Raw genomic sequence first — 57,116 nt, forward strand, 5'->3', positions numbered from 1 at the left:
CGAATTGACTGAGTAGTTCATCGGGCTTGAGCCTGGCGAGTTCGGGGATGCGGTTTGCGGCCGTTCGGGCAAACCTGCGCAACAGCCGGAGGTCGGCGTCGACGATCGCGCCGATGCCGGGACGGCGAATTTTGACGATGACCGATCGCCCGTCGAGCATCGTCGCGGCATGAACCTGTGCGATTGACGCGGCGGCAAGCGGCTCCCGGTCGAAGCTCGAGAAGTAGCTGTCCAGATCACCGCCGATCGCATCCTCAACCGCCGGAGCGATCTCCTCAAAGGGAACGGCCGGAACGCGGTCCTGCAAGGTTGACAGGGCGTTGATCCACTGAGGGCCGAGCAAATCGCTGCGCATGGCGAGGATTTGTCCAAACTTGACGCCAACCGGTCCGATATCCCTGAGCAGCGCGACGACCGCATCGGGGCGGGCATCGACGAACTGCCCATCGTCTGGTGAGCCAAAACCTAGTTTTGCGCTCAGACCGCGCATCCCGTGCCGCCCGAGAAGTGTGACGAGCTGCGCGAAGCGATCACGCTCCCGCATGCGTTCTGCTTCTTGCCGTCGAGAGCCGGTTGAAGGATTCCGGCTCACTTCGAGGCAGGTTCAATCAGGTCGACCGCCGCTTCGACCTTGGTCAGCATATCAGCAAATTTATTGAGCTCGTCCTCCGACAGTGCGCCCATGGTCCGCGAAAGTATCGTTTCGTAGAGCGGCTGGGCCCGCCCGAGCATGGCTCGACCCTCTGCCGTCAGCTCGAGAAGTTTGGTGCGGCGGTCGCCGGGAACCGGCATACGCCGTAAGTGTCCGGCAGCTTCGAGAGCGTCAATCGCCTGCGTCACGGTGCGGGGCGCCTGGCCGAAGAATGACGCAATGTCCGTTGAGCGCTTCGAACCATCTTCGAGGAATGCAAGGAGACGGATCTTGGCCAGCGAAGCGCCGTGTCGAGAAAGGTTGCGGTCGATGAGGCGCTGCAGGCGAAGATAAACCCAAGCGAACTGTTTCGAAACGGAAATTAGTTTGTGAGGTTCCATATCATATGCTCTTGCTTCATTTGCGAGGATGGGGCAAGCGGCCCTTTTTCTGCAGAAACCTGCGACTCCCAATCCTTCCGAGAACGAATGATGGCCACACAAGTGATGGATGCGAACGAAAATTCTGCCGCCGGGTCTGAGCGCAAGTCTCCGCTGCGCTCGAGAAATGTCCGGATCGCGCTGCTGGTTGTGGCTTTGGCAGCCATCGCTTTCGGAATCTGGTGGTATCTCGACTACGAATCTCGCGGAAAGTATCTGCAAAGCACCAACGATGCGTTTGTTCAGGCGGATTCGGTCGTCGTCGCTCCCAAGATAGGTGGCTATATCGATCGCGTCTTTGTCGACGAGAACCAGACCGTCCGCGCCGGCCAGCCCCTCGCGCTGCTCGATGCGCGCGATTACCGGGCCCAGTCGTCGCAGATCCAGGCCCAAATCGAAGCGTCGCGCGCGACCGCTGACACTGTTCGCGCTCAGGTTGGGGAGCAGCAGGCAGCCTTGTCTCAGGCGCAGGCGCAGTTGAATGCAGCGCAATCGGACGTCGCCTTCGCGAGCGAACAGGTCGCGCGCTTCGAGCCGTTGGCTCGGACCGGCGCGGAGTCGCGCGAGCGGCTTAGCCAGCTGCGAAATCAGCTCCGGCAGGCCCAGGCGCAGGCAGCGACGCGCCGGGCGGCTGTTTTGGCGGCGCAACGCCGCTTCGGCACGCTCGACGCCCAGATCGAGCAGGCGCTCTCGCAGGCCCGGGCGGGCGAGGCGCAGCTGAGGGCCGCCGATGTCAATGTGCAGAGTACGACGATCCGGGCCAGCATCGCCGGCCGGGTCGGGGACCTGGCTGTGCGCGTGGGTCAATTTGTTCAGCCAGGCACGCGGCTGATGACCTTGGTGCCGGTCGACAAAATCTACGTCGAAGCCAACTTCAAGGAGACGCAGGTCGGGCTCATGCGGGTCGGGCAGCCGGTGACCATCAAGGTCGATGCCCTTCCAGGCATTGAGCTGACCGGAAAAATTGCAAGCTTCGCGCCGGGAACGGGGGCTCAGTTCTCAATTCTCCCGCCGCAAAACGCGACCGGCAACTTCACCAAGATCGTGCAGCGGATCCCGGTTCGGGTGGCCATCGACGCCTCGCCTGAAGTCCGGCGGCTGCTGGCGCCCGGCATGTCGGTGCACGTCACTGCCGATACTCGTTCGGCTCGCGGCGAGTTGGATCGGATCCGTAAGGCGCAAGAAGCGAGAAGGTAAGCGAAGTTGGCGGCCTCCATCCCCATCGGCAAGACTGCAGCTCGGGAGGAACGGGCTGATCTAAGCGCTTGGTTGGCAGTGGCAGCTGGCAGCCTAGGTGCCTTGCTTGCTACGCTCGACGTCTCGATCGTCAACTCAGCCTTGCCGACCATCCAGGGTGAGATCGGCGCGACAGGCACCGAAGGCACCTGGATCGCGACCTCGTTCCTCGTTGCCGAAATCATTATTATCCCGCTCAGCGCGTGGCTGGAGCGCTTGCTCGGACTGCGAACGCTGCTGTTCGTCGCGGTGACACTGTTCACCGGTTTTTCAATCCTGTGCGGAGTCGCGGACGATCTCACCACGATGATCATCGGCCGTGCAGGGCAAGGCATCACCGCCGGCGCCTTGATCCCCACCGCCATGACGATCGTTGCGACCCGACTCCCGCCCCATCAGCAACCGATCGGCATGGCGCTGTTCGGCGTGACCGTCATCTTGGGGCCTGTCCTGGGTCCGCTGATCGGGGCTGGCTGACGGAAAATCTCAGCTGGCATTACGCATTCTTTGTCAACGTTCCGGTGTGCATCGTTTTGCTTCTGCTGTTGTGGCTTGGCCTCCCCCATCAACGTCCGGACTGGAGTTATGTGCGCGAGGGCGACTGGTTTGGCATAGCCGGGCTCATTCTGGGTCTGGGTGGCCTCACCGTCGTGCTAGAGGAAGGCCATCGCGAAGAATGGTTTGAATCGCCTCTCATCATTCAATTGACGCTGATGACGCTCGTCGGATTCGCGCTTCTGCTGGTTGGCCAGAAATATGCGCGACGACCGGTCCTCAAGCTCAGTCTCATCTTCACCAGGCAATTCGGCAGTATCGTGATCATGGCGCTGGTGGTCGGCATGGCGCTCTACGGCACCATCTACGTCATCCCGCAATTCCTTGCCCTCATCTCCGACTACAACGCCCTACAGACCGGGTACGTAATCGCGCTGATGGGCTTGCCGGCGCTGTTCCTGATGCCGATCGTGCCTTTCCTCATCACCCGGATCGATATTCGGCTCGCGGTGGGCAGTGGTTTGCTGCTGATGGCGATCAGCTGCTGGATCACCACCAATCTGACGACCGAGGCCGGCGGCGGCGCATTCACGGCCGGTCAGATCCTGCGCGGAGTCGGCATGATCTTCACCATGCTGTTTCTCAATCAGGGGGCGATCGCGGCGGTGTCGAAGGAAGATGCCGGGGACGCATCGGGCATCTTCAACGCCGCCCGAAACCTTGGCGGTTCCTTTGCGCTGGCAGCGCTTGCGACCATTCAGGATCAGCGTCTCTGGCATCATAGCCGCCGGATGGAGGAATCTCTCTCCGCCAACAGCTGGTCCGTGCAGGACTATCTGACGGGTATTCAGGCCGGTCTCGGCAGTGCCGAAGCCGCTATTCGGACACTCGCGGGTTCCATCCAGCAGCAGGCCTTCGTCATGACCTACAATGACATATTTTTTGTCATGACCGTCGTCATCGTCCTGTCCATTCCACTCGTCCTTTTCCTGCGTCCGCTGCCCAAGGGCATGTCGCTTTCCATGCACTGAGGTTTCATGCGCACCGCCTACCTCCCCATCCTCGCCGTGCTGGCCCTTGGCGGCTGCACTGTCGGTCCAAACTACAAAGGTCCCGTGCCCCTTCCTGCCATCGCGAAACCGGGCGAGACTTTCGTTCGCGCCTCCCAGTCCACTTCGTCGAACCAGCCGGCACTGGCGCAATGGTGGACTGCGCTCAACGATCCCGTCCTCAATACACTTGAGGCTAGGGCGCTGGCCGGCAATCCGGGACTGGAAGCCGCTCGCGCGAGAATTGCGCAGGCTCGGCAAAACGTCCGTTTCGAGCGCGCGGATCGACTCCCGGCGGGCTCTGTACAGGGAAGATATGTCTACGCCGACTTGCCGGGTCTCGATCTCGAGCAGGGTGGCGGCTCGACGTCGGGACCGCCAACCTCGCCACCGACCGGCGACGAGGATTCGGAAGCAGGAACAACGATCGACTTTTTCAATCTCGGCCTCAACGCAAATTGGGAAATCGACGTTTGGGGTGGCAAGCGGCGATCGGCCGAGGCAGCGTCCGCCCAGCTTGGCGCGGCCGTCGCCAATGAGGCCGACGCCCAGGTCCAGCTAACTGCTGAAATCGCCCAAGCCTACACGAACGTTCGCGAACGACAGCATCGTCTGGCTTCGTTGAGACTGGCCTCCGATGCTGATCGGACGCTTCTCGATCTGGCCGAGCAACGGTTTCGTCGAGGCGCGACCACCGCATTTGAAGTCGAAAAAACCAAAACTCAACTCAGGGCGACCAACGCCGACATCGAGAAGGTTCAGGGCGAACTCGAGGTCTATCTCAACGCGCTTTCGGCGCTGACCGGCGCAGCACCCGGCGTTGTGGATCCTTTGCTGGCTCCACTCGGCTCGATCCCTCTGCCCCCGGCCTCGGTCGAAATAGGAGACCCCGCGTCGCTGATCGCCCGTCGGCCGGACATTCGTGCTGCCGAGCGCAACCTTGCAGCCGCGACTGCCAGGATTGGCGTTGTCGAGGCTGCACGGCTTCCAAAGATCAGCTTTATGGGAATTTTGGGAATAGGCGGAGCTTCACCGGGCGACCTCTTCGACTTGGGTAACATGAGCAAGATAGCCTTGCCGCAAATTGAGTGGGGATTGCTGGATTTCGGCCGCAGCCTGGCGCGTCTTCGACAAACCCGATCAGCGCGGGACGAAGCTGAGGCCCAGTATCGACAAGCCGTCTTGACCGCGCTCCAGGACGCGGAATCGTCGCTCTCGCGGTTCGGGCGCCAGCGGCAGTCGGTTGCCGAGTTGGCAGAAATCAAAGCGTCCGCCGACCGAAGCGCTGCTTTGATGCGACAACGGTACAACGTTGGAGCTGCCTCGCTCCGCGAAGCGCTCGAGGCGGACCGGCAGAGCCTCGAGGCCGGGCGCAATCTTGTCGCAGCAACGGCTGCGCTCACCGGTAGCTTCATTGCTGTTCAGAAATCACTGGGCCTTGGCTGGCAGCAGCCGCCATCCCCCGGCAGAGGCGACACAGGACGGTAATGGAGACGCGATCCAACTTCCGGTTGGTACTGGCGGTCGTGGCAATACTGTTTCTCGGCCTCGCGTTTTTCGCTTTTTATATTTCGGGCGAATCGCGGTCGCTTGACGCGCGCTATCATGTCCATTTTACGAAGAGCGTATCAGGCCTGGATGTCGGATCCGGTGTCACCTTGTCAGGCGTTCCAGTGGGTCGAATTGAAGCAATCTCAATCGACCCGCTCAATCCAGAAATAGTTTTGATCACGCTGGCGCTGAATGAAAAGGTGCCGATACGACGCGGTGTTCGAGCCGACATCAGCCGATCCTTGATGAGCGGAGATGCGACGCTCGTACTTATTCCGTCTTCTGAGGGGCCGCTAATCAATCCGGTAGGCCGCGATGATATCGGGCGAATATTAGCGGTCAGCAAACGGAGTAGTGGCGACCCCGCGCAGGAAGCTATGAGTGTCGCCCGTAAGCTCGACGGAGTCGTCGACAGTCTCGACGCCGAAGGTCAGCAGAAAATCTCGGCGACGCTTGAGGGGGTGGTGGAGCAGACCGCTGGATGGGAAAAGACCGCCTCACGCCTGACAAGGTCAATCAAACCTCGCAGCATTCGAATGGTGGCGGACGGAATCTCGGGCGCCGGACGAACAGCCGAGCGACTTAGCAGGTCAATTGAATCCGCTGACGGCGATGTCGCCCGCGCACGAGCAAGAATTCGCAGTTTTGGGGAAGGTGCTGACAATTTTTCCCGATCGTTGGAAGAGGCCCGTCCGTCGATCCAGCAGACGTCCCGGCAGTTGCGCCAATCAGAGAAAACTATTCGCGGCATCCGAGCCAACGTCGCGACCGGAAAGGACACCATCGAGGATATTCTGCCAGATGGAAAATGACCGATCACGCGGAGATGGAGTTTGTGCCAGCCAGAAAATCTCCCGTGCCAATTCTGCGATATCAGTCGGCAAGAATGGCTCCTGAGCTATCGCAAAGCAGACGGTCAGCTAACGGCCACTCTCGGACATTCGGTAGGCAAAAGGGCTAGCGTCCGCTTTCGACCCAAATCGGACGCTAGCGGTCGGTCGTGTGGCCGTGCCCGGCTGGGCAAAAGCCAATAGGCTGGTTGCTTGAACCTCGATATCGTTGCTGCGATAAGATTCACCTCATTGAACCGTCACGAGATGCGAGCCGTTCTCGCTTTCAGCGAATGTGCACCGCACCGGTAGGAATCGCGCAATCACGTCGGCAGCCGTTCGGCAGTGCTCGCTCGGTTTGACTGTCGTGAATGATCCGCCTCCGGCCACCGCAAACGGCAAGAGCAATTGGTCGGCCAAGTAAGGTCCCGCGAAAGCGTTCGAGGCGAGGTAGCCCTTCATGCGATTAGCAGCGGTGGCAGCCAGCTTCTCAGCCGACAGGCCAAGCTTACCAAAGCCGCTCACAATCTCGGTCACGTGCTCGAAAGCAGCTTCCAATACGAGGATCGTGCCGGGCCCCTGCTCTTCGGGCAGCTCCCGAATTGCGAGTGCGTCATCGGGCCACTCCGGCAACATTTTGCGCACGACCTTCAATTCGCGCTCGGCGATTTCGCGGGGAAGCGCAGCGAAAGTTGCTGTCGCGGCCTGTGACAACTCGGCCCCGCGCTCCTCACAAGCAATGGGTTGCAACGGCGCCGGATCAATGTGGATTTCAATGCGTCCGCCACCGCGGGGATAGAACCCGTGACGGACAAGCTTTGTATCCACCGTAGGCCCCATCCGATTGATGACCGGCAAAAAGGAGCGCGCGATGAAATCGAAGGGAGGCGCGTAAATGTTATGCGTCCCTCCTTCGAGCACGATCCTTGAAGGGGCATCAGCGAGCAGCAACGGTATCAGAATAGTCTGCAGCACAAGGCTGGTGCTGCCGGCCGTGCCGACCGCAAAGTGATATTCGCCAGGCGATACAGACCCAGGATTAAAGGTGATCTCCGACGTTCCGACGCTCAAACCGTCACACGTTGCACCGCCGATCGCGCACGCGGCCTCGACTGCAGTGACGTGCTGACGCATGAGACCTGGCTTATCGCGGCCCCCGCGTGCGTTGATGATTTGGAACGGCTGGCCAGTGACCAAGGAAAGCGCGCACGCATTGCGCACCACCTGGCCACCACCTTCGCCTTCGGATCCGTCGATGATGATCATGCTTTTCTCAGTACTGGGTAGTGCACGTAGCGGGAGCTACCCCTTTACGCACACCACCTGCTTCAAAGTGTGGACGATTTCGACCAAGTCGGACTGGGCCGCCATGACCGCTTCGATCGGTTTGTAAGCCCTTGGGCTCTCGTCGATCATTCCCTCGTCCTTGCGGCACTCGACGCCAGCAGTGTCAGCGATGTGCTCGGCGAGCGTCACTTCTTTCTTTGCCTGCGTTCGTGACATCACGCGGCCGGCGCCGTGCGAGCAACTGTCGAACGACTCCTTGTTCCCAAGACCGCGGACAATAAACGACTTGGCTCCCATTGAGCCGGGAATGATACCCATCACACCCTTGGCTGCGCGGACGGCTCCCTTCCGGGTTACGAGGACGTTCTCGCCGAAGTGGTTTTCGCGAGTCACGTAATTGTGATGGCAGTTCACCGCCTCCAGTTCCGCGTCGAACGGTTTCGAGATTTGCGTCCGAAGGGCGCGGATGACGTTAGTCATCATCATTCGCCGATTAAGAGCGGCAAAGTCCTGAGCCCATTCGACCGCTTCCACATAGTCGTCGAAGTGATCGGTTCCTTCCGCGAAGTAAGCCAGATCCTGGTCAGGCAGGTTGATGAACCACTTGCGCATGTCCTGCTTGGCAAGCTCGATGAAGAATGTGCCAATCGCATTCCCGACGCCGCGCGACCCGGAATGCAGCATGACCCAAACGCGCTGCTCCGTGTCGAGACAGACCTCAATGAAGTGATTGCCCGTCCCAAGCGTACCAAGGTGCACAACGTTGTTCGTCTTCGCGAGCTTGGGATACTTTGCGATGATCTGATCGAAGCGAGCAGAAATTGTTGCCCACGCCTCCACGATCGCGGGGGGCGGATCTCCCCAAGAACCAGTGTCACGATTGCCGCGCCCAACCGTCCTCCCCACTGGAACGGCACGCTCTATCGCCGCGCGAATTCCTTCGAGGTTGTCGGGCAAATCGCTGGCCACCAGGGACGTGCGCGCGGCCAACATACCGCAGCCTATATCGACGCCTACCGCCGCCGGAATGATTGCACCCTTGGTAGGAATGACTGAACCAACGGTCGCGCCGATCCCCACATGAACGTCGGGCATCACCGCAACGTGTTTGAAGACGAATGGCATCCTTGCAGCGCGGGCGAGCTGGTCTCGAGCCTTCTCATCCACCGGAACGCCGCGGGTCCACATCTTGATGGGAACACCCCCTCAACGTGCTGGAAGTCAAAATTCTCGTTCATTGCTTTCGCCTCTTTTCGGCTTGGGGCGACCGGCCCATTCCGGCCGCCCCTTCCACCGCTGCGTCGGGCTGTTCGATTGCACCCGACCCAATTACAGGTTGCAGGTGATGTGCCAATTGCACCGATATTTCGCGCATCTAACCTAAGTATCTGGATTGCTTAGAATTAAAACATATTCCTTCAAAACCTGCATGTAGCAATCGACTGGCAAATCTATCGACATCGATAAACATTTATATCATGGTATCGCGGTGAAGCCCGTCGTCGTCATCGGTTTTGTTGGTTCTACGCTCGACGCGAGCAAGCGAGGTCCCACGCGCTGGAACCAGTGGCGCCCGAGCGTGGGGCTGACAATGCACGAAGATCTCCGTGTCGATCGCTTCGTCATGATACATGGTGGAGTTCATCGAGGCCTCGTTGATTACCTCGCCGAGGACATTGCGGCTGTCTCCCCGGAGACGATGGTCGAACCGATCCTGATGGACTTCGAAGACGCGTGGGACTTCGAAGAGGTCTACGGTAAGCTACTCGACTTCGTCCGTAGCTATCCGCTCGATCCCGATGCTGAAGATTATCTCATCCACATCACGACCGGGACGCACGTTGCTCAGATCTGCCTCTTCCTGCTGACCGAAGCGCACTACCTCCCAGGTCAACTTCTCCAGACCCAGCCTCGTCGCGGAGCCGTCGATCCGAAAGGCGTGTGGAACACCATTGACCTCGATCTGTCGCGCTATGACAGCATTGCGACGCGTTTTGCCGTGGCGACGGCAGAAAGTACGTCATTTCTGAAGTCCGGCATCGACACTCGAAACGCGGCCTTCAACCGCATGATCGACGAGATCGAGCAAGTGGCCGTTCGGAGCCGTGCCCCCATCCTGTTGATGGGGCCGACGGGCGCCGGCAAAAGCCAGCTGGCCCGGCGAATATATGATCTGAAGAAACTGCGGCACCAGGTGAAGGGGCCATTTGTCGAGGTGAATTGCGCGACCCTCAAGGGCGACGGCGCAATGTCAGCACTGTTCGGACACAAACGCGGGGCGTTCACGGGCGCAGCGAGCGACCGCCCTGGCCTCTTGAAATCGGCGAACACAGGAACGCTCTTCTTGGACGAAATAGGTGAGCTTGGTCTCGATGAGCAGGCGATGATCCTTCGCGCCATTGAGGAGAAGCGCTTTTTCCCCATGGGTGCTGACAAGGAAGTTGAAAGTGACTTTCAGCTTATTGCTGGCACCAATCGTGATCTCGCGAGCCGCGTTACCGAAGGGCGGTTCCGGGACGATCTCCTAGCGCGGCTCAACCTTTGGACGTTCCAACTTCCCGGCCTAGCCGAACGCCGAGAGGACATTGAGCCCAACCTCGATTATGAACTCGACCGCTTCGCTGAACGCGAAGGTGAGCGGGTCACCTTTAATAAGGAAGCGCGAGAGAGCTATCTGGCGTTCGCGACCAGTGCGAGCGCCACTTGGCCCGGCAACTTCCGCGATCTTGCGTCAAGCGTCACCCGAATGGCAACTTTCAGCCCCAAGGGGCGGATCGATAAGAGCTTGGTCGACGCCGAGATAGCTCGACTGTCGGCGGCGTGGCGGCCCACTTCCGTGGCCGAGGATGGTCTAGATGACCTGCTATCAACTGAAACACTTCAATCGTTGGACCCTTTCGATCGGGTTCAATTGAGTCATGTCGTTGAGGTTTGTCGTGGCAGCCGATCACTTTCAGAAGCGGGCCGCTCACTATTTTCTGCATCGCGGGCACAGCGCAGTACGACAAATGACGCTGATCGTTTGCGCAAATACCTAGCTCGCTTCGATCTTACCTGGGCAAACCTCCGTGAGACGAGATAGCGCCTCGCCAAAGGCCGAGGAAAGAGGTTGAGGCGAAAGCCGCCGGATTGAGTCTAATCGGCTAGCGTCCGATTTGGGTGGAAAGCGGACATTAGGTTTGACGGCCCACCAGCCCAGCTTTGTGAACAGCCGCTCGGGCGCGGAAGCGGACCCGAGCACAGCGTTCGGTCAGTTCCTTCGGCGCATCTGGCGGACAATCGCAGCGAGTAGACAGCCAATCAATGTCGGCCGGGTCGAGCCAGAGCGCGATGCGCCCCTGTTGCCGTTCCGCCGCGTCGTCTGTTGGAATAGGCTCATTCCTCATAGAGCTACCTTAGGCCGCGACCGCTAATGGCAGCAATGGGTCGAAAGCGAACGCTAGAAAATGACAAGATGGCCGCCTTCAGGGAATGGTCCACGCCATCCGCAGGGGAAGTGACCACGCTCATACCAGTAGGCTTGGCTGGCGTAGAAACCGGGAGGGAAAACGTCCGCAAACTCTGCTTCCATACAAAGGTGAAGAATATCCCAGTTCACAGTATCGCTGAACGCACTTGGCAAGCTGTGCGCGGCAACAACATACCGCGTTTTGTCGTGGACTAGCGCCATCGCTGACGGCTTCACTGCGTTTACGACATCGTTCCATGTTGAAAAAGCTTGAGGTGAGCGTTCGAGCAGACGCTCGCGATAATGATTAGCCGCTTCAAGGCACAAGTTCTCCCATTCCGGCGAAGAACAACTTGCGATTGCCGACGGCCAATCTGGTAACGTCGCGACAGCGGAAGAGGTTTGGACGCCGACGTTCGCGAACCAATCGGCATTCCTTAGTTGCTCAAGCGTGGCCAATGTTCTCGGATGCATGCAGTCACTTTGGATGCCGACGCTAATGTCCGCAATGGGTCGAAGCCGGACGCGACGGGAATAGGTGGAAAGCGGACACTAGTCCGTTATGGTCTGGGTGTGTTTGGGAGAGCCAGCTTGCAGGACTTCGTGCTTATCTCAGTGCCGTGGATGCTCAATCAACAAGTGACAACACATGACGAGCGTGGAAACATCGTGCCGGAGGATGGTGAGTATCAGCGACATGGGGCGGACGTTGTGTTTGTCTTTGCCGAGTTCCTGAAGGCCAAGGGCTTGCTGAACCCTACAGTGGATGTGAGCCGTCGCCCCGACCTTGAACTTCGGTTCTCGGAGCTTACGCCCATAGGGCAGCAGTTCGCTCGGTTCGCCTTGGACAAATGGATGCGCTCGATAGGCCGAGCGGGGCTGAACAAGCCTGTCAATGACCAAGGGTTGGAGCGCCTTTGGGCGAAGTTCACGCCAAAGACGGCCTGATCCCTAATGACCGGAATGGGTCGAAAGCGGACGCTAGCAAAAATGCGTAGACGTTAGGGCGCATCCCCGATGCGATCCGGGTGAACTCTCCAGAACTCGAACGATTCTCGGGCTTTCTCGCCCATCGCTGCACACTGGCCCTCCCGCTTAATCTCGGGAGTGGCATGGTTTCCAAGCACCGCATCGAAGACGCCGGGCTTATCCGTGTCGATGGAGATCAAGAGCATTTTGGTTTTGTCGGACGGTGCTCCAGCCAACGCAAAGCTGCTTTCCTTTTTCATCAAGCGCGAGAGAGAACCGCCCTGCAATAAGTCCGACGGGTCGATCACATCGAAGGGAGTGCCAGAAGTAGATTCCAGCCAGTTCGGAATGAGAACAGCCAAATAGTCGAATTTCTTGCCGTGCTGGGCCGAACCTTCGACCGGGAAAATGCAGTTGTACGCCACTACATTTGCTGGGGCCGCTGGAGCAACGCTTGGAACGGCAAAGCACGACGCTACCAGTAGCACTTTGAAAATTTCGCTCACGCTCTACTCCACAAAATGGGGTCCAAGGGGACTGGCCTAAGTTCGAATAGCTTCTCTAAAAAGATTCCTAAGCAATACAGCGCCGCCTAATGTCCGCAATGGGTCGAAGCCGGACGCGACAAGTTTGGGTGGAAAGCTGACATTAGCCGTGGCACGGTCGCGGCATGAGGAGTGAGCGCGGGATACCCTTGGGCAAGGCCCACTCATCAAAAAATGCGGCAGAGTTTGTCCGCCTTGGCTGGACGCTCGCGCATGAGTTTCGTGCCGAAGGCGACGAGGAGCCATACGAGTATCTGTTCGAATGGCGGCGCGACACGCCCGTAATCTATCCAAACACCAATTCTATCGATTGAAGCTCAGCTAATGTCCGCAATGGGTCGAACCTGGACGCGGCAAGTTTGGGCGGAAAGCGGTCGTTAGCCGATGGATAGTTCGCCACCGGCCTCGCGATGCAGAAACTCGGCGGCCTTGCGAGCCAAGTCAGGGTTCTCGGAGACGATAGCGAGAACGAGTGGCTCGCTCGCTGCCACCTGATCAACGTCTAAGCGATCGGTTTCGTTGTCTTGAATAGATTGAGCGGAGCGGAGCGTCACGGTCAACTCCGTCCAATCCGTCGCTTCCGGTTGGCTGCTGTTCCCATCGCTATCGAAGTTGCAACCTGAACCCCACAGATGTTCGGCTACCCTGTAGTAGGCTGGGCGAGGACCGGGGGAGGTTAATAGAAAGCGAGCCATTTCCGGCTTCTAAGGGGTCCGCTAATGTCCGCAATGGGTCGTTATCGGACGCGGTGGGAATGGGTGGAAAGCGGTCATTAGCTAGCTACCGTCCAAACTTCCCAATGCACGTCAGGACGGCCCTTTGCATGCACGAAAGCTTCCGCTCTAGCGGCAGCTTCATCGGCTGACAGATTTTCGCCAGAAACGTCGAGCAGCAAGTCCAGAGCGGCAACGAAGCCGTTAGCGACAACGACGAACCCATCAAGGCCAAGTATCTGCACGCCAGCATTCGCGCACTTGCGTATGCAAGCGATAGCATCTGCCGTGTCCAGTCTTGGCGGTGAGCCACTCATGCCTGCACGTTAACGCAAGATCTAATGACCGCAATGGGTCGAAATCGGACGGACCCATGAGCGGGACTCGAACCCGCCAAACACATCAGTTTGCCGATGTGCCCACGCCGACCGCGTCAGGGCCCGCTGGAGTCAGTATTGATGTCACTTAGCGTCCGCAATGGGTCGAAAGCGGACGCCTGAGATTGGACGCAAGATGGGCCGCTTCGCCTTGATGGCTTGGCGATAAGCAAAAAAGCGTAGCCCTTGAATTGGCTAGCCTTTGATCGCGACCAACCGTCCACTGCGAAAGATTCCACGTCGCGTATTAAGATATTCACACGCGTGTGAGTGAATGTTGACAATGCGCGATTTGTCGCGCAGCTTTCGATCAGGAAGCCGACGTACGATCGGTCCGAAGGGGAGATGCTCGATGAAAGCACAGTTGCTCGCGACTGCGTGTGCGATGGCCATAGCTTGGGGGCGCCGGCTTCAGCACAAACTACCGACTCAACGGAAATGCAAACCGCTGACTCCGCCTCCGAGGCACAGGAAGTCGTGGTCACTGCGACTCGCCGCGAGGAGCGGATCCAGGACGTTCCGATCAGCATCACGGCGTTCCAGCAGGAAGAGCTCACCGAAAAGGGCATCGTCGGTTACGAAGGCATCGCCCGTGAGACGCCTGGCGTAGTGCTCAACCGGCCAACGCAGAACTTCAACAACTTCACCTCACGCGGCATCGCGACCAATGGCTACAACGCCAATTTGCAGAGCTCGGTGGCCGTCTACATCGACGAATTGCCGGTCTCGACGATCGGCAATACCACGGTCGTCGACCCCAATTTGTTCGATGTGGAGCGGGTGGAGTTCCTTCGCGGGCCGCAGGGAACCTTGTTTGGGTCGGGCTCGCTCTCCGGCGCACTTCGTATCCTGACCAAGAGTCCGAATCTCAGCAGCTTCGACTGGTCGGGGCTGGTCGACTTTGGGATTACCGGCTCCGACAGCATCCGCCAGCGCTACAACCTGATGCTCAACACGCCGATCGTCACCGACAAGTTCGGCATCCGCGCGGTTGGTTTCTACCGTAACGAAGACGGATACCTCGAGAACGTCGGGACGGGTGAAGAGAATTCCAACACGCTGGTCGACTGGGGCGGGCGCGCTATTGCGCTGTGGCGGCCGACCGAAAGGCTGTCGATCCGGGTGCTTGGTTCGTTCGAGGACAGCGATCCGAAGGATTCGTCGCTTACCAGCCCATCGCTGGGACGCGAAAAGCGCGTTTCGGATCAGCCCGACCGCTTCACGGGCAAGCAGACGATCCTCAACGGCACGATCGAATATGAGTTCGATTTCGCCAAGCTGACGAGTTCGTCGACTTATTCCGATTTCGACCAGCGTTTCTATGTCGACTTGGCCGGCACCTTCCCGGCGCAGGCCATCTATCCGGGCGCGCCGATCGCGTTCGGCCTCGACGCCGACGCCTATGACAAGGTGTTCGTGCAGGAAACGCGCCTGGTGTCGTCGCTGGATGGTCCGTTCCAATTCACGGTCGGCGGCTTCTATCTTCGCCGCCGGCGCGACGTCGACTATTTCTACCGGTCGAGCCCGGAGTTCCTGGAGGAGCGCGGGCTGACCGGCCTTCCCGACCAGTATTACCAGAAGCAATACACGCACCAGATCAGCACAGAACTCGCTGGCTTTGGTGAGCTGACCTATCGGTTCTCCGACAAGTTCTGGCTGACCGGCGGCATGCGCTACGGCGAGACCACGGCGCAAGGTTTCACCGAAGAGGGCGGTTATCTCGCGACCGCGTTCGGCTTCAATTATTACACCTTCGCGCTGCTTAACATCCCGGTGAACTTCACCACTTTCACGCCCTACGAAGCGTCGGAGGGACGCAAGGCCAAGGGATCGAAGCCGTCGTGGAAATTGAGCGCGACCTATAAGCCGAGCCCGGACCTCACCACCTACGCGACCTTCGCGACCGGTTTCCGGGCGCCGATCGTCAATGCATTCGCCGGGCGGCCGAGCCTGGTCGACGACACCGATATCATCATCCCGGACGGTGCCTCATCGGATAGTCTGAAAAGCTACGAGATCGGCGCCAAGGGCCGGTGGCTCAATGGCCGGCTGACCGCCAACGTTGCCGCCTATTGGATCGACTGGAGCAACATCCAGGCGCAGGCCAACCGCGTGTCGGACTCGGTGCAGTTCGCAACAAACATCGGCGCTGCCCGCAGCCGCGGCATCGAGTTGGAGCTTGGTTATGCTCCTGTGAAAGACGTCTTCATCGGTGCGAATGGATCCTACAACGATTCCAAGATTACCAAGCTGAGCGAGGAAGAAGCGGCCATCTCCGGTGCGGTCCTTGGGCACCGCCTGTCGGCACCGCGATTCCAGGGATCGCTGTACTCGTCGTACGGCTTCGACCTTAGCAGTACGGTCAAGGGTACGCTGGCCGCCAACGTCCAGTATGTCGGGCCGTACAACAGCAGTTTCCCAAATACGCCGGGCAATCCGACCCTGCCGCTGTCGACTTTCGGGCGGACCGATGGCTATGTGAACACCAACCTCAGCCTCGGCATCAAGCATCGGGACCTGACTGCGCAGCTATATGTAGAGAACGTCTTTGACGATCATTCGATCGTCTACATCCATCCAGAAGCCTTCCTGGTAAGTCGCTTCGGGACGTTGCGGCCGCGCACGGTCGGGCTCCGCATCGGTTACGGTATCTAACCGAAGCGGGTGACCGCTAGTGAAAGGGGTCGGTGACATGGATCGTGGAGAGCGAACGACGACGGGCCAGCGCCGTGGATTCGTGCTGGCGACCCTGACCTTCGTCTACGTCCTCAACTTCCTGGATCGGCAGCTGATTGGTATCCTTGCCAAGCCGATCCAGGATTCTCTCGGTGTATCCGACGGCCAGCTTGGCCTGATCGGCGGTCTATATTTCGCGATGTTCTATTGCTTCATCGCGATTCCGGTCGGCTGGTTCGCAGACCGGAGCAACCGCGTCCGAGTCTTGGCACTGGCATGTGGCATTTGGAGCGCCGCAACCGCTGCCTGCGGAATGGCCGCTAACTACACGCAGTTGGTGGTTGCCCGCATGGCCGTAGGCTTTGGCGAGGCGGGCGGCGTTCCGCCCTCCTACGCGATCATCACCGACACCTACCCGCCCGGAAAACGAGCCGCTGCGCTCGGCATCTTCAATCTCGGCCCGGCGATCGGTGCCGCCGCCGGGGTCGCGTTCGGTGCGGCGATTGCGGTGCGGTTCGACTGGCGAACGCCGTTCATTGTCATCGGCCTGATTGGGGTGGCGATGGCGATCCTCGTCTGGCTATTCGTCAAGGAACCCGAGCGCGGCGCGATGGATGGTGGCCAACCAAGAACGACGGAAGCTGCGCCGTTCTGGCAGACGCTTCGGATGTTTCTTTCCAATCCGACGCTGATGCTCGCGGCGCTGGGCAGCGGCGCGACCCAGTTCGTGACCTATGGCCTCGGCAACTTCGCGGTGCTCTTCCTTATGCGGGAAAAGGGCATGACGCTGGAGCAAGTCGCGGTCTGGTATGCGCTGGTCCTGCTGGTCGGGATGGGCGGCGGCATGATCGTATCCGGCCGGATCATCGACCGCATGCGCCGGGCGAGCAAGGCCGGCTATGCCACCGCGCCAGCGCTGTCGCTGGCGATCGCAATGCCCTTCTATCTGGGCTTCGTATGGGCACCGGGCTGGCCGCTCGCGCTGATACTGCTGACCGTCGTGATGACCTTTAACTATTTCTACCTGTCGGCGTCGGTCGCCTTGGTGCAGGAAGAAGTGAAGCCGAACCAGCGGGTGCTGTCCGGCGCTCTTCTGCTGCTGATCATGAACTTCATCGGCCTTGGCCTCGGCCCGACCTGGGTCGGCCAGGCAAGCGACTGGTTCAAGGCACACGGCCATGTGAGCAGCCTGCAGTCGGCGCTTTGGACGCTGTCTCCGTTCTACATCGTCGCTATCGTCCTGTTCTGCTGGCTCGCCAGACGGCTTCGGCGGGAAGAGATGGCTTCAAAGGTGTCAGCATGATCAAATCGCTAGTGATCGGTTTTGCGACAGGCCTGAGCCTCATGGCGCCGGCGTCCGCCGCCAATCCGACCGTCGACGCTCCGGCCGGAAAGATGATCGGTACCGCCGACAACGGGGTCTCGCTCTATCGCGGCATTCCCTATGCCGCGGCGCCGGTCGGTCACTTGCGCTGGAAGCCGCCGGTCGCCTTGCCACGCTGGAATGACGTTCGGTCGGCGACTGCGTTCGGCCCTGCCTGCGTGCAGCCGGTCTACAAAAAGCCGAACATCTACACCAACCCGCCTGCACGAATGAGCGAGGACTGCCTGACGCTCAATGTCTTCGCGCCCGCGGGCGCCAAAAAGCTGCCGGTGCTCGTGTGGATCCACGGCGGCGCGCTGGTCACCGGCTATAGCCATGAGCCGATTTACGATGCCGTGCGGATAGCGAAGCAGGGTGGCATCGTCGTCGTCTCGATCAATTACCGCCTCGGCATACTTGGGTACCTCGCCCATCCGGAATTGAGCGCGGAGAATGCCGCTGGCATTTCCGGCAACTACGGGCTGCAGGACCAGATTGCCGCCCTGCAATGGGTGAAGCGCAACATCGGCGCGTTCGGCGGCGACAGCGACAATGTCACGATTGCCGGAGAATCCGCCGGTGCCCTCAGCGCCATGTACCTGATGGTCTCGCCCGCTGCGCGCGGCTTGTTCCACAAGTCGATCGTTCAAAGCGGCTACATGATCAGCTCGCCCGAGTTGAAGATCGCAAAGCATGGCATGCCATCGGCCGAGGCGGCCGGATCGACGGCGATGGGCGCGCTCGGCGCCAAAAGCCTGGCCGACCTGCGGGCGATGGACGCCATCAAACTCACCCAGGACGCGGCGACCAAGGGCTATGGCCCGTGGGGCACGGTGGACGGGCATTTCCTGACCCGTCAGCTGGTCGACACCTGGGACCGCGGCGAGCAAGCGCGGGTTCCGGTGATGGCCGGATTCAATGCCGGGGAAATTCGCTCCCTTGGCGTCTTGCTTCCGCCGGCACCGGCCGACGCGACCGCCTATGAAGCAGCGATCCATGCGAAGTACGACGACCTCGCGACCCCGTTCCTACAGCTTTATCCGTCGTCCTCGATCAAGGAATCGATGCTCGCGACGACCCGTGACGCGCTCTACGGCTGGACCTCGGCGAGACTTGCGATCGGTCAAACCGCGGTCGGCGACCGGGCCTATCTCTACCTCTTCGATCATGGCTATCCCGCGGCCGACGACAATGGCCTCCACGCCTTCCACGCGGCCGAGCTTCCCTATGTGTTCGGCACCGCATCATCGACGCCGCCGAACTGGCCCAAGATCCCCGACGACCTCGCAAACCGGCGCCTGTCGACCGCGATGATGAGCTATTGGACCAGTTTCGCGAAGACCGGTCGCCCGACCGCCGCCGGCCAGCCGGCCTGGCCGGCCTATGGCAAAGACGGTCGTTACATGCGCTTCGCCGGTACGCCGCAACCGAACGTAAAACTGTTTCCCGGCATGTTCGCGCTCCACGAAGCCAGCATGTGCCGCCGCCGCGCGGCAGGCGACCAGCCGTGGAACTGGAACACCGGCATCATCTCGCCGGTCCTGACGAAGGCTGCAGGCTGCCGATGATCGACGGAAGCATGCAGGATTATCCGCTGACGCTGGACAAATTCCTTCGTCATGCGGCGAAGTGGCACCCGCACCGGGAAGTCGTCACTGCGGCCGAAGGCGGCACGGTTCGCACTGGATACGCCGACCTGCTCGATCGCTCGGCTCGGGTGTCGTCAGTCCTTCGCCATGTAGGCGTCAGCGTCGGCGATCGCGTCGCGACGCTCGCCTGGAACACGCATTCACATGTCGAAGCCTGGTTTGCGATCATGGGAATGGGCGCAGTCTGCCATACGCTCAACCCGCGTCTGACCGCGGCGCAACTGGCAGAGATGGTCAAGGCCTCTGGGGCCCGCATCATTGTCGTAAGCGCCGACCTCTTGCCGCTCGCCGAGCATGTCGTGTCGCGCGCCAGCAACGTCGTGCGCCTGTTCGTCGTCGACGGAATTGCGGAAGACAAGGTAAGGGGCGGTGCACCGGTGCGGGGTCTTGAAACAGCTCTGTTGGAGGCCCCGGCTGATCCCGATTGGGGGAACTTCCCGGAAACGTCGCCAGCCGGCCTCTGCTTCACGTCAGGTACTACCGGACAGCCGAAGGGCGTGACCTACACTCATCGGTCCAACTTCCTGCACACGCTCCGAATCTTGCAGGCGGACGTCATGGCCTTTTCCGGTCAGGATGCGGTACTCGCCGTGGTGCCGATGTTCCACGCCAATGCCTGGGGTTTGCCGTTTGCGGTCCCGGCGGTCGGCGGAAAGCTGGTTCTTCCGGGACGGCATACGGACGGCGCCAGCCTGGCTCGCTTAATCGCGACCGAAGACGTCACCGTCGCGGTCGGCGTTCCCACCGTCTGGCTGGGATTGGTCGACCATCTGGACGCCACCGGCGAAGAGCTGCCCAGTCTGAAGCGCATCATCGTCGGTGGCTCGCCAATGCCGCCGGCCCTGATGGAGCGCCTCGAGCAACGTCTGGGCGTGACCGTGCAGACAAGCTGGGGAATGACCGAACTGTCGCCATCGGGAACCGTGGCCATCCCGAACGATGAGGCGCGGACCGCCTCTACCTCGGGCCGGCCAGCGATTGGGGTCGACCTGATGGTCGCCGACAATGTCGGCACTCCGCTGGCGGAGCAGCGGAATAGCGAAGGTCACCTGCACGTGCGCGGCTCGTCGGTCGTCGACCGCTATTTTGGCGAAACAGAAAGCGCGGCGTCAGCGGACGGCTGGTTCCCGACCGGCGACTTGGCGCGCATCGACGTGGCCGGCAACCTTACCATTACCGGCCGGTCGAAGGACTTGATCAAGTCGGGTGGTGAGTGGATCAACCCAGCCGAAATCGAAGCCGCCGTCGGTGCATTGCCTCAGGTCTCTTTGGCCGCGGTGATTGGACGATCCGACGTCAAATGGGGCGAACGTCCGGTGCTGTTCGTCGAATTGAGTTCGAACCAGCCCATCAGCGACGATGACCTGCTTGCGCCCCTGAAAGATCGGGTAGCGCCGTGGTGGGTGCCAGACGCCGTCATTCGGCTGCCGGTGATGCCGCTCGCATCGACCGGCAAAATCGACAAGAACAGCCTCCGAGAACGATACAGTGATGCTTGAGAGTCCTGAGAAGCCTGCCGCATCGGCCAAGAAGGCGACCTCCACCGCCGGTGTCGCGAAGCGCGAGCAGGCCGCGCGGCGCCGCGCGACCAAGGCGGAGCAACGCGCCGAGACCATGGAGCAGATCCTCGACGAGGCGGAGTTTCTGTTTTCGAAGCATGGCCTGCACGGCGTGACCCTGAAGGACGTCGCCAAGCGGGCGAGCGTTCATCACACGCTGCTCAACTATTATTTCAACGACAAGAAGAGCCTGTTTGACGCGGTGTTCGCGCGGCGAGCCGTGGTCACAAGCGAGCGCCGGATGCGCGCACTTGACGAATATGAGGCCGAATGCGGCGGCAAGCCGACGGTCGAGGGGGCATTGCGTGCGTTCCTCGACACTGACCTCGACCTCTACATCGAGGGCGGGGAAAGCTGGAAAAATTACGCCGCGCTCGGCGCGCAGGTTGCCAACACGCCGGAATGGGGCGCGGAGCTGATGGACGAGCATTTCGACCCGGTCGTGCTTCGCCTGATCGGCCTGCTCAAACGGTCCCTGCCCGACTGCAGCGAAGAGAATATCTTCTGGGGATACCACTTCGTCACCGGCGCCCTGATGCTGACGCTGGCGCGGACCGGCCGCATCGACAAGCTGTCGGGCGGTCGCTGCAAGTCGGACGATTTCATCGCCGTCAAAAAGCGAATGGCCTCTTTCATGGCTGCCGGTTTCCTCGGGATCTGCGGACAGAAATAGCGCTCACCATCTCCCCAAATTCGACAGGCCCAGAGGGCTGGAGGCATTTTCCATGAAGCTTGAACATCGCGTGGCAATCGTAACCGGGGCTGGTGGCGGGTTAGGTCGTTCGCACGCTCTTTGTCTCGCCGGGCAGGGCGCTCAGGTCGTCGTCAACGACCTCTCCGAAGATGCAGTCGCGGCGGTGGTCGACGAAATTCGTTCAGCGGGCGGCACCGCCATGGCCGGCGTCGGCTCGGTGACCGACGAGGCGGCGGTGGAGCGCGTCGTCCAAAGGGCGATCGACGATTGGGGCGGCGTCGACCTCCTGATCAACAATGCCGGTATCCTTCGCGACAAGAGCTTCGCGAAGATGAGCATCGAGGATTTCCGGACGGTGGTCGACGTTCACCTGATGGGCGCGGCAATCTTCTCCAAGGCCGTCTGGGCGCAAATGATTGCGCAGCGCTACGGTCGGATCGTTATGACGACCTCATCGTCGGGCCTCTACGGCAATTTCGGGCAGGCCAACTACGGCGCCGCTAAGATGGCGTTAGTCGGCCTGATGCAAACGCTCGGAATCGAAGGTGAGAAGTACAACATCCGGGTAAATTGCTTGGCGCCGACGGCGGCGACGCAAATGACGGCCGACGTCCTGACAACCGAGACGCTGGAAGCGCTCGACCCTCGCTGGTCAGCCCCGGCCTCCTCGCGCTTCTGACGGAGGACGCGCCAACTCGTTTCATTCTCTGTGCAGGCGCTGGACATTTCGCGAAGGCAAACATCACTTTGACCAAGGGAAAGTACATTGGCCGCGATGACGGCGAGGAAGTGTTCGCGAAGCTGGACGCCATTTCCGATCGTCAGGGCGAGCTGATCCCCGCTTACGGTTTCAAGCAAGCCGAACTCGAACTCCAAAGCGCCGGGTTGGGAAGTTCGACGGTCGCTGTGGATCGAACCAGCGCAACCTGATCTTCCGAAAGCCATCCTCTACCAGCGAGGAGGCTATTGCATTTCGTCGCCTTAGCGCGGTCGCTTCGAGCTAGCCTAAGCGATCTCGGTGCGCATATGGGATTCCGTTGCCCACGTAGGGTCCAACCTGCGTACCTCACACCGTAGAAGTAGCGTGCAGCTAGTGTCCGCTTTGGGTCGAAAGCGGACGCGGCAAGTTTGGATAGCAGGCGATCAAACCGCTGACGATGGACGCAATGGTAGGGGATTTATCTGTGCCACGCGGTTACCGAAATGAGGGGTCCTACAATGACGGCTTCGGCGGTCCGGAGCTCCTGGGATGTCTCGGCGGTATAGGTTGCTTCCTCTTTCTGGGCTTGCCTGCAATTTTCAGCGCGACGTGGGGCTTCCTACATGCCGGGGGAGACGGCAAATCTGGGAACGCATTAAGTCTCGTTACTGCCCTTATTTTCGCGACCGCAGTCACGGTCGTTGGTAGTTTTGCTGTCGCGAGGATTTCGCGCGACACTCACGACGACTAGCGTCCGCAATGGGTCGAAATCGGACGCGGCGGATATGGATGGAAAGCGGACGCTAGCGTCGATTATATGCCCGTATGCCCTTAGACCTGCCTTTCATGCAGATCCCGCCTGCCGTAGACAGGGTTCTTACCTATATTTTTATCTGCGCGCTGATTGCTGCCCTTATGCTTGGATACCCAAAGTCAGTCCGTTTGCAGGAGAACGAAAAATTGTCGGGTTGTTTCGTTCGAGGAGACATCCGCTTGCAAATTGGCAAAGACAGCTTCCGAGCGTCTCAGGAGAATAGGCTTGTTCGGGGTCGGGCGAGCTTTTCAAAAGATAAGCTCAGCTATTTTGGCCTGTTCGATCCGCCCTTCAAAGTCGTTCCGACGCCGAACGATCGACTTGAAGTAGATGACGGGCACGGCCGAGATATCGTGAATGTGAGGTATTACAAACCTACTGCGCAACGCATTCGCATCCTGCAGTATCAAGGCCAAGACCTGATATTCGATCGGCTTCCCTGTTAGCCCCTACACTAGTTTGAGCGCCGGGCTTTCAGTGGCTGTGCCCCGGCCACCCTAAAGTCCGGAACGGGTCGAGACCGGACGCCAGCGATCTTAGCGGTAAATTGAGTGCACACGCACCGAGAATGGCTAGATTGAAGATGCCGGCACCAATCTAACGGCCGACAAGTTATCTTCTAAGGGCTTCGCTTGTTTTTTCAGAAGCTGCAACAGCTCAGCCCTGTCCTCCCGAGCATTCGTCAAGTCGCCCATACGTTGATAGGCATCCGCTCGCATTTGCAACGACCAGGCGTCGGACGGGTCGCGGGTCAGTGCCTTGGAAAAGTGATCCACCGCTGCATTTAGATCGTTCGCAAGCAGAAGCAGCAACCCTTCGCCATGGACCAGAACCCTGTTCTGAGGGTCAATGGCGCGAACGGCGGCGAAATCTTGTTTCGCGTGCACAGTGTCCTTTTTCCATGCGTAAGCGAGTCCCCTGTTGGCCAGCGGCCATTCATCTTTTGGATCAAGGTCATGAGATCGGGTGAAATCGCTGATCGCTTCGTCGAAGCTCCGCGTATTCAAATAGATTAATCCGCGACGGAAATAGGAATCGGCGTCTTTTGAATTTTGCGAAATAGCGCTTCCGTAGTCGCGCAGAGCCGCCGACATTTTGCCCGTCTGCTCGTAGGCGAGGGCTCGGTCGTAATAGGCTTCGGGATAGTTCGGTTGCAGCCGAAGGGCCGCCGTGTAGTCGGCGATTGCTGCCTTGGGACGTCCTAGGTCAGCGTGCGCGATGCCCCGAACCAAGAACACGTCGGCGCGAGACCATCCGCCGAGCGATGTCTTTTCTAGAAGCAGTTCGCTGCAGGCTGGGATGACTTCTTGGGGCTTGTGCTTCCTCTCGTCATTGAAACACCGGTCTCGTAGGGGTTGCGTCGCCGCGTCACGGGCCGTCTCAAACGCAACTGAAAGGCAAACGCCGCCAAGGACACCATTCCATGCCATGGACGCCCAAAATCGCTTTGGCTGCGCCCCCGTTCGTATGTGTTGTTAAATCCGCGTACGAAAGGCTCGATCTCGCCCTTCAAGAAGCCCTGAGCCACCGTAAACAAGGACCAGCAAGCAAAGCCAAACAGTAGAGCCGCAAAGAAGCTTGGCTGTTTCGCCAGCTGCTTCCCTGCAGGAGTGTAGGCGATGAACGCAATCCCGGCGACGATCGCCGCGAGAGTAAGATACTGCCAGTACCACTTTTTGGTCGGCCTGGACCGCTCGAGTGGTTCCAAGTTTCCCCGGCCAGTTTGACGCGGGAATGCGCTCCTGGATGCATCCTCTTGTGCGAACCGCCACTTTCGAAATGCCTGAACAGCCGCGAACAATACGAGCCCGCCCCAAAGACGAGCCAAAGCCGGTTCCATCCCGAAAAGACGTCTTGGCGAGAGGTTCCGATGAACGGGATCATCAGCCCGCCGAAAGCTGCAGTCGCAATCTGCCCATATGTCATGCGTTCGAAGCGCAAACGGCGAACTTCGTCTGCCGGGCGTTCACCAGCAATGGGAGTGCGGCTCCCAAGCTCACGGGAAGGCGCAGCCCATGCCCATCGGTAGTAGGCCAAATATGGGACCATCACCAAGGCGACGGCGATGAAGACGGTGGCTTGGGACAAGTCGAGGACTTTGAGCAGCGACATTCCAAGGAGGCAGGCGAAGACCACGCCTAGCCCGCCGTAAATTATCCATCTTGCACTGCGAAGACTTTGGTCGAACTCGTCGACAAACTTGCGCCGTTCGTCCGCGGTGACCCTAATCGCTTTTCCCTTTTGGGATCGGCGGTAGATGAAACTCGCCCCGTCTTGTTCGAATTGATCAGCAAACGTTTGCCGGAGATGGTCCCAACCCTCTGCAGCTGACATTGCCATAGTCACGACGTTAAGTCGTCAGTCTCGGTCGTCAATGGAAAGGCGTAAGTGACCCCGCCTGAGAGCACGAAAGGGTCGAAAACCGGCATAGATAAGTACGGAAAGTTGAGGTCGCGCGTCGATTCAAGGAAAGGCCGTTCGGCAACTGGGAACCCTGATGCAGAGCCAATAATGGAATCAATCCTGCAGTTTGGACACAGAGCCGTATCTTCATTGTCGCACCAGTCTTCAATCTCGGCCGGAGCGCACGTCTCGCAGCAATGGAAGCAGCCGCACACCGCACTCCGCCTTATTTCATCTCGATGGCGGCCACAGTGCTTGTGCGCGGCGGTGAGGATGCTTTCAGGGTTGCCCATCGCCGCTATTATTGTGCGTTGGCTAATGACCGAAATGGGTCGAACGCGGACGCGGCGAGAATGGGTGGAAAGCGGACATCAGCTCGGCAGGTTTTGTCCGCAAAAGTCGATGACCAGGTTGCCTGACTGTCTGTCAAAAGAGCCGAATGCTAGAGCGTAATCGCGGTCATCAGGGTTCACCCACTCCGCAGGCTTTGTGACCTTTCTACCCGCCTTAAATCCGTAAACTCCGGCCTGCCTGTAGTGAAATAGTACCTTGGTCTCATCGACCTCGCGTCTATCATCCAAACCGAAGGAGTAGAGCCGCTCCCACCGTTTCAAATCTCCCACGCACCGGTCTCGAGCGACTTGAGCTTCCACGGCATCAATGAGCTCCACACTCGGCTTTCTATGGCTCGTGATGCGCTCGTAGTGTTCGACCATTTTCGGTGTGAAGCCATCCGGGAGGTCATTACGAGAAGCGGGCGGCTCGCCGCATGAGCCAACGGTCTGGATAAGCAGAGGCGCAATGATAAACCGAAAGACCACCATCATGGCGTTATCTGCTGCGAGGCTAATGTCCGCAATGGGTCGTTATCGGACGCGGCAGAAGAGGGTGGAAAGCGGACGCTACGTACTCGTCTCAGCTTTTCCGCTCCTGCTCTTTGGCCAATAGTTCTCGGATGCGAAGAAGCGCGTCGTCGCAGTCGGCCAACAGCGCCAGCCTGATTTTTCTCGCCTTACCATGTCTCGGCACGATCATGAGGCTGTCACCCTCGATCCTAATATCTGCGAGTTGCGAGAGCGGGTATGTTTTGAACGGAATGGTTCGCACCCGAAGCTCAGCATCGTCAGCGACAAGTGCCGGTCGCCCGATCGCCGACCTGACCGCGTAGAACGCGAACCATGCACTCAGAATCAATGCGCCGGCCGCTGCCGACACGCCAAGCAAAGTCATCCTCCCTCGACCGCCAACGATTGCTCCGACAGGCCCGTCAGTTTGCGGTCCAAGTGCAATCCAAGCTGCACACGCCCCGAACAGAACGGTTCCGAAAAACAAGGGTGCAGCCCGAAATGCGATGCTAATAGGCGGCCGTTGCAGGTCGTATTCCATGCGCCGGTGATCGCACCCAAGCACAACGTCCGCAATGGGTCGAAGGTGGACGCGGTACATGAGGGCGGAAGGTGGGCGTCCCGCAGGAGTCAGCTAAGCAATTTTACGTCGACGCTTGCCCTTCGCAATGCTTCCAATCGATCGTGCGTTCAGGGCGCGCGGTGAATTGGCGCAAGTGAAGATCTGCTCCTCGCGCTTGATGGTCGAATCTTGTGGAAGGCCTTCAACGGACTTCATCCAGCCGATTAGCGCTGGTAAGAATGTCGAATGAGCAAAAACCTGCGCTCTTTCCTTTTCTTCTGATGAAACAGCGCAAGATCGCACTGAAAACCTGCCCGTCTCGCGCCCCAGGAATGAACCCGGCGGATGATAGGAACCACTCAACGCAGGCTCATCCCCAATCCCCCCTTATGCCGTTGATGCAGTGAAACCGGCAGCATGACACCAGCGCGACGGACACTTTCGTCAAGGAGCGAGGGCTTGAGTGCAAAGCTCAATCCGGCCGGAAGCTTCTCCTTAAAAATCTCCATCCCGCAGAGTATGCCGATGCCTCAGATCATGGGCAACTGATCGCGGAGCTAATGTCCGCAATGGGTCGAAGTCGGACGTTAGCCATTACCAAAGACGCAGGTCGTCGATCCGGAATTCATCCGGAATTCAATTGTCAGCCCTCTGCTCGGCGACGAATGAATGCAGCCGCTGCTTTCCCGAAATGGCGGCTAGTCTCCTTCGGCGCCACCATGACCACGGGCGGCGAGGAGGACAGCGAACGGGATGACAGGCGGCTCGTTACTCACTCGATCAATGTCCGGCAAGCTCGCCTCGCTTCGCAGCAAAACGCAATTTGCATTAACCAAAAAATTAATGAGAATGAACCGCCGAGTCGTTGCGTCAGGGGGAATGATATGCGTCGCTTTTTAGCCCAGCTGGGGTTGGCCGCTTTAGTCGTACCTGCAACTCCGTCGATTGCCGGTGAGATGGTCGTTCATACGAACCAATTTACAGCTGCATGGGAAGGAGCGTTTTTCCGCTTTGATCCAGCCATTGGGCAACTCACCGCAGTAAAGCTAGACGTCGATGTGCACGCGACGAGATGGTTCGATTACGTGCCTCCTGCTGATGGCAGCACCTCTGAGACGATCCAGTGGCAATTGGTCAGTCCAACCAACCTTGACGTTCACAATTCAAATTTTGTCAGGCAGGAGAACTTCAAGTTCGACCTCCTCGGGGAGGGCAGTGCTACACTGGCCCCCTACACGCTAGGTGTGGCGGTCGTGGACGCGCAATTTAGCTTTGCGATGAACCCGGCCCTTTACCAGACCGACCTGACCAACAACCCTTTTCCCAATTACGACTACGGGATAAATGACGATGGCGGCCTGGCTGGGGGCGACCTGATCTTCACTACAAGGGACGGAGTTCAGGCTCGCCAGCTCAGTTGCTTTTACACCTTCGGCCAATGCGGCAATCGGATCCTCTACACTCTGACATTTTCTTTCGTCCCTCACGGCGAGCCCGTCCCAGAACCTGGCACTTGGGCAATGATGCTCATTGGATTTGGAGCGATCGGCGCGAGCCTGAGGCGGAAGTCGCGCAACAACGCGAGCCCGGAACTAGCCTAAGCAAGCTTCAGATCTTGATTCGGCTAGGCTGAGCCATTCTAGTGGTTAAAGGGGCTCTGTCAGACCAAATGCACCTCTGAGTAAGGATCGCAGGGTAGGGCGCTGCCATGCCCCGACCACGCAAACCTGCCAGCCCGTTCCGCTATTTCAACAGCTCGCCCGAGATCATCCGCTTGGCGGTGATGCTGTACGTCAAATACCCGCTTAGCTTGCGCAACGTCGAGGACCTGCTGGCCGAGCGCGGCATCGACGTCAGCTACGAGACCGTGCGCCACTGGTGGAACAGGTTCGGGCCGATGTTCGCCGCGGACATTCGCCGGCAGCGGGTGAGCGCGATGCGCGGGATGCGCCAGTGGCGCTGGCACCTCGACGAGATGTACGTGAAGGTGAACGGCGAGATGCGCTACCTGTGGCGCGCCGTCGACCACGAGGGCGAGATCCTCGAGAGCTTCGTCACCAAGGAGCGGGACAAGGCGGCGGCACTGAAGTTCATGAAGAAGGCGCTTAAGCGCCACGGGTCACCGGAAGCGATCACCACCGACGGCCTGCGCTCCTACAAGGCAGCGATGACCGAGCTCGGCAACCGGGACAAACAGGAGGTCGGACGCTGGGCCAACAACCGGGTGGAGAACAGTCACTTGAGCTTCCGAAGACGCGAGCGATCGATGCTCAGGTTCCGGCGAATGAAGACACTTCAGAAGTTCGCATCCGTCCATGCCAACGTCCACAACCACTTCAACTCCGAACGCCACCTCGTCGACAGACAGACCTACAAGGCACTCCGCTCTGCCGCCCTGGCCGAGTGGCGGCAGCTTGCGGGCTAGGCACGCGCCTCAAAGACAGAACTGCGCGCAATCGGAGAATTGTGCGACTTAGTCTGACAGCACCCGCCCAACAGTTCCGCAAGCGCCTGTCGACCAAGGTGCAGCTTTACGCGCTCACCCTCCTCTTCCAACTGCCACAAGTCCTTGGTGTCGTGACCATCAGTGGAAAGTTGCAACGAAACAGGCGCAATGATCTTGCGCCCGCCCAAAGGCGAAAACGGGCCGTTAACCGTCCGCTCGGAAGGCTTCGTCAGGTTGAGTGTGCGCTTCGCTGGGTAGGTAGCTGCGCCGAGGAGCTCCACCAACCCAATCGTGCACTTCAGGCCCGCTTCGTCCGCATGGAAGTGCCAACCCTTTAGGCCGCTCTTTTCAGGCTTGTAGCGCCACAGGTGCACGACGCCCACTTGTCCCCACTGATTGATGGCATCCTTCATCGCGCGACCGTATCACAGTCGCGGAGGCGAGCCAGCCAATGGTCCGCTCCCCACCCATTGCCGCCGCGTCCGATAACGACCCATTGCGGACGCTAGCGCGGCGCCGCATTATCTAACTCATGGCTAGGTTTTGGCGAGCACTGCGGCGATTTTTGGGGTCAGCGCCGCAAAGTGGTTTGGCCGCCGAGGCAATCTCTGAGCGCCTCCTAGATCAGCGGCTTAGGAACCGCCTCATGGAGCAGGTTCTCAGTCATGCAGACTGGCAGGCAAGAGTTACTGAGTCCGATGTCTATGAGCATTTTGAAACTTTCTTCGACTTCTTCCCCTATGACGGAGAGCCCTATCCGAACGACGCGTTGACGAGAGACGAGCGAGCAGCCCTCACGGATGTCCATGCGCTGGTGAAGCAAGCCTATGACTGGCTGCCCCACCTCAAGCGGCGTCACGCGACGTGGGACGAATACATCGCCACCGGTTGGCCACAGCGCATTGAGCCGGTCGCGGACCAGACGCTGAAGCTTATGCTCAAGCGGGGTCGCTTCGCCGAAGACCGTGAGGAAGACGTGCCTTCCAGAAACGACGGATGGCCTTGGCAGGTGCGGTATGAGGCCGAGTAAGGGAACCTCAGCGTTCCGCTCGAACTTGCTGCGTCCGATATCGACCCATTGCGGACATTAGCCAGACTGATAACGCATCACACATGGCGAGAAACGAAATTGGTCTGACTTTGCTGCAGTTGGAAGCGATCCTCGACCCGGTTCGCAAGATTGCGGAAGACGCAAAGCAGGGCCAGGGCGTCGATGTTGCCTTTGACGAAGGGCATCTGTTTGGGATCGGCTCGATAGTGCTCCTGCTGAAGCAGCGACTAAAAGATTTCGGGATTGATCCAGAGGAGACAGCATTAGCTGGTTTGGACGAAGCGTGGTTCAGCGCGATCAGTGAAAAGATCGGCCCGCTCCCGCTCGCCTAGCGTCCGCTTTCCACCCAAATCGGACGCTAGGGTGGGGCGCCCAAAACTTAAGGCCGCCGCATAGGAAACCGCTCGCACCCCACGAGCCTCGCAAACCGTAACATCAGGTGCGCGAAGCCAGCGACCGCAAGCCGCCCTAGATGAGCCTATTTTAGGCGCTCCAGCCGATTGGAGCAGCCATGAACCACGAGACACCTTTACCCATTCGCGGCGGCGCCAAGCTGCCCCTGCGGCCGATGCATGTGTGGGGCATCCGTGTCAGATTGCAGGTGCAAGGCCGGGTGCGCGACCTGGCGCTCTTCGACATTGCTTTAGACAGTAAGCTGAGGGGCTGCGACATTGTCACCTTGCGCATTGGAGACGTGTTCGCGGCCGGCGCCCCAAGGAAGCGCGGGATGGTCGTCCAACAGAAGACGGGGCGGCCGGTGCATTTCGAAATCACCGAGCAGACGCGCCGCTCCCTGGCCGCTTGGCTGGAGCGCCGTGGCGGGAGTGTCGGAGATTGGTTGTTCCCCAGCCGTATGCAGCCTGGTGGTCACATTTCGACGCGCCAGTACTTTCGTCTGCTCAAGCAGTGGATCCGACTGATTGGATTAGAGGCATCTGGCTACGGAACGCACAGCCTGCGGCGGACCAAGGTCAGCCTGCTTTACAGAAAGACAGGCAACCTTCGAGCCTGTCAGCTTTTGCTTGGCCATACGAAGCTGGAGAGCACCGTGCGTTATCTAGGCGTCGAAGTGGATGATGCTCTGCAGCTATCCGAGGCGCTTGAACTCTAGTGTCCGATTTGGGTGGAAACCGGACGCTAGGCTATTTGGGATCCTCGGGCCGGAGCACGTTGATCACGTTTTTTCCTCGACCCTCAAGAAATGTCAGATCAACTGACAATCTTCGCCCGTTGAGATCAAAGCTCTCCAGCGAATATCTGAGGAAGCCTCGTACCACTTTGGAACGCGCGACGTCCTGCATTTCCCGACCCGTCCCATCTGAAATGAAATTGGACGAGGCCGAAACGTCGCCCCGAACGAGGCGGCGCATTGCTTTGAGAGAATAGCCAGAAATCCAGACAAGGATCGCCAACCAGAACACGATGGCTTCCAAAATCCACAATCGCCCACCAAAGGTAAAAACGTTTTCAGCGTCGATTGCCTCACCTCTCGCTCTCGGAAATGCCAGCGCCACCAGCAGCGCCACGATTGGGAATACAATCGCTAATGCGATCTTTCCGTAGTGAGGTTTCGAAGTGGACACGCATTGAACTTGGCAGCCAGTCCTAACGTCCGCAATGGGTCGAAAGCGGACGCGGCGGGAAGACGCGGCGGGAATGAGTGGAAAGCGGACCTAACGGGTTGTAGCTACCCGGGGTGAGAAGAATCCTTCGACCTGACGGCTTCGCCATCGGATTATTCCTGGTCGGCTTAGTCGTGTTCTTTTTGCCGCTCATGTCGATGCCGGGCCTCATCGCCATGCTGTCGGCGCTTACCTACTGGATAACGATGGTGCTCTTCAAAGCTGCTCAGCGCCCACGCGCCTGACTAAGACTGACGTCCGCGATGGGTCGAATGCGGACGCGGTGGATTTGAGTGGAAAGCGAACAGCGGCGGAACAGGATTCAATCACTCAGTCGATGCTGATGACGCAGGTAGGTTCACATTGTTGCAGGCACGCGATGTGAACGTGCCCATTGCGGCTCGTGATTACAAAGTGGCGGAAGTGACTAGGTGTCCACGCACCGCCTTCGTGGGTCAGCTTCTCAACCCATGTTGACTGCAGCACCTCAAGGTATGGCCAACTGCCACTGTAGGGATACGGCGTTTCGAGCGGCACGAAAACGCTATGCTCGCCAATCAAATCCATGTTTTCCTCGAACACGGCGAAAGAAAACGCCCCTTCGAAAATCAGGATGGCGCTCGCATCCCCTTCGCTGCGGTCTGTCGCATACGTAACTGTCGCAATAAGCCTCTGGTGTCCCGCTTGCCAGTTCAGATCAATGAGTGATGCCGGACGCTCGGGCAGTTCAGGACTGGGCACCCACTTGAGCAGCTTTGCATCGGTCATTGATGGAGCATGCTTTGTGCAGCGAATGTCCGCAATGGGTCGAAAGCGGGCGCTGGGCCGGAATAGCGGGAAGCTGGCAGATAGAAGGTGCAGTTGGCCCGCGCGGTTGGCGCGTGTAGCCACGTTGCATGGACGACGACTTTACCTGCCTCAGGTTTGATTATGAGTTGGTGCACGGCCAGCCGGTGCGCAGCGTCGTGGGGGAACCGGCGGAGGGATGTGGCTACTGGCGCATCGGGATAGTCACGGACAATGGCACCATCTTGATCTCCGTTGATGAAGACACTGATCAGGTGTGGGTTTCGCTCACTGCCAAGGAACTTACGACCGAAGATTGGAAGCCGGTGCCGTTTCTGCAGGACTGGCTGGGCCTTGAGTTGGGATGGTCGTGGGTTGGCATCAACTCACAAGGATACAAGGACACTTTCATCCTATCCTGCGCTGGAGTCGACCCTCAATGGGCGTTCGTAGGGGAAGGGTCTTCGCTGACTTGTTATCGTATGACCCAGACAAGGGAGCCCCTGGGCTCGCATCGCGACGAATGACCGCGATTGGTCGTAATCGGACGCGGCAAGTTTGGAGTGTTAGGCGGTCGCTATCGTGCGAAGGCGGATTCGCTTCCGTCGCTAAGATGGAGTTCGCCACCCCTGACCGAGAACCAGCGGGCTGGTTCAATACGCCGATCGACAAGATGCCATCGTGGTTGGCCGTCAGTGGTAGCGAATGAAATGAAGCGCAGGCCCTGATCTGTCGCCACTTGAATCTCAGGCAACCTTCCGAACAACCTGATGCTTTCGACGTGCCCGCCGCGAAGTCGGGCGAAGGATGACTCCCAAAGCCCCTCCTCACTCCAGCTTCCGCTTAGAATGTTGACGTCGTCTTCGATCCGCCAACTCCATTCCACGCTAAGGGACTGCTCTCCTATTGGTTGGGCCGGAGAGCCGTCTCGCTTTGTTCGTTCCGTGAGTTCGCCAAACTCGAGAAAGACAGCTGATCCGTGGCCGCGCCAAATGTGACTAATGGGCTGACCCGACAAGCTCTCGGCCAGAGCTTCAAACGTGGCTCTCGTGTCCATGATCTGCTGACTGCCCGAGCGGTTTAGCGTCCGCAATGGGTCGATATCGGACGCGGCAAGTTTGGGTGGCTGACGCTCAAACTGATGACTATGGACGCGATGGTAGGGGATTTATGTTTGCCACGCGGGTACCGAAATGAGGGGTCCTACAATGACGGCTTCGGCGGTCCGGAACTCCTAGGATGTCTCGGCGGTATAGGTTGCTTCGTTCTTCTGGGCCTGCCTGCACTTTTCAGCGCAACGTGGAGCTTCCTACATGCCGTGGGAGACGGTGAATCTGGGGACGCAGTAAGTCTGGTCACTGCCCTTATTTTTGCGACCACAGTCACGGTCGTCGGTAGTTTTGCTGTTGCGAGGATTTCGCGCGACACTCGCGACGACTAGCGTCCGCAATGGGTCGTTATCGGACGCGGCGGGAATGGGTGAACGCAGCAGCGACAGGATTGGTAGTCTCCAGTCGTTGCCAACCCTGATCTTCAAGCCCAGAAGCCGTTCATGCGCATATCGGTCTTCGCTAACGGTCATTCCAAGCCGATCAAACTGACGATCTACCCAACTGGGGCGGAGTGGGAGATTCCCCATCTGGGTGAAGCTGGCGTGCGCTGCTCATGCGCCGAAACAAGTGATCGTTCGCACGTCTCCGTCGACGAGCACGGAATAGTCTTCTGGTGTGAGGATCCAGCAGTCGAAGTAGACGTCGTCTCTCCAACGCCTCTTCAAATGCTGCTTTGGGACATCTGTGTGAATGGAGGATGGTGTGGCGGATTGGTGGATGGAAAAATGACGCACGTCTATGACCTATGGCCCGACACAGGCATCGTTTCGGCCCATGATTTTGCCCTCATGGTGGTGAAAGCGGACGGTGATGAGAAATGGGAAGGCGCCGCCCGACATATCCCGTGGCTCGAAGACACGTTTGAGAAGCATCTTGGGGCGTCCTCCATCTCTGCGTCAAACCCCCAATGGACAGCAAGACGGCCGTTTGACCAACCCAAACCTATCGGCGCCTCATGACTGCGATGTGTCGAAGTTGGACGCTACCAGTCGATCCCAAGGGCACTCATCACTCTCACGACCATGTGCTTTGCTCGACCATCCCAGCGCACGGGTCCCCAGTTCTCGTCCGCCCAAGCTTTCGCTTCTGCGACCGTTGCGAACGGCCCTGTTCCTGAAACGTAATAGTAGAGGCCGTCCGGCCCTGCTTCCGATGGCCCTTCTCCTGGTTCGGTCCAGCCCTCGGCGTTGTAAAGCTCCCACTGCACGTCAAAGTCGCGCGCAATCACGTAGGTGCGCTTCCGTAAGAGGCCATCGTAATGCCACGTGCCGCTCGCGACGATTTCACCTCTAAGATTATTCAGGGCCACCCGAGCACAATGTTCGCTGTGGCCCGTGTCCGCAATGGGTCGAAACCGGTCATTGTCGGGCGAGCCAAGGCGCAACCTTGCGACGAGCGGTCGGTGCGGTACAAACAAAGAGACAAATTGCTCCCGGGGCTTGTTGCCTCGCGCAGCTGAGGGGGCTCAGCTTATGAAGATCTGCATAGTGGCCTTGATGATTGGCGCAGTGGTCGCCAACTCACAACCCGCAAGTGCTGAACCGACGACGATCGATCATGTCACGATCGTAAACGTCGAGGACGGAACACGATTTGCGGATCATAGCATCACTTTCGACGGCGATCGGATAACCTCGGTTGGTCCGACATTGGCGCGAAGGGCTGGTCGGCATATCGATGGCAAAGGCCTTTTTGTTATTCCAGGCCTGTGGGACATGCATGTCCATTCGCACCGTGAGCGGCGTTGGACCTATCACTACCCATTGTTCCGTGCGTTCGGAATTACCGGCGTCAGGGATGCCGGCTCCCATCTTGGATCAGCCCTTGCGCTACGCGAGAAGGCGAAAACCGATCCGCTTGCCCCACGGGTGATCTGGGGCACTCCCGTCGTTGACGGCGCTCCGCAGGTAAACAGTTTTGGACTGTCCGCCGAGGATGCGACGAGTGGTCGTTATCTTGTCCGAGAGTTGCACCGCCAAGGCTTCGATTTCCTGAAGGTTTATGACCGTTTATCGCCCGGCGCCTATGTGGGTCTCACCTCTGAGGCGAGACGGCTAGGAATGCCTGTCGAGGGCCACGTTCCGCTGGCACTGTCTCCGGACGACGCCATTGCGGCGGGACAGCGACTAATCGATCATTTGACCCTGATAGCGGAGGGGTGTTCACCGCGATCGCTATCCGTTGTTCAGCGCAAAAACGCAGAGGATCCGCGCGAGAGCGACAGTCTCTCTATTCTGATGTCGAACGAGGTTTCTTCAGAAATGGCGGACTTTGACGTCCGCTCCTGCAGATCGCTATTGGAACGGCTTGCTCGCGCGCACGTGTGGCAAGTGCCGACGCTCGTTCAACTTGAGTCCTTCGTTCGTTCGGAGCCTCCAGCCGTTTGGCCGGCGCGGCGAGATTACGTCAGTCCCGGTGTACAAGCCGATTGGGAAACACAAGCGAAGGAAGCCGAACCAGAGGCGCTCGCTAACGGGCGCCGGATGTTCGACATTCAGATGTCGCTCCTCAAGCCGATGGCCGACGCCGGCGTCCCAATTCTTGCAGGCACCGATACATCAAACGAGATCTGGGTCTTCGCAGGCTATAGTCTGCATCGAGAGTTAGAATTGTTCGTAAGAGCCGGTCTGTCACCTCTCCAAGCTCTCCAAACAGCAACTTTAAACCCGCGCATCTACGCCGGCCACAATCGCGGCAGGCCCTTACTCAGCATTGGCGAGCGCGCGGACATTGTGCTTCTTGCGAATGACCCAAGTGCAAATATCGACAATCTCGCGACGATAAGAGGCGTGGTCGCGCGTGGCATGTATTATGATCGCGCGTCGCTCGACGCGCTGCTGCTCGACGCAAAGCGTCACGCGAAGACGGCAGGAAAGTGATCTCGTGAGGCCCGTGTGCCACGAGCATGTCGGCCTTTGGCCCGCCAAGTGTCCGCAATGGGTCGAACTTGGACGCGGCGGGGCTGGGTCGAAGTCGGACCCGGCGGGAATGGGTGGAAAACGGACATTAGATGCCTTGGCGAAGGGACCCTGCGTCGACCTCGTCCGATCCCATATGTTTCACGAAGGCATTGCGGATGCTTCTGCGATAGCCTTGCGCAGTTGCGCTGCTAGGGTCCCATCCTTCGGCTCGTAACACCGCATCAACAAACTGCTCTGCGCGAACGGGTCCTTGTTCGGGAAGGTACATTTCAACCTTCGTAGGCACGCCGTCGATAACGGTTCCACAGAACCCCAGACCAACACAGACCTCCCGCATTAGCTTGTCGTATGCTTTGTTCATGCGGGCAGCCTAGCGTTAGCACTAATGTCCGCAATGGGTCGAAAGCGGACGCTAGCGATGCGGCCAAGGGCCGTCGAACCAATCGGTCTGCGTAAGCCATTCGGAATGTTCCTCGATGGTCACGAGCGCCTGCTCAGGCGACTGTGGCGGAGCGTCGTCGTGTCTGAGGCAAATGAAGGCCTGACCGTCGAAACCGAAGGTGACCATCCTACAGTTGTGAGCAGATCTAACTTCGCCCCCAAAATGGTCGTTCGGGTCGAGGCATCGTCGAACAAGGGCTTCCAGCGTGAATCGATCGGCAATCGACGAGACGGATGGCCGAGTCCCTTGCTCGACGAGCGGACCCTCCCAGGTATGTGCTTGAAGGCTGTCCTCGTCGCCTTGCATTAGACAGCCGCCAACCACACGCGCAACGGCTGCGATCGCGGCGCTGGCAGTCTCTGAGAGGCTGCCTGAGCCGTCAAACACATCGGCCTTAGGAAAGATCGCAAACGCTCTCATAGACGCGTCATGCCGAGCAGTCGTACTGTCCGCAATGGGTCGAAAGCGGACGCTAGGCCGAAAAGCAAATCAGTCGACCAATCGCCAATCAATCACCGGTTCGCGCTTGTTCTCGTAGAATTTGCGCTTTTCAGTGAGGCCGAAAAACAGCGTGCCATGAATGCCCTGAATTTCTGGCTTCGGGATCATCCGATCCCACATCGGCTCCAGGATTGCGGCGGCCGCTTCCTCACCGAGCCGGTCGATCACATCCTCTACGAACTCAATATCTTGTCGCTCCCCTGGGAAGAGTTTCGCAAATTCATCGTCGGAGACGGAATAGATAGCGTACCGGCTGTTAATGGCCTCATCGATAATCTGAACGTTCTTCATCGCTGCAGCCTAACGATCGTCGTGTAGCGTCCGCAATGGGTCGAAATCGGACGCCCGGAGGTGAGCTGACAGATCACTCCGAAAACGATCGATTTCGATACAAATCTACCTTTTGTATCGAAAAATATCTTGACGGCAGTTTCGATACATCACATGTTTCGGATTACGTTTTCGATACAGGAGTTGATTGATGCCGCGCGTTTTTGCCTATTGCCGCGTCAGCACCGCTGATCAGACCGTCGACAATCAGATTCGCGAGATTGAGGCAGCAGGCTTCTTGATCGAGCCGAAGAGATGCATCGCTGAAACAGTGTCAGGTTCGAGAGCGGCATTCGAACGAGAGGGCTTCTCTCGGCTCGTTGACAGACTCGAGGAAGGCGATGTGCTCATCGTGACTAAGCTTGATCGACTAGGACGAAACGCCATGGATGTAAGGGGCACAGTGGAACGCCTCGCGAAAGATGGCGTCCGGGTCCATTGCCTCGCTCTTGGAGGAGTCGACCTGACCAGCGCCGCCGGCAAAATGACCATGGGAGTGATATCGGCCGTCGCGGAGTTCGAGCGGGATTTGCTTATAGAGCGCACGCAGGCCGGACTGACTCGCGCCAAAGCAGAAGGCAAACGCCTAGGTCGCCCGTCGCTGCTTTCAGATCAGCAGCGGCGCATCGTGCTAGAAAAGCGGGCGGCCGGAACATCGATTGGCTCACTGGCGAAAGAATTTGGCGTGACTCGTTCCGCCATTCAGAGGGTTGGTCGCCTAGGTGCCTAGTCCTTTTCGTAAAAACCCATCTGCAGGCGCTGAGATCTATCTCCATGCCGATTGATATTCTCAAACTTCGGCCATTGCTGTGGGCGTAATCATCAGTTTCGCTGCAAGTCGCGGAGTAGTCGATTTGCCAGCCTCCTGAGGCTAACCGCTTTCTTCGTTTCGTTGCCATGCCGATAAGCCCCATTCTCGTCACCTCTCGGTCCGCCGGATCCCTTCGCGCCTCCGTGGATGCGACAACGCGAGCGCCCCCGGATTGCTGGGCATTGGCACGGCGTTCCCCGTCTCGTTCGAGCTAGGCAACGCGGCGCCGATCTCAGATTGGTCAAGCGGAGCTTTCTTCGCCTTTGGTCCATAGGGTCGGCTCCCGTTTTCATTGTCCCCCTGGTGCAGGTGGATATGTTTGTGTTCGTGCTGAGCGTATTTCCGGACAGTTATGCGCTGACGGCTCCCCTTCCCGCGCAGCCGCAGGAAGGTCTCCATTTGGGCAGCGTAGGTCCGGGCTAGTTTGCCTGCAATCGCGCAAGACTTTGGATCGGCGTGACTGTAGCGCAGTGCCTGCGCCGTCAGCTTGAGTTGCATGAGGTGGACCGCCACCATTTGCGCTGCCAAGCATGCTTCTGCTTCATTTCTGGGCTGCAAACTCCGGACAATTTGAACCGCCGCAACGAGCTCATCTTGCACAGGGTGGCGCCCCTGTATGTCGTCATTCCAGACTGTGTCGCAGAGGCTCGAGAGCTGATTCATAAAGGTTCTGAACGTTGCTTGCGACCGGGTGCCAAACGCATCGAACATGAGGGCGACCCAAGCTTCATCGAACTGAGGGTCAAATGGCGATTTGAATGTCCATCCTCCTTCCGCAATGATGATCTCAAGTTCAGGCGTCGCCGGCCGTTTGTAGTGTCGAGAGGTCGCTTTCGTCGCGAGCCCTTGAAGGACGTCTGGCATTGGCTTGGCCGTAGTGCCCTGGTTTTTTTTCGTTCGAGCCATCTTTTCAGTCTTTCCCGGTATGACAGTTGGTGAGATCCAGAGCACAAGGACACAGGACAACTACCCCCGGCTCTAGACCGAGGGATCGGTCCGATGCCGAAGGCAGTCCGGTCCTTGCAGCATGACAGTCGGAGCCGACCCGTCGCATTAGGACGCCGCCGGGCGAGAGGTCGCCGGTAGCTCGGTGGTTGCTTGCGACGCTATCCTCCGCGCCGCCGGTCGCCCCTCCACCTTTCGGACTGGGCTTGCCAATGGGACCGAACCCCCTGGTGTTGGCATGTTGCTTCGCGTCGCCAGTGTATTTAGCTCCCCGACGCGAGCCTTCTCAGCGAATGCCGACCTCCCGTGCGGGAGAAGTGTCCGCAGTCGAATTTGGGTTAGCCATCGGCAAAAGGTCTTGAGAGACATGCTGCCGGTTGATTTCAGCCGGTCGCCTTTCTAAGGCGCTGACTTCATTTGAATGTTGCACCCCTCTTGGGTGCGCCAGTTTTCCCTCTCTGCAGCGCTGGATTGCTGCGGCTGATCCTTGCAGTTTCGTGCAGCATTAAACGGGAACGAACCGGGAAGTTGCGTACACCGGCCGTACACGGTCCTGCCCTGCTTGGTCGCTTGACGGATAGCTCCGCACGGCGTTGATTGGCCGCGCTCGGGTCAGGGGGGATGATGGACGAGGAAGAGCAACAATCGACACCGGGCCCGTTGAGGAGATGTGGCGCGTGGCTCGCGGCTCGTTTTGCCTTCATAAATTCGATTGGCTTCTTCGCCATTTGCTCTGCGGCCGCAGCTGGCCCTCGACGTCGGTCATTTTGTCATTCGACCCGATGGAAGGCCGCAGGCGACTGTTTCGATCAAGAACGTCGGCAATATTACCATCTTCGATGCCGAAGTTTCTGTTCGAACTGCAATTTTCTATGTCGGAGGTACCTCTCTCATTTTCACGATGATGCCTCCTCCTGACACGGGAGTGACGATTGGCCCCACCGAAACCGAAACTCTCACTGCGATAATGGATCCCGCGCCAACGAAAGATGAAATGGCACTCGTAAACGCGGACTTGAAGCGGATCGTAACCGCCGGGCAGATCACCTACACTGACCCGCTCGAACGGAAGCATGAGCGATATATTTGCGCGCAGTACCTCCGAACGTCGAAGGGGGAGTACTTCGGCAATTTTTGTGGCACTCCGAAGCAATTCTGAGCGAGGTCATGACCGAACTTCCCGACCAACCCGCCCTTTTCGAGATCGACGGCACTGACGAGGAGGGCTGCGTCTGGATTTGCTCGATCGCCGGCCGCGACGACTGGTGCCAGAACCTCGGCCCGGCCGATGAGGTAGCCGAGAAGCTGAGCGAGTGGCTCGGGTCGATCGACTACAAGAAGCGCATGTGAGCCGCCGGCGCCCGATCCTGCTGTCGAAAGAATACTGGCGGGGTTTCGCAGCTTGCGCGCTCTTCCTGCTCTTCGCGCTGGTGATCGTCTCGTTCAAAGGTCGGCGGCGGAATGAGGGACTTTTGCCGAGCCGTGACCCGCCGCCTGGGCACGGTCTGACCGACAACAACTTAAGGCGGACAACTTGCTGCGTCCGCTTCCGACCCATTGCGGACGCTACAAGCTTAGCCAACAGGCCACTCGAACGTGTCAGATTAACGGCGGAGACTCATCACATCAGAGGATGAAATCGGTCGCGGCTAGTGCGTGGAGCCCGTCCACACGGATCCAGAAGTCGGCCTTGCCGTCGCCGTCGGTATCGCCCTGGACATAGGTGTTTCCGCTGATCTGCTGATAGCGGAGTTGCCCCGCGACATTGCTGAAGGCGGCGCTGCCGACAAAGGTGAAGGCCTGGTCGAAGCCGACGTTGCTGTTGGCATCGACCAGCTCAAGCGAGATGCGGTCGCCCTGCGCATGGCTAAAGTCGTGGATGCGGTCGGCGGTGCCACTGCCCATCCCGGCGAAATCCAGATTCTCGAACGCGAACAGGTCGGCGCCAGCGCCGCCATAGAAACGGTCGAGACCCGACCCGCCGTAAAGATAGTCGGTCCCGTTTTCGCCGTAGAGGATATCGTTGCCGAGGCCGGCACGGATCGTGTCGGCACCATCCTTGCCGTACAACAGATTGTTGCCGCTGTTGCCGATCATCATGTTGTCGAGGGCGTTTCCGTAGCCGCGAAGGTCGGAGAAGCCGTCGAGGACCAATTGCTCGATATTCGGGCGAAGCTGGTGGTTGATCGAGGTGAAGACCGTATCGTAGCCCTCACCGAGATTCTCGTAGGCGTAGTCGGCAAGATCGCCGACGACGAAGGTGTCGTTGCCGATGCCGCCATACATCCGGTCGTATCCAGCACCGCCCGTCAACGTATCATTGCCGTCCGCACCGAGCAGGAAGTCATCCCCGCCGGCACCGTCAATGGTGTCGTTGCCTTCATAGCCATAAAGCTTGTTGGCGACTGCGTTACCGACAATGAGGTTGTCGGAAGCATTTCCCTTACCGATCGCGGCAACGCCGGTTAGCGTCAGATCCTCGACCTCGGCACGCAGTTGGTGATCGATCGACGAGACCACCCGGTCACGCCCTTCGCCAGCAACTTCGTAGGCATAGTCGTCGGCATCGTTGACGAAATAGGTGTCGTCGCCTGCGCCGCCGTACATCCGGTCGTAACCCGTGCCACCGACCAGCGTGTCTTCGCCCTCACCCCCGAAGAGCCGATCGTCACCCGCGCCGCCCGTCAGTATGTCGCTGCTGTCCCCGCCATACATAAGGTCCGTACCCGCGCCGCCGTTCAAATAGTCGGAACCTTCACCTCCCTCTAGCTTATCATCACCCGCGCCAGCGAAAATCACATCGTCGCCATCAAGACCTTGAAGAGTTTCGGAAAGCGCTACGCCCAGAAGCGCGTTGGCGGCTACGTCCCCGACTAAAAGCGCGCCAGCCGGCTGCATCCAGCGAGCGATCCAGTCGGTCTCGATGACATTGTTAGGGTCATCCCACGAATTGACGCTGGCCCGCACGAAAATGTCAGTGCGGCCGTCTTCGTCAAAGTCACCTGGAAGAAAGGCATAGTCACTATTGGTGAACAGGAAGTCTGCCGGAAGGGCGACGTAGTGACCGGAACCGTCGTTGAGGAAGAACCGGGTCGCATCGCCTGTCTGGAGGATTAGATCCAAGGCACCGTCGCCGTTCATGTCGGCAAGGTGCATGAACCGATGGTTGGACACTCCCGCTGTGGAGGGAAGCCGCTCAGCCGTCTCATCGTTGAAGGCACCGTCGCCGTTGTTGATCAGCACTTGCACCGCATAACTTGCGTAAAGATCGGCACTGAGGATGAAGAGATCGAGATAACCGTCGCCATTCATGTCGGTGGCCATCATGTCGAGAGTGGACGCGCGGCTGGGAGCGAAAATTGGAGCAGGAAGAATGCTTGCCGACGTCTCGACGAAATTGCCCGACCCGTCGTTAAATAAAAGCGTCGACGGCGCCATTTCGGTGCCGTTGAAAAACCACGATGGCCAAGTGCCCAGCAAAAGATCTGGGTCGCCGTCGTGATCGGCGTCAAACAGGAGACTTGAGGTGAAATTGCGACCACCAGTCTCGATTGTTGTGGGTAATCGCGTGTCGGAACGGGAGAATTGGCCAGTACCGTCATTAATCAGAAAATAGCTGCTTGTTCCATTGTAATCGCCAAAATCGTTTCCGAGGTTGCAGACATATATGTCCACGTCCCCGTCGGCATCGACATCGGCGCTGGTCGTCCAATGTGGATATTGCGCATCGTTGGGCAAAGTTGCGCTAGCATCGGTGACACCGCCACTACCGTCCGAAAGCAGCAGTAAGCTACTCCTTGGTTGGGCACTGGAGGTTTCCCAAGTAACTGCGATGTAAATGTCGTCTACCCCGTCGCCATTGAAGTCTGCAACGGTCGACGAGGATGCCGCGTCTGCTAAAGGCGTTCCTGCGGGAAACAGGCTTGTTGTACTATCGATCAAGCCGCCTTGGCCATCACCCAGCAGGACGCGAATAGGAATGCCGGGATCGTCCAACGCCGGGATGTAGGCATACGTAACAAGGACATCGAGGTGGCCGTCGCCGTTGATGTCGTAGACACTGATATCGTTCGGAAAAACGTTCCAATACTCCGGATGATCCGGATAGGTTTGGCTACGATTAAATGAAAACGTCGCATACGACCAATAGTCGGGAACGCCGACGAAACCTTCTTGCGCGGGCGTGGACAGCATTACACCCCCCAGGTAGATGGACAGTTACTTTACGTGAATTATGACAATTGCCAACGATTCGTTGATGTCGGCTAGCTTGCACTCTGCTCGAAATTGGCCGGTGAGTCGCTACAAAGGGAGCAGACCAAATAATCCGATTTACCCCAGCTTCACCCCGATTTCGGAAGGCGGAGCTAGCGCGATGGCAATGTCAGACAAAACGCACTTCTGAGTAAGGATCGCAGGGTAGGGGCGTTTCATGCCCCGCCCACGCAAACCCGCCAGACCGTTCCGCTACTTCAACAGTTCGCCCGAGATCATCCGCCTGGCGGTGATGCTGTACGTCAAATACCCGCTGGGGCTCTGTCAGACCAAGTGCACCTCTGAGTAAGGATCGCGGGGTAGGGACGTTTCATGCCCCGTCCTCGCAAACCTGCCGGCCCTTCCGCTGGCCCTGTCAGACCAAATGCACCTCTAAGTAAGGATCGCGCGGTAGGGGCGTGCCATGCCTCGCCCCCGCAAACCTGCCAGCCCGTTCCGCTACTTCAACAGCTCGCCGGAGATCATCCGCCTGGCGGTGATGCTGTACGTCAAATATCCGCTAAGCCTTCGTAACGTCGAAGACCTGCTGGCCGAGCGCGGGATCGATGTCAGCTACGAGACCTTGCGCCACTGGTGGAACAGGTTCGGGCCGATGTTCGCCGCCGACATTCGACGGCAGCGGATCAGCGCGATGCGCGGCATGCGCCAGTGGCGCTGGCACCTCGACGAGATGTACGTGAAGGTGAACGGCGAGATGCGCTACCTGTGGCATGCCGTCGATCACGAGGGCGAGATCCTCGAGAGCTTCGTCACGAAGGAGCGGGACAAGGCGGCAGCGCTGAAATTCATGAAGAAGGCGCTCAAGCGCTACGGCTCACCGGAAGCGATCACCACCGATGGCCTTCGCTCCTACAAGGCAGCCATGACCGAAATCGGCAACCGGGACACAACGAGGGTTGTGCCGATGGGGTGGTATTCCGGCCTCGAAATCGATGAGATAGTTTCAACGCTGAACCGGGGGTCGAAATGGATCAGGCAAATCTAGCGTCGGCTCTTCACCCAAATCGGACGCTAGATCAACCGTCACGGTCTCCGACCAAACGTCTACCTGATCGTGTCGCCATCTCTACGCCCGGCGGAGAAGCGCGCAGAGAATATCGGGGATCCCAGCAGCTAGGCCAGCCGGAAAGCGCCATAACGCGAGGCGGGCGCTGGTGGACTTTGCCGATCAGAGTGGGGGCTGTGAGGCTCCACCAACAGGCAGGACCCGCGTTCCCAAGTAACCTTACGTTTGAGATGGTGTCCGGCCGATCGCCTTTAGCGTAGCGGTCATTCCAACCGGCAAATCCCCGGCCGGCTTCTGGCAGTCGACCTGACTACCTCGCTGCCTTCTTGCTCTTTGCCCCTTTCCTTTCGGACTTCGACCTGCCTCCATCCTTGCCGAGTCCTGAGGCCTTCGCCAATTCGGCGCGCCGCGCCGAATAGTTAGGTGCTACCATGGGATAGGTCGATGGCAGTCCCCACTTGGCGCGATATTCGTCCGGCGATAAACCATAATGCCGTCTAAGGTGAGCCTTTAGAAGCTTCAGTCGCTTCCCATCTTCCAGGCATACAAGATAGTCAGGCTTGATTGACGCACGGATCGACACTGCCGGCTCTTGTTTTCCAGGCGCTCGTTCGCGCTGCTCAAGCCCAGCCAGCGCGGCGTGAACATTGGCAATCAGGGCCGGCAAGTCACTGTCGGACACCGTGTTGTGCGCCACGTGGGCCGTTACAATATCGGCGGTGAGGCCAAGGAAGCGAGACGGATCCGGCAAGGGAGTGCTCCAACGTTACCTGGCGGTCCAGCCGCGCACTGCGTTGATATGCAAAGAGCGCGCTGCCGCCAAGCACGTCGTTGTCCCTAAGAATGCGTGAGCATTCCCCAATGCGAAACTCGCCCGGGGATCGTCCCAGCGGGCCGGACGCGAAGGCGCGAGCCTAGGTGAGGCTAATCAGCTGTGTCTCGAGATGCCGGATACTTCGCGTTAAGCGCTGCACTTCTGCAGATGAAACGTCGTGGCCATTGCAGCGAAGAGTCATCTGGCCAGTGAGGAATAACTCGAGCGAGCGGCGGTCATTTTCTAGCTGTTCCTGGCACCATTCGAGATGCTGAGCTAATGAGGGGAAGGGTTCGTCTTGCATCCTCAAATGATCCCTCACTCAGAAACTGGCCCCAAGAGGGCGGTAAGTGCACCCTTGCACGACGTATCCCCGCTTTCCACTCGTTTCCGCGGGCTCTGTCAGACCAAGTGCACCTCCGGGTAAGGATCGCAGGGTAGGGGGCGTGCCATGCCTCGCCCCCGCAAACCTGCCAGCCCGTTCCGCTACTTCAACAGCTCGCCGGAGATCATCCGCCTGGCGGTGATGCTGTACGTCAAATACCCGCTCAGCCTCAGGAACGTTGAAGACCTGCTGGCCGAGCGCGGCATCGACGTCAGCTACGAAACCGTGCGCCACTGGTGGAATAGGTTCGGGCCGATGTTTGCCGCGGACATCCGCCGGCAGCGGATGAGTGCCATGCGCGGGATGCGTCAGTGGCGCTGGCACCTCGACGAGATGTACGTGAAGGTGAACGGCGAGATGCGCTACCTGTGGCGCGCCGTCGACCACGAGGGCGAGATCCTCGAGAGCTTCGTCACGAAGGAGCGGGACAAGGCGGCGGCGCTCAAATTCATGAAGAAGGCGCTCAAGCGCTACGGGTCACCGGAAGCGATCACGACCGATGGTCTGCGCTCCTACAAGGCCGCGATGACCGAGCTCGGCAACAGGGACAAACAGGAGGTCGGACGCTGGGCCAACAACCGCGTCGAGAACAGTCACCTGAGCTTCCGAAGACGCGAGCGATCGATGCTCCGCTTCCGACGAATGAAGACCTTGCAGAAGTTCGCATCTGTCCACGCCAACGTCCACAATCACTTCAATTCCGAACGTCACCTCGTCGATCGACAGACCTACAAGGCACTCCCCTCGGCCGCCCTGGCCGAGTGGCGGCAGCTTGCCGGCTAGACGTTCGCCTCAAAGACCCAACTGCGCGCAATCGGAGATTTGTGCGACTTAGTGTGACAGCACCCTCGTCAGCTTTGTCGATGACACCGCGCGCCCAGAAGTCCAAGTGTCTCGCGAAGTTTCGCCCCATTGTACGGCTTTTCAATCACGGCGATGCAGCGATCGTCGACGAAGCGTAACTGCAGGTCTTTGACATTCTTCGGTTCGGCGGCGATGAGGACGGGCAGATCCGCGTGATGCCTGCGAACCTCGCCACTAAGCCACGTGGCATTCTTCTTTTCCGCAATGTCCGAGATGAAAACTGCGTCATACCGACCTTGGGCGGAGCGGATTTTGGACAAAGCTTCGGTGGCGTTCCCAGCCTCCTCAACGCCGTATCCCCGGCCGGCGAGAAGCTCCAATGTCAGTGAGCGGACAGTGGGCTCCTCTTCGACAACCAAGATCCTTCCCGTTCGCCCCGCGTCCAGGACATCGCGCATTTTCTGCGCAAGGGCGGCGTAGCTGAAAGGCTTAGCAATCATTTCGACGCCGGGATCAAGCCGGCCACCGTGCACGATTGCGTTGCGGGTGTAACCCGAGGTGAACAGAACCTTCAAATCGGGCTGCAGCTTTCTTGCTTCGTCGGCCAATTCGCGGCCGGTCATGCCTGGCATCACCACATCCGTGAAAAGCAGATCGACCGGGCCATTCTGCCGTTCCAAAAGGCGGAGCGCCGACGAACCATCGTGGGCTTCCAAAACCTTATATCCGAGCTCGCGCAGGCACTCGACAGTATATGCGCGGACGTCGTCATCATCCTCTACGACAAGAATTATTTCTTCACTGGCGCTCGCCTCGAGTCCTTGGGTAACCGAGCTGCCATCCTCTGCGACGACCTCGCTCATCAACCTCGGCAAATAGATCTTGATGGTGGTTCCCTGGCTCTCCTCCGAATAGATTTTGATGTGTCCCCCGGACTGTTTGACGAAGCCGTACACCATCGAAAGACCGAGCCCGGTGCCCTTGCCTGGCTCCTTTGTAGTGTAGAACGGCTCGAAGACTCGCTCCTGAATGTGCTTGGGCATGCCCGTGCCGGTGTCGGTCACGCAAACAACCACGTACTGACCCGGCGCCACCTCAGCATGTTGCGCCGAATATTCTTCGTCGAGACGCGCGTTTGTAGTCTCGATGAGGAGCTCGCCACCCTTGGGCATGGCGTCGCGAGCGTTCACCGCGAGATTGAGAATGGCGCTTTCAAGTTGATTTGGATCGGCTTCAACCCGCCAAAGCCCGGGCGACGTGACTATCTCGAGCTTTACGGTCTCTCCCAACGCACGATTGAGCAGGTCCGACATGCCTACCACGAGCTTGTCGACGTCGAGTGACTTTGGGGCGAGTGGCTGCCGGCGCGAGAAGGCAAGGAGGCGCTGAGTCAGCGATGCCGCTCGCTCGGCACCCTTCATTGCGTTGTCGAGCGCCCGCTGCGAACGGGGCTCTAGCGTGCCGCTGGCGGCTAGCGATCGCGTCGCCATGTCGATGTTGCCTGTCACAACCGTGAGCAGATTGTTAAAATCGTGGGCGATGCCGCCCGTGAGTTGACCCACCGCTTCCATTTTCTGCGCTTGCCGCAGCGCGGCGTTGGCATGCTCGAGTTCTCGCGTGCGCTCTTCAATCCGTTCCTCAAGCGTTTGGTTCGCGCGCTGCGCTGCCTGGAAGAGCCGGGCATTGTCGACCGCGATAGCTGCCTGACCGGCGAGGCCGACCATCAATTGCTCCGCCTCGCTAGTGAAGACGCCAGGCTCGGGGTGCCCAAAGAAGAGCCCGCCTATGACCTCGCCGGAGCGCGAAATGACTGGGACGGCAAGATAGCTTCGAACCGGCAAATGGTTTTCAGGCATGCCCTTATGGGGTGGGTTGTTTCCGTACCGCGGGTCGGACGTGATATCGTCCGATCGTACGACGCCCTCGCCCTTGAAGGTGGGCGCAAAGACTTGCGTAGCCCGGGGATGGCCAAATTGCTCGAAGTCGGCGCGGTCAGCACCCGAGAGCGTGTAAAGCGTTAACGCTTCGCCAGCATCCCCGACCACATTGTAGAAGAACGCCCCGAAAGCTGCTCCCGTCAGCTCTACTGCCGCATCCGTCACAATCTGCACGACGCGCTCGGTGTCGAGTTCGGCTGCTACGGCAGCACCGGTTTTGTTCAATACTTCTAGTGCGTGACGCTGCTCTTCGAGTTCCTCCTCGGCGACCTTGGCCTCAGTGATATCCTCGACAATTTTCAGAAAGCGCGCTGAGCTTCCCTCCCCGCTGACCTTGGCCAGATTGCTTCGGATCCAGACAACTTGGCCGTCCGGTCGGACATAGCGCTTCTCGAATTTTATGCGCTCGCCATGCGGGGTATTCGCTGCTCTCTTAAGGGCGTCGCCGCTTAGTCCCACGTCGTCGCGATGTGTGAAAGCAAGGCAACTTTGGCCCGTTAGATCTTCGGCTGAAATGCCGACCAGACTGGCGTAGGCAGCGTTCGCCCCCTGAATATTCCAATCGGAATCGATCTCCAGCATTCCAACGGCTGCGTTTTCAAAGACGGTTCGAAAGCGCTCTTCTCGTTCGCGGAGCTGCGTCTCGGCACGCAGTCGCTCGACCACTGAACGTGTCCGCTCGGCGACATCCCGAATGAGGTCCAGCTCCTCAGGCGACCACTCCCGCGACGTGGAATGATTGAGGTAGAGGAGCGCCACCAGTCCGCCACGCTCCCTCACCGGCATGTTCACAACGGACTGCGCACTGATGGCCTTCAGCGCGTCAGCGGTAGCAGCTGTTCGAGGATCCTTTTCAGCGTCCGAAAAGACAACCGTTTCTCCGCGTTTCAGGTCGTCGATATATGACCCATAGTCGCGAAATTGAAGTGTTCCGGCGAGTGACTTTATCCCCGGCGCGTTCCAGTCGCGCTCTATCGTTATTGTCTCGCGATCGGCATCGATCGTCCCGTAACCGGCACGGCTGACGTTCATCGCTTTGCCCAAAACTTCGGCAGCTGCGAACGCAACGTCGGCGGGCTCGTCCAGGTCTCGGATCTGATCGTTAAGCGCTACCAGAGTGGAAAGTCGAAAAGCACTCCAGCTTGCGGGAGCTTGGTGTCTATTAATCAAAATTTCCTCCCAACGCACACCGCAGGCCTTGTGTGACGGAGGGACCAAACCCCACCCCTCCGCGCCTAGCAAACAAGGCGCAGATGAGAATGTTCCTAGTGTGCATGCGATTGGATTTGCCGCGACAAGCGAGCTAGGGACGTCACCGACCGTTTCAAATTAACTGGGGCTAACATGCGGCCAGCTCCACGCTTGGATCGCTACGACCACCCTTTGGTGGCAGTTTCAAAGCGACGGCGACGGATCCCGTGCATCCGTCGCCGCCGCCCCGCTTGGACGATCCTACGGACTAGGGGCGGAGCGTCGTGGATACGCGGGCATTTAACGGCTACCGGGCCCTCACTAACAATTTGTAACTGGCGGTCAGTAGCGAACTGTCCGGGACGTCGCGCTTCTCACCTTCGCTGGCGACCGGCATCGTCGCCGAGACGAAGTAAGGCTTTCATCGACTCCTCATCTATTGGAGCATCAAATTCCATACCGCAGGCACCGGAACGCCACCAAGTCACTTTCCCGAAAAGCACGTAATTGCCTACCGTTAGGAGTAGCTCGGAGCCAACTTCCAATTGCCGTCCAATGGTCAGTCTTGCGCCCCACGACCCGATGTTCTCGATCGTCACGAAGTCAGTATGCCTGGCGGAAGTCGACTTGGCTGCCAGCTTTAAAGATAACCTAGCATAGATTCGCTTCCCGCCCACGCCATCAACTCGATTGCCAAATGTCATCTTGGCGAACTTGGCCCTCGCGGATCGCGGCCTTTGCGTCTCGCGGTCCATCTCAATCCCTCGACCAAATCGATGGTCATAAACGCCCAATTGACGGCTCCATTCTCAAGCTTTCCAAAAAGCGGCCTCCGGCTTCCGTTCCGTGCGCCCAGACGATCTGCCCCTTGGAGCTTAGCCCTTCGCAGTCGACAGAGACTCGATCTCCGATAGCCAGCGCCGCAAGCCGTAGGCGAAAGCCGAACTTTGAAATGTTCAGTATATATCCAGACACGGTAGGCCCGCCATCGGGATGGATCTGGGCCGGAAAGGTCGTCCGGATACGCCCCGCACGGGCCTTATTTGTACGCATCAACATGATGCGATTGTAGATCCTGAGACTTGGATTTCAGTTAATAGCCAAGGCCCGCCAGAGGTTTGCCCGTCGATGATACAAGCCTGCCAGCAGGGCCTCGGTGAGCCCCAACGACTTCCGCGAATTTAGGGACCAGATGTCCACTTCAGCTAAAGTCCGCTTTCGACCCAAATCGGACATTGGAAAGTCGCCAGCGAAGTGGATCCGCCGCTCCCACCAGCAGTTCGGGCTAGACTTTTCGGAGCGGGATTGCGCACTTCGCTCTAAGAAGGCGTTTCCACCCAATGTTGTGGCTTAGTGAGCAGTTTCCTGCTAGCCCCCTCCTATCGTCAGTATTCTTGGCTCTGACGGCTGAGAGACATGTTCCGCTCCCGCCAACTAGCCGGCTGCCTTGAGCGTCCGAGTAACGGGAGTTCCTTTCATGTCAGTCGCCGACACAATACCGTCCAGCGAGGCTGAGCGCATCGCGGCAGTTCGGCGGTACGACATCCTCGACAGTCCGCCCGACGGGCCTTCGATCGTATCACCGCTTTAGCGGCGCGCCGGTTCAACGTTCCGATTGCCATAATCAGTATCGTTGATGAAGATCGGATCTGGTTCAAGTCGCATCACGGCTTGCCCGTGAAGCAAACTGACCGTGAGCCTGGGCTATGTGCATCGGCCATTTTGGGCAACGCCCCCTATCTAATTGAAGACGCCCGGAAAGATCCTCGTTCGCTGGCGAATCCGCTCGTCGCAGGGGAATTCGGCCTGCGATTCTACGCCGCTGTCCCTCTCACCACCAGCGACGGACACAACCTCGGCACTCTGTGCGTGATCGACAAAGAACCGCGCCCTATCAAGCAGGAGCAGATCGAGGATCTGAAGGACCTAGCCTCCATCGTCATGGACCAGCTTGAGCTGGGGCTTTCGTCGCGGCACGCCGTGAGTAAAGCAAACCTAATGGCAAAGGAGATTGATCATCGGGTGATGAACAGCCTTCAATTCGTGTCCGGGTTGCTGACAATGCAAAGTCGGTCTCCCGATGTTGGCGAAGCGGCAACCCACCTGGAACTTGCCGCCCACCGCGTTGCCGCCGTCGCGCAGGTTCATCGCCACTTTTACGCCGATGCGGCAGACGAGGTTTCGTGCGTCGCTTACCTGCGTCGACTGAGCGATGATCTAGCCGCGATTCTCGGCCGTGAGATCGTCGTAACGGGCGACGATGAGATGGTTCCGGCAACCGCGATCCAGCCAATTGGATTGATTACAAACGAGCTTGTGACAAATGCCGCGAAACATGGGCGGGCAAAATCGACGTAGCATTCCGAGCATCGGGCGACTTCAACCGGCTCATCGTCTGCGATGAAGGAGCCGGCCTGAATAGTGGTTTTGATCCCCATTCGCCAGCAGCTGGTCTCGGAATGCGAGTAATCACAACACTAGTCAACCAGCTAAAGGGAACGCTTAAAGCCGGACCGAGATCGAATGGTATCGGAGCGTGCTTCACTATTCAATTTCCCCGTAGCTAGCGTCCGCTTTCCACCCATTTCCGCCGGGTCCGATATCGACCCATTCCCGCCGCGTCCGCATTCGACCCATTGCGGACATTAAAGGCCTTGCGCTCGGAGGTTCTTTGCTAACGCGCGAATCTCACCGAATGAAGCTGGGTTACCGATAACGATAGGGTATTCATTGGACGCATAACGCTCGCCAATTTCTAGTAGCGGCACAATGGCTTTCGCTTCCTGCTCCGCCGCTGGAGACCAACTCATTAGGTCATCGATTTCGAACCCTGTGCCTCGACCCTCTACGTGACGCAAAAGGGCTTCCGAGGCGGGCATAGGATTAGCCAGCAATCGACCGACGAAAGACTTCAAAGTCATCGGCCCATCATAAGCGAGCGAAGTGTCCGCTTTCCATCCAAAACTGCCGCGTCCGACTTCGACCCATTCCGGACACTAGGCTGTCTCCAATCGTTCAGCCCGCCGTGTTGGGCCAAGCGTCACTGAAAGTCTTTGCAACCAAGGCAACTCGCGTGGTTCAGCAACACTTGAATGAACTCAAGGGGAGGTAAGGAGGCGGCCTTGATCCGGCACGGCCGGGTCTCGGCCCTGCGCTCGACCGATGCGGCCACTTCAACCCTTTCTCCAGCGTTTGGAGCTTCGATCTCACCTCTCAGTGGAGGAGCGCGAGGCGCTGCTGGCAATATCGCCGGCCTCACGCAAGTGGGACGCCAAACGCGACCTCGTTCGGCCTCGCCAGCGAATATCGCACGCGACTTTGGTGGCGGAGGGCATTCTTGGCCGCTTTGCCCTCTTTGCGGACGGAAGGAGACAGATCACCGCGCTCCACTTCCCGGGCGATATGGCGGACCTTCACTCGGTTCCCGTCACCATATCTGGCTGGGGCCTAACGGCGCTAACGCCGGCAATCGTTTATGAGGTTCCCCATTCTGACCTTCGCATGATCAGCGAGCGATATGATGCAATCGCCATGGCGTTCTGGCGAGACACAGTCGTCGATTCATCAATCCTGGCGAAATGGGTAAGCGTCATGGCGGCGATGAAGGCATCGGAGCGTTTAGCCCACCTGTTGTGCGAAATTGGTATTCGGCGGCAGATGGCGGGCTTGGGCTCGGGAACATCCTTCGTATTACCATTCCCACAAGTGCAACTTGCGGACATCCTGGGTTTAACCCCAATCCATCTCAACCGCATGATTGGGGAGCTGAGGGCCTTGGGCCTGGTGGAGTCTTTGGACCGCGGGTTGAAGGTTCTCGATCACAGAGGTTTATGTTGCCTTGCGGACTTCGAGGACAGCTATCTCCTTCTACCGCCCCGCTAACAAAAATCAGTGACATTCTTGCGCACGAGGGGTCGGCGCAGCTATATTTGTAGGCATCACCGGCACTTATGACGTTGCGGAACAGGACGATGATCGAAGGGCATAAAGATTGCGACGTTCGCAGTTATTACGCGGAGCGACTGAAGTACGAACGGCAAATGGCGGAGACAGCAGGCGATCCGACGGTTGCTCGCATCCATCGTGACATGGCCGCCCTCTACTCCCGCTCAATCGATCAGCTGGACCGTGACCCTTCCTTTGTGCCCTCGACGCTGGTGGTACGCGATGGCGATTAGTCGGTTACGCCACTCAAGGGGACGTAGGTCACCCCGTTCTTGGACGGACGAGGAACTTGCCGACTTGGCGCGAGGTCTCGGTGAGGGCAAAAGTTTCCCTGAACTCGGCGTACTACTTGAACGCAGCGGGGACGCGGTTCGAGCCAAGGCGATTGACCTCGGTTTGTGGAGCGCCACGGCGCGGCCAACCCCGCAAAAGCGACCTTCTCGAAAAAGATTCAACGCGCTTTTCGGTGAATGATCCAGCCATTTACACTCACTGGTGGCTGCACGTGCGGTTCAATCCGATACGAGATCATGCATGAGCCGTACGACACCGGTTGGTGCCACTGTAAAGTGTGCCAACGGGTATCGGGATCCGCGGGCATGGTGTTCACCACCGTTCCGCGACCAGCATTCCGGATAACGGCGGGGCCGATCGCATCCTTGCTTTCACGCCGACTAGTTTCAGTGAACGCAGATATTGCGGCGATTGCGGCACCCCACTGACCATCCACGTCGCCCATCAGGCTGACGAACTCGACATCGCAGTCGGATCCCTTGATGACCCCTCAGCCGTGGCGCCCGGTTTTCACATCTACATGTCACATGCCCCAGACTGGCTTCGGCCACTTGATGGACTGCCGACGTTCGACGAGCTGCGTCCCGCAACGCGCGGCCTTCCGGAAGGCAAGACGACGCTCCCCGGTTAATGCGCGGTCCCCGTCCGACCGCAACTATCGCGGAACGGGCTTCGACTGTCCGGGTTTCGTGCTTCGATGAGTACAGCAGGCAGCCTCAAACCTCGGCGGGAGTCGGTGCCCAAGTCCGACGCAGTGAGCCCTCATGTCACGGCGTTGCGAAGCTTATTGTCGTCACCGGACCGGCAGATCATTGGTCATTTTCGGTGCGAACCCGGCATCGTCGAAGTCGTTGTCGGGCACGATAGCGTTTGGGCCGTTCTCCGACGCCCCGGACGTGGCGGCTTTGCGCTTCGCAGCGCGTATCTCGCGGGCGCATTTTCTGCCGAATGGCTTGGCCCGACCGACGGCATCCTGGCCCGTCTTCGTATCGAAAGCGCGGCCGGAGTACATGAAGTCAGGTTCGCCAATGGCGATGGCTTCCCCGGCTGTCTCAGGATGACGGTGACGTTGACGCCGTCTCGCCACCTCCTCATCCCCTTCGTCCCTCGTGACCTCTATCCCTTGGACCGGGAAGACGACCCAACACTCTCGCGAGGCAAGGTCAAAGCAGCACAACGTGGTCTCAATGGCGGTCTTCTGTACCTGTCCATCGACAAGCCGGACTTCGGCGACTTGCTCTACTTTCAAAACCTGACCGCGATGAACGACTATTACCGGGCGACGGATACTACGCCCGACAGTGCCGTCGGCGGTGAATGGCCCGAACTTGGCTATCTACTCCCGACGCCACCTCAGAGCGCGTCGCCGCCGGTCAGCCCGCTAAAGGCTCGACGATGCTATACCTTATCGGATGCAATCCTGCTGTTTGGCGACGGCGTTGACGGAGAGCGGCCATCGGCGAAGCGATTTATCGATTGGCTGGGTCGGATCTACCTGATGATTGACCGGCCTACGACCGAATTTCGCGACTGGGTCGGGAGGGCGGAAAGAACCTTACGGGACTTGGACAAGGCGCCCGAAGCAACCATCCGGCACTACGGGCATCGCTACATCCATCCCTACGTCGCCGCCGAATACCCCGATTCCATGGTGCAGCTGGCGACCGTACAGTCGATCCATGAGTGGGGACGTTGGTGTGGACAGCCCCATCCACTTGAAGAGGAATTCGCCGCCGGCTTGGGGCGCTTCTTCGACAAGGCATTGGGGACCGTGCGGCGATATCTGCCCAACGTCGGCAACGACAAGGATGCCGATGCGGTCGACAGCTGGTACCTGTATCACCCCCTCATGAACCTCGGTCGATTGGCGTTGGAAGGATACGACCGGGCGGGGTCGTTATTCCGCGATTCCCTCGATTTCGCGATCAAGGCCGCACGACATTTTCGGTACGAATGGCCGGTACAGTTCAAGGTCACTGATTTTTCAATCATCACGAAAAACGCGGGCGACAGCGGCCGCGGGCAGACTGACGTCGGGGCATCTACGCATGGGTCATGATCCAGGCGTATGAATTGACGGCCAACGACGACTATTTGGCGGAAGCTCTAAAGGCGATCGAGGCGACCCGCGGCCTTCATTTTGATATCAACTACCAGGCCAATCTGACGGCATGGGGCGCGGCTGCCTGCGTCAAGCTCCATCGCCTGACCGGTGAGCGCTTCTACCTGGAGCAGGCTTATGTCTTTTTCGCCAGCTTCCTCCACAATTGCGAGATTTGGGAAAGCGAGATCGGCCACGCCGTCCATTATAGAAATTTCCTGGGCGCGACTGCGCTGCACGACGCTCATTACATGGCGATATACGAATGTTTCGACAGCTTCGCGGCTATGAAGCATATGCTTGCCGACGGCGATGCGACGCTCAGTGACAGTGCCCGGATGCTTGCCAGCGAATATTGCAAATACGCGCTGGACCGCGCGTGGTATTACTATCCCGATGCCTTGCCCCCGAAGCAGTGTCGCCCAAGCAGCGCGACAGCAACGGCCATCTCGATCGCAAGCTCTCATTTCCGGTGGAAGACCTTTACGCTGATGGCCAACAGGCTGGGCAAGTCGGTCAGGAAATCTATGGCGCCGGAGCGGCTTTCTGCTTCGCCACCCG

General features: G+C 58.9%; 52 protein-coding genes and 4 pseudogenes (2 of these 56 only partly in view). 34 read left to right on the plus strand and 22 right to left on the minus strand.

What is annotated here, in order from left to right; all coding sequences use genetic code 11:
• Positions 1-544 carry the beginning of an ABC1 kinase family protein gene (locus H9L12_RS00830; RefSeq protein WP_118856151.1) on the minus strand. Its footprint begins 1,034 nt before the window's first position, so 544 of the gene's 1,578 nt are visible here — the first part of the coding sequence; it begins with the start codon at positions 542-544; its stop codon lies beyond the left edge, outside the window.
• A 44-nt stretch (positions 545-588) separates the two neighbouring features.
• Positions 589-1,032, minus strand: coding sequence for a MarR family winged helix-turn-helix transcriptional regulator (locus H9L12_RS00835; RefSeq protein ID WP_147493494.1), 444 nt, complete (start codon positions 1,030-1,032; stop codon positions 589-591).
• An 87-nt stretch (positions 1,033-1,119) separates the two neighbouring features.
• On the opposite strand from H9L12_RS00835, the gene H9L12_RS00840 reads away from it, so the two are divergent.
• The 4 genes and pseudogenes from H9L12_RS00840 (at position 1,120) to H9L12_RS00855 (ending at position 6,214) form a co-directional block, all read left to right on the plus strand.
• Complete coding sequence (locus H9L12_RS00840; protein ID WP_425506787.1) at positions 1,120-2,268, plus strand: HlyD family secretion protein; 1,149 nt, start codon at positions 1,120-1,122, stop codon at positions 2,266-2,268.
• A gap of 6 nt (positions 2,269-2,274) precedes the next feature.
• Positions 2,275-3,833, plus strand: a pseudogene (locus H9L12_RS00845) (MDR family MFS transporter).
• A gap of 6 nt (positions 3,834-3,839) precedes the next feature.
• Positions 3,840-5,339, plus strand: coding sequence for an efflux transporter outer membrane subunit (locus H9L12_RS00850; RefSeq protein ID WP_118856145.1), 1,500 nt, complete (start codon positions 3,840-3,842; stop codon positions 5,337-5,339).
• Positions 5,339-6,214 (plus strand): MlaD family protein, encoded by an 876-nt coding sequence (locus H9L12_RS00855; RefSeq protein ID WP_147493493.1) that lies wholly within the window; start codon positions 5,339-5,341, stop codon positions 6,212-6,214. The genes H9L12_RS00850 and H9L12_RS00855 overlap by 1 nt, the downstream gene beginning before the upstream one ends.
• A gap of 267 nt (positions 6,215-6,481) precedes the next feature.
• On the opposite strand, the gene rtcA is transcribed toward H9L12_RS00855, so the two are convergent.
• Entirely contained in the window at positions 6,482-7,498 is a 1,017-nt protein-coding gene (rtcA, locus tag H9L12_RS00860; protein ID WP_187542228.1) for an RNA 3'-terminal phosphate cyclase, read from the minus strand.
• 36 nt (positions 7,499-7,534) lie between these two features.
• The gene (locus tag H9L12_RS00865) at positions 7,535-8,707 is read right to left on the minus strand and encodes an RtcB family protein (protein ID WP_187542229.1); all 1,173 of its coding nucleotides are present in this window, start codon (positions 8,705-8,707) and stop codon (positions 7,535-7,537) included.
• Between the two features lie 301 nt (positions 8,708-9,008).
• Here H9L12_RS00865 and rtcR point away from each other — a divergent pair, with 301 nt between their 5' ends.
• Entirely contained in the window at positions 9,009-10,601 is a 1,593-nt protein-coding gene (rtcR, locus tag H9L12_RS00870; RefSeq protein WP_187542230.1) for an RNA repair transcriptional activator RtcR, read from the plus strand.
• A 357-nt stretch (positions 10,602-10,958) separates the two neighbouring features.
• Here the strand turns inward: rtcR and H9L12_RS00875 are convergent, their stop codons facing one another.
• Positions 10,959-11,426 (minus strand): hypothetical protein, encoded by a 468-nt coding sequence (locus tag H9L12_RS00875; protein ID WP_187542231.1) that lies wholly within the window; start codon positions 11,424-11,426, stop codon positions 10,959-10,961.
• Positions 11,427-11,558: 132 nt separating this feature from the next.
• Here H9L12_RS00875 and H9L12_RS00880 point away from each other — a divergent pair, with 132 nt between their 5' ends.
• The gene (locus H9L12_RS00880; protein ID WP_187542232.1) at positions 11,559-11,915 is read left to right on the plus strand and encodes a hypothetical protein; all 357 of its coding nucleotides are present in this window, start codon (positions 11,559-11,561) and stop codon (positions 11,913-11,915) included.
• 53 nt (positions 11,916-11,968) lie between these two features.
• On the opposite strand, the gene H9L12_RS00885 is transcribed toward H9L12_RS00880, so the two are convergent.
• Both H9L12_RS00885 and H9L12_RS13085 read right to left on the minus strand, forming a co-directional pair.
• Positions 11,969-12,442 (minus strand): hypothetical protein, encoded by a 474-nt coding sequence (locus H9L12_RS00885; RefSeq protein ID WP_187542233.1) that lies wholly within the window; start codon positions 12,440-12,442, stop codon positions 11,969-11,971.
• Positions 12,443-12,858: 416 nt separating this feature from the next.
• Complete coding sequence (locus tag H9L12_RS13085; protein WP_223177130.1) at positions 12,859-13,041, minus strand: hypothetical protein; 183 nt, start codon at positions 13,039-13,041, stop codon at positions 12,859-12,861.
• Between the two features lie 1,007 nt (positions 13,042-14,048).
• On the opposite strand from H9L12_RS13085, the gene H9L12_RS00895 reads away from it, so the two are divergent.
• From H9L12_RS00895 to H9L12_RS00925, 7 genes and pseudogenes are all read left to right on the plus strand, one after another.
• The gene (locus tag H9L12_RS00895) at positions 14,049-16,226 is read left to right on the plus strand and encodes a TonB-dependent receptor (RefSeq protein WP_246450472.1); all 2,178 of its coding nucleotides are present in this window, start codon (positions 14,049-14,051) and stop codon (positions 16,224-16,226) included.
• 37 nt (positions 16,227-16,263) lie between these two features.
• Positions 16,264-17,550, plus strand: a complete 1,287-nt coding sequence (locus tag H9L12_RS00900) for a spinster family MFS transporter (RefSeq protein WP_187542236.1) — start codon at positions 16,264-16,266, stop codon at positions 17,548-17,550.
• The gene (locus tag H9L12_RS00905; protein ID WP_187542237.1) at positions 17,547-19,178 is read left to right on the plus strand and encodes a carboxylesterase/lipase family protein; all 1,632 of its coding nucleotides are present in this window, start codon (positions 17,547-17,549) and stop codon (positions 19,176-19,178) included. Before H9L12_RS00900 ends, H9L12_RS00905 begins: the two co-directional genes overlap by 4 nt.
• Positions 19,118-20,758 (plus strand): long-chain-fatty-acid--CoA ligase, encoded by a 1,641-nt coding sequence (locus H9L12_RS00910; protein WP_343060429.1) that lies wholly within the window; start codon positions 19,118-19,120, stop codon positions 20,756-20,758. Before H9L12_RS00905 ends, H9L12_RS00910 begins: the two co-directional genes overlap by 61 nt.
• A 115-nt stretch (positions 20,759-20,873) precedes the next feature.
• Positions 20,874-21,491: a TetR/AcrR family transcriptional regulator gene (locus tag H9L12_RS00915; protein WP_187543101.1), complete on the plus strand. Its 618-nt coding sequence runs from the start codon at positions 20,874-20,876 to the stop codon at positions 21,489-21,491.
• A 52-nt stretch (positions 21,492-21,543) separates the two neighbouring features.
• Positions 21,544-22,442 (plus strand): annotated as a pseudogene (locus H9L12_RS00920) (SDR family NAD(P)-dependent oxidoreductase).
• A gap of 616 nt (positions 22,443-23,058) precedes the next feature.
• Positions 23,059-23,472 carry a hypothetical protein gene (locus H9L12_RS00925; RefSeq protein WP_187542238.1) on the plus strand — a complete coding sequence of 138 codons (414 nt, stop codon included), beginning with the start codon at positions 23,059-23,061 and terminating at the stop codon, positions 23,470-23,472.
• Positions 23,473-23,598: 126 nt separating this feature from the next.
• On the opposite strand, the gene H9L12_RS00930 is transcribed toward H9L12_RS00925, so the two are convergent.
• The 4 genes from H9L12_RS00930 to H9L12_RS00945 form a co-directional block, all read right to left on the minus strand.
• Positions 23,599-24,456: a tetratricopeptide repeat protein gene (locus tag H9L12_RS00930; RefSeq protein WP_187542239.1), complete on the minus strand. Its 858-nt coding sequence runs from the start codon at positions 24,454-24,456 to the stop codon at positions 23,599-23,601.
• Positions 24,457-25,800: 1,344 nt separating this feature from the next.
• Positions 25,801-26,256 carry a hypothetical protein gene (locus H9L12_RS00935; RefSeq protein WP_187542240.1) on the minus strand — a complete coding sequence of 152 codons (456 nt, stop codon included), beginning with the start codon at positions 26,254-26,256 and terminating at the stop codon, positions 25,801-25,803.
• Between the two features lie 88 nt (positions 26,257-26,344).
• Complete coding sequence (locus H9L12_RS00940) at positions 26,345-26,815, minus strand: hypothetical protein (protein WP_187542241.1); 471 nt, start codon at positions 26,813-26,815, stop codon at positions 26,345-26,347.
• A 93-nt stretch (positions 26,816-26,908) separates the two neighbouring features.
• Positions 26,909-27,199, minus strand: coding sequence for a hypothetical protein (locus H9L12_RS00945; protein WP_187542242.1), 291 nt, complete (start codon positions 27,197-27,199; stop codon positions 26,909-26,911).
• Positions 27,200-27,555: 356 nt separating this feature from the next.
• On the opposite strand from H9L12_RS00945, the gene H9L12_RS00950 reads away from it, so the two are divergent.
• Entirely contained in the window at positions 27,556-28,437 is an 882-nt protein-coding gene (locus H9L12_RS00950; protein WP_246450475.1) for a PEPxxWA-CTERM sorting domain-containing protein, read from the plus strand.
• Between the two features lie 107 nt (positions 28,438-28,544).
• Positions 28,545-29,261 carry an IS6 family transposase gene (locus H9L12_RS00955; protein WP_187542243.1) on the plus strand — a complete coding sequence of 239 codons (717 nt, stop codon included), beginning with the start codon at positions 28,545-28,547 and terminating at the stop codon, positions 29,259-29,261.
• Here H9L12_RS00955 and H9L12_RS00960 read toward each other — a convergent pair.
• Positions 29,258-29,695: a hypothetical protein gene (locus tag H9L12_RS00960; RefSeq protein WP_187542244.1), complete on the minus strand. Its 438-nt coding sequence runs from the start codon at positions 29,693-29,695 to the stop codon at positions 29,258-29,260. The two genes, H9L12_RS00955 and H9L12_RS00960, sit on opposite strands and share 4 nt — an antisense overlap.
• Positions 29,696-29,928: 233 nt before the next feature.
• Here H9L12_RS00960 and H9L12_RS00965 point away from each other — a divergent pair, with 233 nt between their 5' ends.
• The 3 genes from H9L12_RS00965 to H9L12_RS00975 all read left to right on the plus strand — a co-directional run bounded on the left by H9L12_RS00965 (position 29,929) and on the right by H9L12_RS00975 (position 31,444).
• Entirely contained in the window at positions 29,929-30,312 is a 384-nt protein-coding gene (locus tag H9L12_RS00965) for a hypothetical protein (protein WP_187542245.1), read from the plus strand.
• 83 nt (positions 30,313-30,395) lie between these two features.
• Entirely contained in the window at positions 30,396-30,665 is a 270-nt protein-coding gene (locus H9L12_RS00970; protein ID WP_187542246.1) for a ubiquitin family protein, read from the plus strand.
• Positions 30,666-30,844: 179 nt separating this feature from the next.
• On the plus strand, positions 30,845-31,444 hold the full coding sequence (locus H9L12_RS00975) for a tyrosine-type recombinase/integrase (protein WP_187542247.1): 600 nt from the start codon (positions 30,845-30,847) through the stop codon (positions 31,442-31,444).
• A gap of 31 nt (positions 31,445-31,475) precedes the next feature.
• Here the strand turns inward: H9L12_RS00975 and H9L12_RS00980 are convergent, their stop codons facing one another.
• Together H9L12_RS00980 and H9L12_RS00985 are read right to left on the minus strand one after the other, a co-directional pair.
• Positions 31,476-31,859: a hypothetical protein gene (locus H9L12_RS00980; RefSeq protein WP_187542248.1), complete on the minus strand. Its 384-nt coding sequence runs from the start codon at positions 31,857-31,859 to the stop codon at positions 31,476-31,478.
• A gap of 426 nt (positions 31,860-32,285) precedes the next feature.
• A complete protein-coding gene (locus H9L12_RS00985; protein WP_187542249.1) occupies positions 32,286-32,723 on the minus strand; it encodes a hypothetical protein in 438 nt (145 codons plus the stop codon).
• 128 nt (positions 32,724-32,851) lie between these two features.
• On the opposite strand from H9L12_RS00985, the gene H9L12_RS00990 reads away from it, so the two are divergent.
• From H9L12_RS00990 to H9L12_RS01000, 3 genes are all read left to right on the plus strand, one after another.
• Positions 32,852-33,268 carry a DUF6334 family protein gene (locus tag H9L12_RS00990; protein WP_187542250.1) on the plus strand — a complete coding sequence of 139 codons (417 nt, stop codon included), beginning with the start codon at positions 32,852-32,854 and terminating at the stop codon, positions 33,266-33,268.
• A gap of 1,025 nt (positions 33,269-34,293) precedes the next feature.
• A complete protein-coding gene (locus H9L12_RS00995) occupies positions 34,294-34,812 on the plus strand; it encodes a hypothetical protein (RefSeq protein ID WP_187542251.1) in 519 nt (172 codons plus the stop codon).
• A 537-nt stretch (positions 34,813-35,349) separates the two neighbouring features.
• The gene (locus H9L12_RS01000) at positions 35,350-36,732 is read left to right on the plus strand and encodes an amidohydrolase family protein (RefSeq protein WP_246450756.1); all 1,383 of its coding nucleotides are present in this window, start codon (positions 35,350-35,352) and stop codon (positions 36,730-36,732) included.
• A gap of 127 nt (positions 36,733-36,859) precedes the next feature.
• Here the strand turns inward: H9L12_RS01000 and H9L12_RS01005 are convergent, their stop codons facing one another.
• Both H9L12_RS01005 and H9L12_RS01010 read right to left on the minus strand, forming a co-directional pair.
• The gene (locus H9L12_RS01005) at positions 36,860-37,135 is read right to left on the minus strand and encodes a hypothetical protein (protein WP_187541152.1); all 276 of its coding nucleotides are present in this window, start codon (positions 37,133-37,135) and stop codon (positions 36,860-36,862) included.
• A 570-nt stretch (positions 37,136-37,705) separates the two neighbouring features.
• Entirely contained in the window at positions 37,706-38,008 is a 303-nt protein-coding gene (locus H9L12_RS01010; protein ID WP_187542253.1) for a hypothetical protein, read from the minus strand.
• A 190-nt stretch (positions 38,009-38,198) separates the two neighbouring features.
• On the opposite strand from H9L12_RS01010, the gene H9L12_RS01015 reads away from it, so the two are divergent.
• Positions 38,199-38,777, plus strand: a complete 579-nt coding sequence (locus H9L12_RS01015; protein ID WP_187542254.1) for a recombinase family protein — start codon at positions 38,199-38,201, stop codon at positions 38,775-38,777.
• A gap of 92 nt (positions 38,778-38,869) precedes the next feature.
• On the opposite strand, the gene H9L12_RS14280 is transcribed toward H9L12_RS01015, so the two are convergent.
• On the minus strand, positions 38,870-39,031 hold the full coding sequence (locus H9L12_RS14280; RefSeq protein ID WP_425506828.1) for a hypothetical protein: 162 nt from the start codon (positions 39,029-39,031) through the stop codon (positions 38,870-38,872).
• Complete coding sequence (locus tag H9L12_RS01020; RefSeq protein WP_187542255.1) at positions 38,967-39,764, minus strand: hypothetical protein; 798 nt, start codon at positions 39,762-39,764, stop codon at positions 38,967-38,969. Before H9L12_RS01020 ends, H9L12_RS14280 begins: the two co-directional genes overlap by 65 nt.
• Before the next feature lie 751 nt (positions 39,765-40,515).
• Here H9L12_RS01020 and H9L12_RS01025 point away from each other — a divergent pair.
• Positions 40,516-40,962, plus strand: coding sequence for a hypothetical protein (locus tag H9L12_RS01025; protein ID WP_187542256.1), 447 nt, complete (start codon positions 40,516-40,518; stop codon positions 40,960-40,962).
• Positions 40,963-40,970: 8 nt separating this feature from the next.
• Positions 40,971-41,153 (plus strand): hypothetical protein, encoded by a 183-nt coding sequence (locus H9L12_RS01030; RefSeq protein ID WP_187542257.1) that lies wholly within the window; start codon positions 40,971-40,973, stop codon positions 41,151-41,153.
• Between the two features lie 276 nt (positions 41,154-41,429).
• Here the strand turns inward: H9L12_RS01030 and H9L12_RS01035 are convergent, their stop codons facing one another.
• Positions 41,430-43,997, minus strand: a complete 2,568-nt coding sequence (locus tag H9L12_RS01035) for an FG-GAP-like repeat-containing protein (RefSeq protein WP_187542258.1) — start codon at positions 43,995-43,997, stop codon at positions 41,430-41,432.
• Between the two features lie 238 nt (positions 43,998-44,235).
• Between H9L12_RS01035 and H9L12_RS14285 the strand changes: the two are divergent.
• Together H9L12_RS14285 and H9L12_RS01040 are read left to right on the plus strand one after the other, a co-directional pair.
• Positions 44,236-44,340: pseudogene (locus H9L12_RS14285) on the plus strand (IS6 family transposase); the annotation flags it as partial.
• Between the two features lie 141 nt (positions 44,341-44,481).
• Positions 44,482-44,964: pseudogene (locus H9L12_RS01040) on the plus strand (IS6 family transposase); the annotation flags it as partial.
• 430 nt (positions 44,965-45,394) lie between these two features.
• On the opposite strand, the gene H9L12_RS01045 reads toward H9L12_RS01040, so the two are convergent.
• Complete coding sequence (locus H9L12_RS01045) at positions 45,395-45,835, minus strand: Ros/MucR family transcriptional regulator (protein WP_187542259.1); 441 nt, start codon at positions 45,833-45,835, stop codon at positions 45,395-45,397.
• Positions 45,836-46,349: 514 nt separating this feature from the next.
• Between H9L12_RS01045 and H9L12_RS01050 the strand changes: the two genes are divergently transcribed.
• Positions 46,350-47,066, plus strand: coding sequence for an IS6 family transposase (locus H9L12_RS01050; protein ID WP_187542260.1), 717 nt, complete (start codon positions 46,350-46,352; stop codon positions 47,064-47,066).
• A gap of 68 nt (positions 47,067-47,134) precedes the next feature.
• Here H9L12_RS01050 and H9L12_RS01055 read toward each other — a convergent pair whose 3' ends face one another.
• Together H9L12_RS01055 and H9L12_RS14290 are read right to left on the minus strand one after the other, a co-directional pair.
• Positions 47,135-50,212, minus strand: a complete 3,078-nt coding sequence (locus H9L12_RS01055) for a response regulator (RefSeq protein ID WP_223177131.1) — start codon at positions 50,210-50,212, stop codon at positions 47,135-47,137.
• Between the two features lie 783 nt (positions 50,213-50,995).
• Entirely contained in the window at positions 50,996-51,274 is a 279-nt protein-coding gene (locus H9L12_RS14290; protein ID WP_425506789.1) for a PilZ domain-containing protein, read from the minus strand.
• Positions 51,275-51,838: 564 nt separating this feature from the next.
• Between H9L12_RS14290 and H9L12_RS13090 the strand changes: the two genes are divergently transcribed.
• From H9L12_RS13090 to H9L12_RS01090, 7 genes are all read left to right on the plus strand, one after another.
• Entirely contained in the window at positions 51,839-52,573 is a 735-nt protein-coding gene (locus H9L12_RS13090) for a histidine kinase dimerization/phosphoacceptor domain -containing protein (protein WP_484592928.1), read from the plus strand.
• 858 nt (positions 52,574-53,431) lie between these two features.
• Complete coding sequence (locus H9L12_RS01070; protein ID WP_187542262.1) at positions 53,432-54,097, plus strand: Crp/Fnr family transcriptional regulator; 666 nt, start codon at positions 53,432-53,434, stop codon at positions 54,095-54,097.
• A gap of 89 nt (positions 54,098-54,186) precedes the next feature.
• Positions 54,187-54,393 (plus strand): hypothetical protein, encoded by a 207-nt coding sequence (locus tag H9L12_RS01075; RefSeq protein WP_187542263.1) that lies wholly within the window; start codon positions 54,187-54,189, stop codon positions 54,391-54,393.
• Positions 54,394-54,690: 297 nt separating this feature from the next.
• On the plus strand, positions 54,691-54,882 hold the full coding sequence (locus H9L12_RS14520) for a GFA family protein (RefSeq protein ID WP_484592924.1): 192 nt from the start codon (positions 54,691-54,693) through the stop codon (positions 54,880-54,882).
• Positions 54,883-54,884: 2 nt separating this feature from the next.
• Entirely contained in the window at positions 54,885-55,085 is a 201-nt protein-coding gene (locus H9L12_RS14300; protein ID WP_425506830.1) for a GFA family protein, read from the plus strand.
• 105 nt (positions 55,086-55,190) lie between these two features.
• The gene (locus H9L12_RS01085; protein WP_187542265.1) at positions 55,191-56,513 is read left to right on the plus strand and encodes a hypothetical protein; all 1,323 of its coding nucleotides are present in this window, start codon (positions 55,191-55,193) and stop codon (positions 56,511-56,513) included.
• A protein-coding gene (locus H9L12_RS01090) for a hypothetical protein (protein ID WP_187542266.1) crosses the window boundary here: on the plus strand, positions 56,510-57,116 show its 5' portion. 38 nt of this gene lie beyond the right edge of the window; the window shows 607 of its 645 coding nt (coding positions 1-607); its start codon is at positions 56,510-56,512; the stop codon falls past the right edge of the window. The genes H9L12_RS01085 and H9L12_RS01090 overlap by 4 nt, the downstream gene beginning before the upstream one ends.

The organism is Sphingomonas rhizophila (assembly GCF_014396585.1).
GTDB lineage: Bacteria > Pseudomonadota > Alphaproteobacteria > Sphingomonadales > Sphingomonadaceae > Sphingomicrobium > Sphingomicrobium rhizophilum.

What these genes read in the sequence shown, in the direction of transcription:
- H9L12_RS00835 (WP_147493494.1), bottom strand. Translation starts at nt 1,032, where the DNA reads ATGGAACCTCACAAACTAATTTCCGTTTCGAAACAGTTCGCTTGGGTT.
- H9L12_RS00840 (WP_425506787.1), top strand. Translation starts at nt 1,120, where the DNA reads ATGATGGCCACACAAGTGATGGATGCGAACGAAAATTCTGCCGCCGGG.
- H9L12_RS00850 (WP_118856145.1), top strand. Translation starts at nt 3,840, where the DNA reads ATGCGCACCGCCTACCTCCCCATCCTCGCCGTGCTGGCCCTTGGCGGC.
- H9L12_RS00855 (WP_147493493.1), top strand. Translation starts at nt 5,339, where the DNA reads ATGGAGACGCGATCCAACTTCCGGTTGGTACTGGCGGTCGTGGCAATA.
- rtcA (WP_187542228.1), bottom strand. Translation starts at nt 7,498, where the DNA reads ATGATCATCATCGACGGATCCGAAGGCGAAGGTGGTGGCCAGGTGGTG.
- H9L12_RS00865 (WP_187542229.1), bottom strand. Translation starts at nt 8,707, where the DNA reads ATGTGGACCCGCGGCGTTCCGGTGGATGAGAAGGCTCGAGACCAGCTC.
- H9L12_RS00900 (WP_187542236.1), top strand. Translation starts at nt 16,264, where the DNA reads ATGGATCGTGGAGAGCGAACGACGACGGGCCAGCGCCGTGGATTCGTG.
- H9L12_RS00905 (WP_187542237.1), top strand. Translation starts at nt 17,547, where the DNA reads ATGATCAAATCGCTAGTGATCGGTTTTGCGACAGGCCTGAGCCTCATG.
- H9L12_RS00915 (WP_187543101.1), top strand. Translation starts at nt 20,874, where the DNA reads ATGGAGCAGATCCTCGACGAGGCGGAGTTTCTGTTTTCGAAGCATGGC.
- H9L12_RS00925 (WP_187542238.1), top strand. Translation starts at nt 23,059, where the DNA reads ATGCAGATCCCGCCTGCCGTAGACAGGGTTCTTACCTATATTTTTATC.
- H9L12_RS00930 (WP_187542239.1), bottom strand. Translation starts at nt 24,456, where the DNA reads ATGGCATGGAATGGTGTCCTTGGCGGCGTTTGCCTTTCAGTTGCGTTT.
- H9L12_RS00935 (WP_187542240.1), bottom strand. Translation starts at nt 26,256, where the DNA reads ATGATGGTGGTCTTTCGGTTTATCATTGCGCCTCTGCTTATCCAGACC.
- H9L12_RS00940 (WP_187542241.1), bottom strand. Translation starts at nt 26,815, where the DNA reads ATGGAATACGACCTGCAACGGCCGCCTATTAGCATCGCATTTCGGGCT.
- H9L12_RS00950 (WP_246450475.1), top strand. Translation starts at nt 27,556, where the DNA reads ATGACCACGGGCGGCGAGGAGGACAGCGAACGGGATGACAGGCGGCTC.
- H9L12_RS00955 (WP_187542243.1), top strand. Translation starts at nt 28,545, where the DNA reads ATGCCCCGACCACGCAAACCTGCCAGCCCGTTCCGCTATTTCAACAGC.
- H9L12_RS00960 (WP_187542244.1), bottom strand. Translation starts at nt 29,695, where the DNA reads ATGAAGGATGCCATCAATCAGTGGGGACAAGTGGGCGTCGTGCACCTG.
- H9L12_RS00965 (WP_187542245.1), top strand. Translation starts at nt 29,929, where the DNA reads ATGGAGCAGGTTCTCAGTCATGCAGACTGGCAGGCAAGAGTTACTGAG.
- H9L12_RS00970 (WP_187542246.1), top strand. Translation starts at nt 30,396, where the DNA reads ATGGCGAGAAACGAAATTGGTCTGACTTTGCTGCAGTTGGAAGCGATC.
- H9L12_RS00975 (WP_187542247.1), top strand. Translation starts at nt 30,845, where the DNA reads ATGAACCACGAGACACCTTTACCCATTCGCGGCGGCGCCAAGCTGCCC.
- H9L12_RS00985 (WP_187542249.1), bottom strand. Translation starts at nt 32,723, where the DNA reads ATGACCGATGCAAAGCTGCTCAAGTGGGTGCCCAGTCCTGAACTGCCC.
- H9L12_RS00990 (WP_187542250.1), top strand. Translation starts at nt 32,852, where the DNA reads ATGGACGACGACTTTACCTGCCTCAGGTTTGATTATGAGTTGGTGCAC.
- H9L12_RS00995 (WP_187542251.1), top strand. Translation starts at nt 34,294, where the DNA reads ATGCGCATATCGGTCTTCGCTAACGGTCATTCCAAGCCGATCAAACTG.
- H9L12_RS01000 (WP_246450756.1), top strand. Translation starts at nt 35,350, where the DNA reads ATGATTGGCGCAGTGGTCGCCAACTCACAACCCGCAAGTGCTGAACCG.
- H9L12_RS01005 (WP_187541152.1), bottom strand. Translation starts at nt 37,135, where the DNA reads ATGAACAAAGCATACGACAAGCTAATGCGGGAGGTCTGTGTTGGTCTG.
- H9L12_RS01010 (WP_187542253.1), bottom strand. Translation starts at nt 38,008, where the DNA reads ATGAAGAACGTTCAGATTATCGATGAGGCCATTAACAGCCGGTACGCT.
- H9L12_RS01015 (WP_187542254.1), top strand. Translation starts at nt 38,199, where the DNA reads ATGCCGCGCGTTTTTGCCTATTGCCGCGTCAGCACCGCTGATCAGACC.
- H9L12_RS01020 (WP_187542255.1), bottom strand. Translation starts at nt 39,764, where the DNA reads ATGGCTCGAACGAAAAAAAACCAGGGCACTACGGCCAAGCCAATGCCA.
- H9L12_RS01030 (WP_187542257.1), top strand. Translation starts at nt 40,971, where the DNA reads ATGACCGAACTTCCCGACCAACCCGCCCTTTTCGAGATCGACGGCACT.
- H9L12_RS01035 (WP_187542258.1), bottom strand. Translation starts at nt 43,997, where the DNA reads ATGCTGTCCACGCCCGCGCAAGAAGGTTTCGTCGGCGTTCCCGACTAT.
- H9L12_RS01050 (WP_187542260.1), top strand. Translation starts at nt 46,350, where the DNA reads ATGCCTCGCCCCCGCAAACCTGCCAGCCCGTTCCGCTACTTCAACAGC.
- H9L12_RS14290 (WP_425506789.1), bottom strand. Translation starts at nt 51,274, where the DNA reads ATGTTGATGCGTACAAATAAGGCCCGTGCGGGGCGTATCCGGACGACC.
- H9L12_RS01075 (WP_187542263.1), top strand. Translation starts at nt 54,187, where the DNA reads ATGATCGAAGGGCATAAAGATTGCGACGTTCGCAGTTATTACGCGGAG.
- H9L12_RS14520 (WP_484592924.1), top strand. Translation starts at nt 54,691, where the DNA reads ATGCATGAGCCGTACGACACCGGTTGGTGCCACTGTAAAGTGTGCCAA.